Origin of the sequence: Streptomyces sp. NPDC058579, assembly GCF_042718575.1 — a bacterium.
In the GTDB taxonomy this organism is placed as follows: domain Bacteria; phylum Actinomycetota; class Actinomycetes; order Streptomycetales; family Streptomycetaceae; genus Streptomyces.
Map to the genome: position 1 here is coordinate 1 of NZ_JBHXPI010000050.1, position 47136 is coordinate 47136.

The 47136-nt window shown below is 72.0% G+C and carries 42 protein-coding genes; 26 read left to right on the top strand and 16 right to left on the bottom strand.

Annotation, left to right across the window (positions count from 1 at the left end; genetic code table 11):
• Positions 1-54: 54 nt before the first annotated feature.
• The 11 genes from ACFWRO_RS32745 to ACFWRO_RS32795 form a co-directional block, all read right to left on the bottom strand.
• Positions 55-1011 carry an electron transfer flavoprotein subunit alpha/FixB family protein gene (locus ACFWRO_RS32745; protein WP_384516899.1) on the bottom strand — a complete coding sequence of 319 codons (957 nt, stop codon included), beginning with the start codon at positions 1009-1011 and terminating at the stop codon, positions 55-57.
• A gap of 33 nt (positions 1012-1044) precedes the next feature.
• Entirely contained in the window at positions 1045-1830 is a 786-nt protein-coding gene (locus ACFWRO_RS32750) for an electron transfer flavoprotein subunit beta/FixA family protein (RefSeq protein WP_384516901.1), read from the bottom strand.
• Between the two features lie 28 nt (positions 1831-1858).
• Positions 1859-3010, bottom strand: coding sequence for an acyl-CoA dehydrogenase family protein (locus ACFWRO_RS32755; RefSeq protein WP_384517007.1), 1152 nt, complete (start codon positions 3008-3010; stop codon positions 1859-1861).
• A 93-nt stretch (positions 3011-3103) separates the two neighbouring features.
• Complete coding sequence (locus ACFWRO_RS32760) at positions 3104-3496, bottom strand: helix-turn-helix transcriptional regulator (RefSeq protein WP_362012479.1); 393 nt, start codon at positions 3494-3496, stop codon at positions 3104-3106.
• 20 nt (positions 3497-3516) lie between these two features.
• Positions 3517-3978, bottom strand: a complete 462-nt coding sequence (locus ACFWRO_RS32765) for a molybdopterin-dependent oxidoreductase (RefSeq protein WP_384516904.1) — start codon at positions 3976-3978, stop codon at positions 3517-3519.
• A gap of 164 nt (positions 3979-4142) precedes the next feature.
• Positions 4143-6896: a molybdopterin-dependent oxidoreductase gene (locus tag ACFWRO_RS32770; RefSeq protein WP_384516907.1), complete on the bottom strand. Its 2754-nt coding sequence runs from the start codon at positions 6894-6896 to the stop codon at positions 4143-4145.
• Entirely contained in the window at positions 6893-7741 is an 849-nt protein-coding gene (locus ACFWRO_RS32775) for an FAD binding domain-containing protein (RefSeq protein ID WP_384516909.1), read from the bottom strand. The genes ACFWRO_RS32770 and ACFWRO_RS32775 overlap by 4 nt, the downstream gene beginning before the upstream one ends.
• A 150-nt stretch (positions 7742-7891) precedes the next feature.
• On the bottom strand, positions 7892-8995 hold the full coding sequence (locus ACFWRO_RS32780; RefSeq protein ID WP_384516912.1) for an aliphatic sulfonate ABC transporter substrate-binding protein: 1104 nt from the start codon (positions 8993-8995) through the stop codon (positions 7892-7894).
• Between the two features lie 128 nt (positions 8996-9123).
• Positions 9124-9225: a putative leader peptide gene (locus ACFWRO_RS32785; protein WP_384516914.1), complete on the bottom strand. Its 102-nt coding sequence runs from the start codon at positions 9223-9225 to the stop codon at positions 9124-9126.
• A 143-nt stretch (positions 9226-9368) separates the two neighbouring features.
• On the bottom strand, positions 9369-9827 hold the full coding sequence (locus ACFWRO_RS32790) for an RrF2 family transcriptional regulator (protein WP_384516917.1): 459 nt from the start codon (positions 9825-9827) through the stop codon (positions 9369-9371).
• 14 nt (positions 9828-9841) lie between these two features.
• Entirely contained in the window at positions 9842-10861 is a 1020-nt protein-coding gene (locus ACFWRO_RS32795) for an amino acid ABC transporter permease (RefSeq protein ID WP_384516919.1), read from the bottom strand.
• A 654-nt stretch (positions 10862-11515) separates the two neighbouring features.
• On the opposite strand from ACFWRO_RS32795, the gene ACFWRO_RS32800 reads away from it, so the two are divergent.
• From ACFWRO_RS32800 to allB, 14 genes are all read left to right on the top strand, one after another.
• Positions 11516-12658 carry an LLM class flavin-dependent oxidoreductase gene (locus ACFWRO_RS32800; RefSeq protein ID WP_384516921.1) on the top strand — a complete coding sequence of 381 codons (1143 nt, stop codon included), beginning with the start codon at positions 11516-11518 and terminating at the stop codon, positions 12656-12658.
• On the top strand, positions 12655-13224 hold the full coding sequence (locus tag ACFWRO_RS32805) for a GNAT family N-acetyltransferase (protein ID WP_384516923.1): 570 nt from the start codon (positions 12655-12657) through the stop codon (positions 13222-13224). Before ACFWRO_RS32800 ends, ACFWRO_RS32805 begins: the two co-directional genes overlap by 4 nt.
• A complete protein-coding gene (locus tag ACFWRO_RS32810) occupies positions 13221-14189 on the top strand; it encodes an ABC transporter substrate-binding protein (RefSeq protein WP_384516926.1) in 969 nt (322 codons plus the stop codon). Before ACFWRO_RS32805 ends, ACFWRO_RS32810 begins: the two co-directional genes overlap by 4 nt.
• Before the next feature lie 13 nt (positions 14190-14202).
• Positions 14203-15273 (top strand): amino acid ABC transporter permease, encoded by a 1071-nt coding sequence (locus tag ACFWRO_RS32815; RefSeq protein ID WP_384516928.1) that lies wholly within the window; start codon positions 14203-14205, stop codon positions 15271-15273.
• A complete protein-coding gene (locus tag ACFWRO_RS32820) occupies positions 15270-16034 on the top strand; it encodes an amino acid ABC transporter ATP-binding protein (protein ID WP_384516931.1) in 765 nt (254 codons plus the stop codon). Before ACFWRO_RS32815 ends, ACFWRO_RS32820 begins: the two co-directional genes overlap by 4 nt.
• Positions 16035-16079: 45 nt before the next feature.
• Positions 16080-17069 carry a transporter substrate-binding domain-containing protein gene (locus ACFWRO_RS32825; RefSeq protein WP_384516934.1) on the top strand — a complete coding sequence of 330 codons (990 nt, stop codon included), beginning with the start codon at positions 16080-16082 and terminating at the stop codon, positions 17067-17069.
• 34 nt (positions 17070-17103) lie between these two features.
• Positions 17104-17661 carry an NADPH-dependent FMN reductase gene (ssuE, locus tag ACFWRO_RS32830; protein WP_384516937.1) on the top strand — a complete coding sequence of 186 codons (558 nt, stop codon included), beginning with the start codon at positions 17104-17106 and terminating at the stop codon, positions 17659-17661.
• 56 nt (positions 17662-17717) lie between these two features.
• Entirely contained in the window at positions 17718-18989 is a 1272-nt protein-coding gene (locus ACFWRO_RS32835; protein WP_384516940.1) for an LLM class flavin-dependent oxidoreductase, read from the top strand.
• A complete protein-coding gene (locus ACFWRO_RS32840; RefSeq protein ID WP_384516943.1) occupies positions 18986-20419 on the top strand; it encodes an NtaA/DmoA family FMN-dependent monooxygenase in 1434 nt (477 codons plus the stop codon). Before ACFWRO_RS32835 ends, ACFWRO_RS32840 begins: the two co-directional genes overlap by 4 nt.
• Positions 20416-21543 (top strand): LLM class flavin-dependent oxidoreductase, encoded by a 1128-nt coding sequence (locus tag ACFWRO_RS32845; RefSeq protein ID WP_384516946.1) that lies wholly within the window; start codon positions 20416-20418, stop codon positions 21541-21543. Before ACFWRO_RS32840 ends, ACFWRO_RS32845 begins: the two co-directional genes overlap by 4 nt.
• Before the next feature lie 13 nt (positions 21544-21556).
• The gene (locus ACFWRO_RS32850; RefSeq protein ID WP_384516949.1) at positions 21557-22693 is read left to right on the top strand and encodes an LLM class flavin-dependent oxidoreductase; all 1137 of its coding nucleotides are present in this window, start codon (positions 21557-21559) and stop codon (positions 22691-22693) included.
• Positions 22694-22915: 222 nt separating this feature from the next.
• Positions 22916-24397, top strand: coding sequence for an NCS1 family nucleobase:cation symporter-1 (locus tag ACFWRO_RS32855; protein ID WP_384516952.1), 1482 nt, complete (start codon positions 22916-22918; stop codon positions 24395-24397).
• A gap of 38 nt (positions 24398-24435) precedes the next feature.
• Positions 24436-25161 carry an aspartate/glutamate racemase family protein gene (locus ACFWRO_RS32860; protein WP_384516955.1) on the top strand — a complete coding sequence of 242 codons (726 nt, stop codon included), beginning with the start codon at positions 24436-24438 and terminating at the stop codon, positions 25159-25161.
• 37 nt (positions 25162-25198) lie between these two features.
• Positions 25199-26536, top strand: coding sequence for an allantoinase AllB (allB, locus tag ACFWRO_RS32865; protein ID WP_384516958.1), 1338 nt, complete (start codon positions 25199-25201; stop codon positions 26534-26536).
• A 2-nt stretch (positions 26537-26538) separates the two neighbouring features.
• On the opposite strand, the gene ACFWRO_RS32870 is transcribed toward allB, so the two are convergent.
• The 3 genes from ACFWRO_RS32870 to ACFWRO_RS32880 form a co-directional block, all read right to left on the bottom strand.
• The gene (locus ACFWRO_RS32870; protein WP_384516961.1) at positions 26539-27420 is read right to left on the bottom strand and encodes a DUF4436 domain-containing protein; all 882 of its coding nucleotides are present in this window, start codon (positions 27418-27420) and stop codon (positions 26539-26541) included.
• Positions 27421-27422: 2 nt separating this feature from the next.
• Positions 27423-28586, bottom strand: coding sequence for an agmatine/peptidylarginine deiminase (locus tag ACFWRO_RS32875; RefSeq protein WP_384516963.1), 1164 nt, complete (start codon positions 28584-28586; stop codon positions 27423-27425).
• Positions 28587-28811: 225 nt separating this feature from the next.
• The gene (locus ACFWRO_RS32880; RefSeq protein WP_384516966.1) at positions 28812-29417 is read right to left on the bottom strand and encodes a TetR/AcrR family transcriptional regulator; all 606 of its coding nucleotides are present in this window, start codon (positions 29415-29417) and stop codon (positions 28812-28814) included.
• 135 nt (positions 29418-29552) lie between these two features.
• On the opposite strand from ACFWRO_RS32880, the gene ACFWRO_RS32885 reads away from it, so the two are divergent.
• The 9 genes from ACFWRO_RS32885 (at position 29553) to ACFWRO_RS32925 (ending at position 39726) form a co-directional block, all read left to right on the top strand.
• Positions 29553-31043 (top strand): serine/threonine-protein kinase, encoded by a 1491-nt coding sequence (locus ACFWRO_RS32885; RefSeq protein ID WP_384516969.1) that lies wholly within the window; start codon positions 29553-29555, stop codon positions 31041-31043.
• Positions 31044-31126: 83 nt separating this feature from the next.
• Positions 31127-31708, top strand: a complete 582-nt coding sequence (locus ACFWRO_RS32890; RefSeq protein WP_384516972.1) for a TetR/AcrR family transcriptional regulator — start codon at positions 31127-31129, stop codon at positions 31706-31708.
• A 278-nt stretch (positions 31709-31986) separates the two neighbouring features.
• Positions 31987-33000: an agmatine/peptidylarginine deiminase gene (locus ACFWRO_RS32895; protein WP_384516975.1), complete on the top strand. Its 1014-nt coding sequence runs from the start codon at positions 31987-31989 to the stop codon at positions 32998-33000.
• A gap of 142 nt (positions 33001-33142) precedes the next feature.
• A complete protein-coding gene (locus tag ACFWRO_RS32900; RefSeq protein WP_384516978.1) occupies positions 33143-34864 on the top strand; it encodes an ABC transporter substrate-binding protein in 1722 nt (573 codons plus the stop codon).
• Positions 34861-35838: an ABC transporter permease gene (locus tag ACFWRO_RS32905; RefSeq protein WP_384516980.1), complete on the top strand. Its 978-nt coding sequence runs from the start codon at positions 34861-34863 to the stop codon at positions 35836-35838. The genes ACFWRO_RS32900 and ACFWRO_RS32905 overlap by 4 nt, the downstream gene beginning before the upstream one ends.
• Positions 35835-36695: an ABC transporter permease gene (locus ACFWRO_RS32910; protein WP_384516983.1), complete on the top strand. Its 861-nt coding sequence runs from the start codon at positions 35835-35837 to the stop codon at positions 36693-36695. The genes ACFWRO_RS32905 and ACFWRO_RS32910 overlap by 4 nt, the downstream gene beginning before the upstream one ends.
• Before the next feature lie 14 nt (positions 36696-36709).
• Positions 36710-37765 (top strand): ABC transporter ATP-binding protein, encoded by a 1056-nt coding sequence (locus ACFWRO_RS32915; protein ID WP_384517009.1) that lies wholly within the window; start codon positions 36710-36712, stop codon positions 37763-37765.
• Complete coding sequence (locus ACFWRO_RS32920) at positions 37758-38612, top strand: ABC transporter ATP-binding protein (protein WP_384516986.1); 855 nt, start codon at positions 37758-37760, stop codon at positions 38610-38612. Before ACFWRO_RS32915 ends, ACFWRO_RS32920 begins: the two co-directional genes overlap by 8 nt.
• Position 38613: 1 nt before the next feature.
• Positions 38614-39726, top strand: a complete 1113-nt coding sequence (locus ACFWRO_RS32925; RefSeq protein WP_384516989.1) for an agmatine/peptidylarginine deiminase — start codon at positions 38614-38616, stop codon at positions 39724-39726.
• A 23-nt stretch (positions 39727-39749) separates the two neighbouring features.
• On the opposite strand, the gene ACFWRO_RS32930 is transcribed toward ACFWRO_RS32925, so the two are convergent.
• On the bottom strand, positions 39750-42173 hold the full coding sequence (locus tag ACFWRO_RS32930; RefSeq protein ID WP_384516992.1) for a protein kinase: 2424 nt from the start codon (positions 42171-42173) through the stop codon (positions 39750-39752).
• Between the two features lie 137 nt (positions 42174-42310).
• Between ACFWRO_RS32930 and ACFWRO_RS32935 the strand changes: the two genes are divergently transcribed.
• The 3 genes from ACFWRO_RS32935 to ACFWRO_RS32945 all read left to right on the top strand — a co-directional run bounded on the left by ACFWRO_RS32935 (position 42311) and on the right by ACFWRO_RS32945 (position 44986).
• A complete protein-coding gene (locus tag ACFWRO_RS32935) occupies positions 42311-43564 on the top strand; it encodes an NAD(P)/FAD-dependent oxidoreductase (protein WP_384516995.1) in 1254 nt (417 codons plus the stop codon).
• A 167-nt stretch (positions 43565-43731) separates the two neighbouring features.
• Positions 43732-44187, top strand: a complete 456-nt coding sequence (locus tag ACFWRO_RS32940) for a hypothetical protein (protein WP_384516998.1) — start codon at positions 43732-43734, stop codon at positions 44185-44187.
• Between the two features lie 379 nt (positions 44188-44566).
• Positions 44567-44986, top strand: coding sequence for a molybdopterin-binding protein (locus tag ACFWRO_RS32945; protein ID WP_384517001.1), 420 nt, complete (start codon positions 44567-44569; stop codon positions 44984-44986).
• A 22-nt stretch (positions 44987-45008) separates the two neighbouring features.
• Here ACFWRO_RS32945 and ACFWRO_RS32950 read toward each other — a convergent pair whose 3' ends face one another.
• Positions 45009-46961, bottom strand: a complete 1953-nt coding sequence (locus ACFWRO_RS32950; protein ID WP_384517004.1) for an ABC transporter permease — start codon at positions 46959-46961, stop codon at positions 45009-45011.
• Positions 46962-47136: the final 175 nt, after the last annotated feature.

Consider the following 47136-nt stretch of genomic DNA (forward strand, 5'->3'; position numbering starts at 1 on the left):
GGCACAGAGTGCCACCGGGCCGCTTCCTTTCGGCGGGGGAGTGCCCCTGGTGCCCTAGCGGGCGCCGATCTCGTCGGTCAGCTGCGGCAGGACCTCGAAGAGGTCGCCGACCACGCCGTAGTCCACCAGATCGAAGATCGGGGCCTCCGCGTCCTTGTTGACGGCCACGATCGTCTTCGACGTCTGCATGCCCGCCCGGTGCTGGATCGCGCCGGAGATGCCCGCCGCGATGTACAGCTGCGGCGAGACCTGCTTGCCGGTCTGGCCCACCTGGTTGGAGTGCGGGTACCAGCCGGCGTCGACCGCGGCGCGCGAGGCGCCGACCGCCGCGCCCAGGGAGTCCGCGAGCTTCTCGACGACCGCGAAGCCCTCGGCCGCGCCGACACCGCGACCGCCGGAGACCACGATCGCGGACTCGGTCAGCTCGGGGCGGCCGGTGGAGACGCGCGGAGTGCGCGAGACGACAGTGGCGGCGTTGCCGGTGAAGGCGACGGTGACGTTCTCGACCGTACCGGCGGCCGGAGCGGCCTCCGGGGCGGCGGAGTTGGGCTTGACGGTGATGACCGGCACGCCGTGCGAGACCCGCGACTTCACCGAGTACGAGGCGGCGAAGACGGACTGGGTCGCGACCGGGCCCTCGTCACCGGCCTCCAGCTCCACGGCGTCGGTGATCAGACCCGAGCCGAGGCGCAGGGCGACGCGCGCGGCGATCTCCTTGCCCTCGCCCGAGGAGGTCACGAGGACGGCGGCGACGCCCTTGTCCTTCGCGAGCTGGGTGAGCGCGTCGACCTTCGGCACGACGAGCTGCTCGGTGAACTCGGCGCCGTCCGCGACGTACACGGTCGCGGCGCCGTACTCGCCGGCGGTGGCGGCGATCGACGCGGCGGCCTCGCCGGCGCCGAGCACGACGGCCGTCGGCTCGCCGATCCGGCGGGCCAGCGTGAGCAGTTCGAGCGCCGGCTTGCGGACCGCACCGTCGGCGTGGTCCACGAGAACCAGGATCTCAGCCATGATTCCTTGCTCCTGAACGATAGTGACGGTGGATCAGATGAACTTCTGGGTGGACAGGAACGCGGCGAGCTGCTTGCCGCCGTCGCCCTCGTCGGTGACGATCGTGCCCGCGGTACGCGCCGGGCGCGCGGCGGCCGACTCGACCAGGGTCCAGGACCCGGCGAGGCCGACCTCGTCGGCGTCGATGCCGAGGTCGTCCAGGTCCAGTTCCTCGACCGGCTTCTTCTTGGCGGCCATGATCCCCTTGAAGGAGGGGTAACGGGCCTCGCCGGACTGGTCGGTGACCGAGACGACGGCGGGCAGCGGGGCCTCGATGAGCTCGGTGGCGGCGTCGCCGTCCCGGCGGCCCTTGACAAGTGTGCCCTCTACCGAGACCTCGGAGAGCAGGGTGACCTGGGGCAGGCTCAGCCGCTCGGCGAGCAGCGCAGGCAGCACGCCCATCGTGCCGTCCGTCGACGCCATGCCGCAGATGACCAGGTCGAAACCGGTCTTCTCCAGGGCCTTGGCGAGGATGGCGGAGGTGCCGATGACGTCGGTGCCGTGGATGTCGTCGTCGTTGACGTGGACGGCCTTGTCGGCGCCCATCGACAGCGCCTTGCGCAGCGCGTCCTTGGCGTCGTCCGGGCCGACGGTGACGACGGTGACCTCGGCGTCGTCGGACTCCTCGGAGATGCGCAGCGCCTGCTCGACGGCGTACTCGTCCAGCTCCGAGAGCAGCCCGTCGACCTCGTCGCGGTCGACGGTCAGGTCGTCGGCGAAACCGCGGTCACCGGTCGCGTCGGGAACGTACTTCACACAGACAGCGATCCTCAGGGTCACGGCCTGGCTCCTTTCAAGTGGCAGGTGCTTACGGGAGGTTGCGGGCCATGACGATGCGCTGGACCTGGTTGGTGCCCTCGTAGATCTGGGTGATCTTGGCGTCGCGCATCATGCGCTCGACGGGGTAGTCACGGGTGTAGCCGTAGCCGCCGAGGAGCTGGACGGCGTCGGTGGTGACCTCCATCGCGACGTCGGAGGCGAAGCACTTCGCGGCCGCGCCGAAGAACGTCAGGTCGCCCTCCACGCGCTCGCTCTTCGCGGCGGCGGCGTAGGTGAGCTGGCGGGCGGCCTCGAGCTTCATCGCCATGTCGGCGAGCATGAACTGCACGCCCTGGAAGTCGGCGATCGGCTTGCCGAACTGCTTGCGCTCCTTGACGTAGCCCTTGGCGTAGTCGAGCGCGCCCTGCGCGATGCCGAGGGCCTGCGCGGCGATGGTGATACGGGTGTGGTCCAGGGTCTTCATCGCGGTGGCGAACCCGGTGCCCTCCGCGCCGATCATCCGCGAGGCGGGGATGCGGACGTTGTCGAGGTAGACCTCGCGGGTCGGGGAGCCCTTGATGCCGAGCTTCTTCTCCGGCGCGCCGAAGGAGACGCCCTCGTCGCCCTTCTCCACCACGAACGCGGAGATGCCCTTGGAGCGCTTCTCGGGGTCGGTGACGGCCATCACCGTGTAGAACTCCGACTCGCCGGCGTTGGTGATCCAGCGCTTCACGCCGTTGAGGACCCAGGTGTCGCCGTCACGGACCGCGCGGGTCTTCATCCCGGCCGCGTCCGAACCGGCGTCCGGCTCCGACAGGCAGTAGGAGAACATCCCCTCGCCGCGCGCCAGCGGGCCGAGGTAGGTCTTCTTCAGCTCCTCCGAACCCGACAGGATCACCGGCAGGGAGCCCAGCTTGTTGACCGCGGGGATCAGCGAGGACGAGCCGCACGCGCGGGCGACCTCCTCGATCACGATCACGGTCGCCAGCGCGTCCGCGCCCGCACCCCCGTACGTCTCCGGCACGTGCACCGCGTGCAGGTCCGCAGCGACGAGGGCCTCCAGCGCCTCGCGCGGGAACCGGGCCTCCTCGTCGACCGCGGCGGCGAACGGCGTGATCTTCGCCTCCGCCAGCGCGCGGACCGTCTCCCGGAGCATCTCGTGCTCCTCCGACAGGCGATACAGGTCGAAGTCCTTGCCCATGATGGTGAGCTCCCCTAAGGCTTGTGGCACTGAGTACCCTCAGCAAAACACACTCAGTGCCATGGGCGCCAGTGGCCAGGGGAGCGACGGGCCTCAGGTGCGGTCGATGTGCACGCTGGTCGACTTCACGCGGGCGGTGGCCTGCATGCCGACTTCCAGTCCGAGTTCCTCCACGGCCTCGCGGGTGAGGAGGGAGACGAGGCGGTGCGGGCCGGCCTGGATGGTGACCTGGGCCGCGATGTCGCCGAGCTTGATCGCCGTGACGATGCCCGGGAAGGCGTTCCGCGCCGAGGTGTAGGACGCGTCGTCCTCGCCCCCGCCCTGGGCGAGCTCCACGGAGAAGGCGGCCAGGTCGCGGCCGTCGATCAGCCGGCGGCCGCTGTCGTCGCGGAGGGTCGGGACGCGGCCGGCGTCGGCCCAGCGTCGCGCGGTGTCGGGGCTCACGCCCAGAAGACGGGCTGCCTGCCCGATCGTGTAGGACTGCATGGGCGACACCGTAGAGCGCTTTACACCGCCCCGTCGGCCGGCGGCCGGCACGTGCCGACCCAGATCCGCTTCACGGCGCTCACGTACCGCGCGCCGCAGCGGTCGGAGGGGACGACGAGCTGGGTGCCCGCCTCGTCGAGATCGGCGTCGTCCATCCGCGTCGCGAGGAGCATGGGCGCGTCGCCGAAGTCCGCGTCGATCTCCGCCCAGGACAGCACCGTGTGATGGCCGTCGCCCCCGCTCACCGCGAGCAGGAAGCGTGATCGGTCCTTGCGTCGCGCCGGGTCGAAGCCGGGCCGGGTGCCGCTCACCACCTCGCGCAGCAGGGGCCCCTCGAAGGTGTGGTGCCGTGCCCCGTCGGTCGCGCAGTCGAAGACGACCTCGGCCCGGTGTTGCTCCCAGCCCCGGCGCAGGTCCGCGACGGTCAGCGTGACCGGGCGGGCCACCTCTCCGTAGAGGTCGAAGGACCCGGTACTGCTCATCGGCTTCCCCTTCAGGACGTCGGGACGGGCGGTGCGGAGGCCGCGGTGACTGCGCCCACTGGTACCCGGCCCTCCGGCCCGTGAACCGCGTCTGCTATGCGAATACGGTCCTTTCTCGTGCGATTGTGAGGTTGATACGAGACGGACTCACGCATCTTCCAGGTTCATGCACCAAGACCCCGGTGGTGGATCGCCCGCCACACGCGGTCCCGGGTGACCGGCAGTTCGGTGAAGCGGATGCCGGTGGCGTCGCGCAGCGCGTTGGCGAGGGCCGGGGCGACCGGGTTGAACGGGCTCTCGCTCATCGACTTGGCGCCCAGGGGCCCGATCGCGTCCGTCGTCTCGGTGAAGTGGACCTCGGTGCGCGGGACGTCGGCGTACTGCGGCAGCCGGTACCGGCGGAACGCCGCCGTGGTCACCTCGCCCCGCTCGTCGACCCGGACGTTCTCGAAGAGGGTCGCGCCCAGCGCCTGGGCGACACCGCCCTCCACCTGGCCCCGGCACTGCATCGGGTTCATCACCTTGCCCGCGTCGGCGGAGTGGACGCTGCGCAGGATGCGGATCTCGCCCGTCCCCGGGTCGACGGCGATCCGGAACCACTGGGCGTTGAACGCGACCGACCGCGGGGACCCGCCCCAGTGGCCGTCCGCCCGGATCTCCTCGACGGCGCCGCTCGCGTGCGCCGCCTCGTACAGCTCCTTGAGCGTCACCGTCCGGCCCGCGCAGTCGAAGGCCTCCGCCCCGAGCACGCACAGGTGCCGGGCCACGCCCGTGTGCCGGGCGGCGAACGTCCGCAGCCGCTCGGCCAGGGAGTTCGCGGCCAGCAGGACCGCCTTCCCGGCGACGACCGTGCCGGCCGAGCCGAAGGCGCCCGTGTCGTGCCGTACGACGTCGGTGTCGGACTGCCGGATCGTGACGCGGTCCTCGGTGGTGTTCAGGGCTCCGGCGGTGATCTGCTGGTGGACGGTGGTCGTGCCGTTGCCGAACTCGGCCGTGCCGACGGCGACGTCGTACGCACCGTCCGGCAGCAGCGAGACGCGGGCGTCGGCGTAGTGCCCTCCCGGCGGCCCGGTCGCGATCATCGCCATCCCCGTCCCCTGCCCCACGAGCCACCCCTCGGGCGCCTCGCGGTCGCTGGTGTCCTCGGCGAGGGCCGCGCGGACGACCGCCAGGCACTGGTCGAGCCCGTACGAGGCGATGTGCAGGTCCTCCTCCTCGCCGATCGGGCTGTGCATGCCCTCGCCGGGGCCGATGATGTTCTTCTCCCGGAAGGCCAGCGGGTCCATGCCGAGCAGCCGGGCCAGCTCGTCCATCACCGACTCCACGGCGAACGTGACCTGGCCGAGGCCGTACCCCCGGAAGGCGCCCGCCGGGACGACGTTCGTGTACACGGAGTACGCGTCGACCTTCTTGTGCGGGGCGCGGTAGACGGCGAACGACTCGCCCACGCTGTGGAACATGACGGCCGGGCCGTGGTTCCCGTACGCGCCCGTGTTGGACACGACCCGCATCTGTACGGCGGTCAGCGTGCCGTCGGCGCGCGCCCCGACCTTGATACGGATGGTGAAGGGGTGGCGCGTGGTCGCGCCGTAGAACTGCTCGGCCCGCGTGTACTCCAGCTTCACCGGCCGGCGCAGCTTCAGCGCGGCCAGCGCGACGATGTCCTCCGTCAGCATCTCCTGCTTGCCGCCGAAGCCGCCGCCCACCCGGCCCGCGACGACCCGGACCTCGTCCTCGGGCAGGCCGTACAGGGCGCAGAGGGCGCGGCGCGTCAGGAACGGGGTCTGCGTGGAGGAGCGGACGGTGAGCCGCTCACCCGTGCCGTCCTCCTTCGGCTCGAAGTACGCGACACAGCCGTGGGTTTCCAGACTGGCGTGCTGGACGCGCTGGGTGCGGAAGGTCTCCTCGTACACGACGTCCGCCTCCGCGAACCCCGCCCCGACGTCGCCGATCTCGCCGTGCACCTCGCCCGCCACGTTCTCGGCGGCCCGCGCGATCCGCGCCTCGGGCCCCTTGTCGCCGTGCAGCGCGGGCGCGCCGGGCGCCATCGCGGCCTCGGGGTCGGTGACGTACGGGAGTTGCTCGTACACCACCTCGATCCGCCGGCAGCCCTCCTCTGCCGCCTGCTCGCTGTCGGCGACGACGGCCGCGACCCGCTGCCCGACGAACCGCACGGTGTCGTCGAGGACGCGGGTGTCGTCGGGGTCCTCGGTGGGGTGCTCGTGCCGGGCGCTGGAGTACAGCGTGGCCGGGGCGTCCTCGTGGGTGAGGACGGCGTGGACACCGGGGACGCGCAGCGCGGCGGAGGTGTCGAGGGAGACGATCCGGGCGTGCGGGTGCGGGGAGCGCAGCAGCTTCATGTGCAGCAGCCCGGGGACCTCGACGTCGAAGGTGTAGCGGGCCGTGCCGGTGACGACCAGCGGCCCGGCGGGCGCGCCGAGGTTCTTCCCCACCGCCTTCCCCGCGCACGGGCGTTCGGTGTGCCGCACACCGCGCACGGCGTCCTCGATGGCCCGATAGCCCGTGCAGCGGCAGATGTTGCCCTTGAAGGCGCGGGGCAGGTCGGTGAGCTGATCCTCGTCCAGGGCTGCGGTGGTCATCAGGAACCCGGCGGTGCAGAAGCCGCACTGAAAGCCTTGCGCGTCGAGGAACTGCCGCTGCACCGGGTGGAGTTCGCCCTCGGGTGAGGCGAGGCCCTCGACGGTGGTGACGGCCCGTCCCTCGGCCCGAACTGCGGGGTAGAGGCAACTGTGCACGGGCTCCCCGTCGACGTGGACCGTGCACGCGCCGCAGTCGCCCGCGTCGCACCCCTTCTTCACCCCGAACCAGCCGCGCTCGCGGAGATAGGTGCGCAGGCACTGGCCCGGCCGTGGCTCCTCGTCGAAGGTGCGCCGGTTGATCTCGATCTCGTACGTCATCGGTCCCCCTCCGGGAGCGGCGGTGCGGTGGTCGGGGCCGCCAGGTCGCGGCGGACCTCCTCGGCGAGGCGGAAGCCCATGTGCCGCCGCCACTCGGGCAGTCCGTGGATGTCGTCGAACCAGTCCTCCGCGCCGACGGCGCCCTGGACCGCCCGGCGCAGCTCCTCACGGTCCGGCGGCAGCGGGAACCAGAGGCGGAACGGCCGTACGGTCGCGGCGCTGATCGTCACCGCCAGCGAGCCGTCCACCGGGTCGAGCGCCCCGATGACCAGGGCGCCCGAGCGGCCGAGCCCGTAGAGCGAGGCCTGCCGGAACGCCGTACGGGAGGCCAGCGCGCGGGCCGGCAGGGTGACCGAGCGCAGCAGCTCGCCCTCGGCGAGGTCCTTGCGGCCCGCGCCGGTGACGAAGTCCGCGACCTTCACCCGGCGCACCGTCCCGGCCTGCGACTGGAGCAGGCACTCCCCGTCGAGCGCGGCGGTGAGCGAGATCATCGGTCCGGCCGGCAGCGCGTTGCACAGGTTCCCGCCGACGGTCGCCATGTTCCAGATCTTGAACGAGGCGAGGAACGCCCGGCAGCACTGCTCGATCAGCGGAGCCGCCCGCGCGCCGAACGACCGGCCGAAACGGGATAGTTGGGCGATCGTGCACGTCGCCGCGATCTCCAGCGAGCCGTCCGTCCTGAGTGTGAGCGGCTCCCAGCCCATGCGGCTCAGATCGACGAGCCGGCGCAGGTGCGGCTGCGGCTCGGAGAACAGGTACGTACCCCCGCCCAGCCACGCGTCCCCCGCCCGCCAGGGCTCGCGCCGCCGGGCGTCGCGCACCTCGGTCACGGTGTTCAGGTCCATGTCTCCCCAGCCGCTCGGCCACTCCTTCCAGGCCAGTGAAGCCCGCGAGGAAGGCTGAAAACGACTGGTGCGCCACACGGAAAGGGTTCCGTGTGGCGCACAGGGTCCTGGATGATCGACCTACATCGAACTCCGTCGACTCACATCGTTCTACTTGGTGCCGAGCCCGGCGTCGCTGATCTCCGGCTTGCCCGCGGCCTTGAGGATCTTGTTCAGGGGCCGCAGGTCGTAGATGCCGTCGAGGTCGGGCTGCTTGAGGAGTCCGGCCTTGACGGCGTGGTCGGCCTGCGCCTGGAGGGTCGTGGCGAGCGGGTCGTCGGTGAACTGGATGGAGGGCCAGGCGGCGTCGATGACCTTGGCGCCGAGCGGCTTGCCCGTGAGCTCCTTCAGCTTGGCGTTGGCGGATTCCTTCGCCTTGTCGGGGTTGGCGTTGATCCACTCGTTGGTCTTGGTCGATCCCCGCAGGACCGCCTCGACGACGTCGGGGTGCTCGGTGAGGAACTTCTGGGACACGATGATGTTCGTGATGACGAACTTCTTGTCGGGCCACAGGGTCGACTCGTCGAGGAGGACCTTGGCGCCCTCGCTGACCAGCTTGGAGGCGGTCGGCTCGGGGACCCAGGCGCCGTCGATGGAGCCGGACTTGTAGGCGTCGGGGGTGACCTTGTTGTCGGTGCGGACGACGGAGACGTCGCCCTTGCCGCTCTGGGCGTTGACCTTCCAGCCCTTCTCGGAGACCCAGTTGAGGAAGGCGACGTCCTGGGTGTTGCCGAGCTGCGGGGTCGCGATGCGCTTGCCCTTGATGTCGTCCAGGGTCTTGATCTTGGCCGGGTTGACGACCAGCTTCACGCCGCCTGAGGCGGAGCCGGCGATGATCCGGAGGTTCTTGCCCTTGGACTTGGTGTAGCCGTTGATCGAGGGGGAGGGGCCGATGAAGCCGATGTCGATGGAGTCGGCGTTCAGGGCCTCGATCTCGGAGGGGCCCGCGTTGAAGGTGGAGACCTTCAGCTGGGTGCCGCCGAGCTCCTTCTGGAGGATGCCTTCCTGGTCGCCCACCAGGGCGGTGGCGTGGGTCAGGTTCGGGAAGTAGCCGAGCCGGACCGTGTCCGCGGAGAGCTTCGCGCCCTCGGCGGCCACCTTCTTCTCGTCGGTCGTCGTGGTCTCGGAGCCGTAGCCGCACGAAGCGAGCAGAAGGGGGAGCGCCGCGATGACGGCGACGTTACGCAGGGTGGTGAGCGGTCTGGCGGCAGACACGGAGGTGTCCTCTCGGAAGCTGGGTGATCAGGAAGTGATCAGGAAGGTGCGTACAGGCGTGTACGGGCACGGCTGCGCGTGGTGAGTCCCAAGGGGTGGGCAGAGCGGTCCGTGGTGTGGACGGCGCCTCAGGCGGTGCGACAGATGGCGCTGGAGTGGCGGCCGAGGTCGATGTGACGGCGCGAGGTCAACAGGGGCGACACGCGGTTTTGCTTGCACACGTCGGCCACCCCCGCAGATCCCTAGTTCTCCTACCTGGTTGATAGGGATCGTGGCAGAAGGCGGCGAACACCCCAAGGGGGTGTTCATATGGCGGACGGCCTGGTCTCGACTGGTGAGATCGGAGGTGAATCAGGGGTGGTTCAGCGGTGGTTCAGGGGTTCGTCCAGGCGTCCGGGGCACTGGCCAACTCGGATACACCGGAAGGGAGTTCGGCCGCCGCGACGTCGGCGAGCGACACGCCTTCGAGGATCTCCCGCACATTGGACCGCAGCGCGACCCACAGGGGCAGCAGCGACTCGGCGGCGCCCGTGTACGACAGGTCCGGTGGGCGGACACCCCGTACCGAGACGAGCGGCCCCTCCACGACGCGTATGACGTCCGCGATGCTGATGGACTCCGCGGGCCTCGCCAGCCGGTACCCCCCGTTGCCGCCCCGGCGACTGACCACGAGGCCGCCCCGGCGCATGTCGTTCAGGATGCCTTCGAGGAACTTGTGGGGGATGTCCTGGGCGTCGGCGATGGCCTCCGTCTTGAGGGGCTCGTCGTCACGGGACGCGGCGAGCTGCAGCGCGGCACGTACCGCGTAGTCCGCCCTGGCTGAGATCCGCATGCCCGCCAGTATCCTCAGCCGCTCCTGAGCGCGGTGAGCCGGGTCCGGAGCCGTTGCAGCGGGGTCGGCGGCAGGGCGCGGGCGGCGCCGCGGGCGTAGTGGCGCTCGACGTAGAACTGGGCCGTGCTGAGCACGGTCGTGACCACGATGTACCAGACGGTGGCGACCATGAGCAGGGGGATGACCTGGTACGTCTGGTTGTAGACGAGCTGCACCGAGTACAGCAGGTCGTGCACCGCGAGCACGCTGACGATGCTCGTGCCCTTCAACGTGCCGATCAGCATGTTTCCCGCGGTCGGCACGATCGAGCGCATCGCCTGCGGGACGACGATCCGGAGCAGGGTGCGCCCTCTGCCGATGCCGAGGGCCTGTGCGGCCTCCGTCTGGCCGGCGTCCACCGACAGGATGCCGCCGCGCACCACCTCGGCGGCGTACGCGGCCTCGTGCAGGGTCAGCCCGATGACGGCGGTGAGCGTGGGGCCGAGCAGGTTCACGGTCTTGACGGTGAGGAGTTCCGGGCCGAAGGGGATGCCCAGGCCGAGCGTCGGGTACAGGGCGCCGATGTTGAACCAGAAGAGCAGCTGGACCAGTAGCGGGGTGGACCGGAAGATCCATACGAAGCCCCAACTCAGGCTGGACAGAACCAGGTTGGAGGAGAGGCGCATCACGGCCAGCGGGGTGCCGAGGAGGAAGCCGAGCACCATCACGACGGCGGTCAGCCAGAGCGTGAGCAGCAGCCCGTCGAGCACGGCGGCCGTGGTGAAGTACTGGCCGACCACGTCCCACTGGAACGCGCGGTTGCGGACGACGGAGTTGACCACCATCGCGAAGGCCAGCAGCGCGGCGACGGCCGTCAGCCATCGCCCGACGCGCCGGCGCGGGACGATGCGCGGCAGATCGAGGTGCGGGTCGGGGGTGCCGCGGTCGGTGTCGGGGCCGGCGGGGCTGTCAGGGCTGCCGGGGTCGGCGGGGCCGTCGGCCTTCAGGGCTGTCGTGGGCGAGGAGGGCGCGGAGGACGCGGAGGGCGGGACCATCAGGAGGTCTCCTGGAGAGGGAGGCGCGGGTGGGTGGGCCTCGGGCACGACGTCATCACACGCGCCGCGTCCCTCAACGCGGCGGGGGCGGCGACCGCACGAGGCGGGCCGCTCCTGGCTCGATCGTAGGCGGCCGCCGCGCGTTTGTGTCAACCACGCAAACCTTTCGCCCAACTCGGGCCGCGAGCCCGGGCCATGGTTGACGAGAGTCGCGATGTGCTGCTGAATGGGTCGCATGGATGCCGATCAGCGCCTGGTCACCCGAGACCACATCGACTTCGGTCGTGTGTGGTCCGCCGCGTGTTGCGCCTGACGCGGCTGCGGGCCGTCCGACCGGCCCATTCCCTCCCTCGGTAACCCCGTCGCGGGCCGTTCTCCCACCTCGTCGCACCGCCGCCGCACGGCCTCGTACGGCCGGTCCCGCGTGACGTGACGTGACGCGCCGCCGCCGCAAGCACCACCACCGCACCACCTCGGCCGAGGCCCAGCCCCGGGCGTCATCACCCCCTGCACACCTCGCTGCTCACCTCCCTGCCCACCTCCCGCTTCCCACCCTGAAGCGCCGTCGCACCCGGCCGCCCCCAGGGCCGCTCCGGCGCGCCCGGGCGCCCCCGGGGGCGCGGCCACTGAGGACCTCAGGAAAGGCCATCTCCCATGCCAGTGGAGTTCCTTGGCATCGCCGCCACCCATGACGGCTCCGAGACCACCGCGCGCTCCGGCGGCGCGTTCGACAAGGAGTACACGCTCCGGCTCGCCCGGGCGCACGAGGACCACGGCTGGGACCGGGTCCTGTTCGCGTACGGCTCCGGAGCGCCGGATCCCGCGCCGGCCGCCGCGTACGTCGCGAGCAGACTCGACCGGCTGCAGATCCTGCTCGCGCACCGGCCGAACGTCTCGTACCCGACGTTCGCCGCGAAGACCTTCGCGACCCTCGACCAGATCAGCGGGGGCCGGCTGACCGTCCACTTCATCACCGGCGGCAGCGATCACGAGCAGGGCCGGGAGGGCGACACCCTCACCAAGGACGAGCGCTACGCCCGAACCCGTGAGTACATCCGGATCGTCAAGAAGATCTGGACCACGCACGAGCCCTTCGACCACGAGGGCGAGCACTACCGCTTCCACGACTTCGTCAGCGACGTCTTCCCCGTCCAACAGCCCAGGCCCGGCGTCTCGTTCGGCGGCTCCTCGCCCGCCGCTTACGAAGCCGGCGGCGCCGAGGCCGACATCTACTGCCTGTGGGGCGAGCCGCTCGCGGAGACCGCCGCGCAGATCGAGGCGGTCAAGGCCGCCGCGAAGGCAGCGGGACGTACGGACGTTCCGCGCATCCAGGTGGCGTTCCGCCCGATCATCGCTCCGACCGAGGAGCTGGCCTGGGAGAAGGCGCACCGCACGGTCGGCGCCATCCGCGCCCGGCGCGAGCAGGGCCTCGTACGGCACCACCGGGGCGACGCGCCACAGAACACCGGCTCGCAGCGGCTGATCGCGATCGCCGAGGCGGGGGAGCGGTACGACCGCGCGCTGTGGACCCCGACGGCCGCCGCGACCGGTGGCGCGGGCAACTCCAACGCCCTCGTCGGCACACCCGAGACGGTCGCCCAGGCGCTGCTCGACTACTACGACCTCGGCGTCGACATCCTCTCCGCCCGGGGCTACGACCTGCTGGGCGACGCGGTCGACTTCGGCCGGTTCGTGATCCCCATCGTCCGCGAGGAGGTCGCCAAGCGCGACGCCGAGCGGGCGGCGAAGGGCGAGAGCCTGCCGTCGGAGCGGACCCTCGCGGCGGTGCGGGCATGACGTACACCGCCGAGACCGCTCAATCACCGTCTGAGCTAGACGAATTGACGGCGATTCAGGTACCGGTCTCCGACCCCCGGGTGGAACCGCTGATCCGCGAACTGGGCGAGGAGTACAGCGCCCGCTACGGCAAGGACGCGCACACCGAGCTCTCCCGCTATCCGGACGAGGAGTTCACGGAGCCCCACGGCGGCGCGCTGATCCTGCTCCTGGAGGACGGCGTGCCGGTCGCGGGCGGCGCGTTCCGCCGGTACGACCCGGACACGGCGGAGCTGAAGCGGATCTGGACGCACTCCGCCCACCGGCGGCGCGGCCTCGCCCGCCGTGTCGTCGCCGAACTGGAGCGCGAGGCGCGCGAGCGCGGCTACCGGCGGATCTACCTCACCACCGGCCCGCGCCAGCCGGAGGCGCGCGGCCTCTACCTGGTCACCGGCTACACACCGCTCTTCGACACCGAGGCCGCCCCGGAGACCCTCGGCCTCCTGCCGTTCGAGAAGCACTTCACCGAGCACCTCACCCCACACCTCACCCACCAGCACCCGCTTGGAAAGGCCGCCGACCAGTGAACCTCCCCGCGATACGCGCCCTCGGTACCCGGCTGCGCGTCGCCGTCCCGCTCGCGCTGCTGCCGGTCCTCGCGCTGACTGCCTGCGGTTCCGGCTCCACGGCCGCCACCCCGGCGGGCGCGCAGGCGTCCGCCCCACCGGCCGACGACCCGGTCGCCGCCGTCCGCACGGTGGGCAAGGTCGCCGCCCTCCTCCCGGACGACGTACGGGCGGCGGGCACCCTGCGGGTCGGCAGCTCCGTCGGCTTCCCGCCCGGGGCGTACTACCCGAACGGCCCCGACAAGCCGCCCGCCGGCCAGGACATCGACCTCGCCGACGCGGTGGCCAAGGTCCTCGGCCTGAAGCTGGAGCGCCAGGACGCCTCCTTCGAGACGATCCTGCCCGCCCTCGGCAGCGGCAAGTACGACCTCGGAACCGGCAACTTCGGCGTCACCACCGAGCGCCTGAAGACCATCGACTTCGTCACGTACATCAACGACGGCCAGGGCTTCGCCGTGAAGAAGGGCAACACGGCGCTCGGCACGAAGGTCACCGACCTCACCCAGCTCTGCGGGCTGACCATCGGCACCGGAGCGGGCACCACCTTCGAGGCCACCCTCACCGCACGCAAGGGGGTCTGCGCGGAGGCCGGCAAGAAGCCGTACGACGTGAAGGTCTACGCGGAGAACGGCGCCACGCTCACCGCGCTCCAGCAGGGCCGGATCGACGTCGTCATGTCGACCATCAACGGGCTGCGCCACCAGGCCGCCCAGCCCGCCGCGCAGACCACCTTCCTGGGCGAGTTCCACCGCCTCGACGTCGGCTTCGCCTTCAAGAAGGGCTCCCCGCTCACGCCCGCCTTCCAGGCCGCCGTCAACGAGCTGATCAAGGACGGGACGTACGACCGGATCCTGAAGAAGTGGGGGACCACCGAGTCCGCGATCGAGACCTCGCGGATCAACCCGCCCGAACACAAGAAGAGTTGAGCAGGTCACCACGATGGGACTCACCACCGACCCCGCCCCCGCCGCGAGCGCCCCGCCCGCCGGCTCGGGCCCCCACGCCCCACCGGGCAGACCCGGCCGGCCCGACCCGGCCGCCCTCAGAGTCGTCCCCGTCCGCCACTACGCCCGCTGGGCGGCGGCCGTCGCCGTCGCCGTCCTGGTCGCCCAGTTCATCCACGGCCTCGCCACCAACCCGGTCTGGGAATGGAGCGTCTTCGGCGAGTACATCCTGTCCGAGACCATCGTCCAGGCCGTCTGGGTCACCCTCCAGCTCACCGCGTACGCCACCGTCCTCGGCTTCCTCCTCGGCACGGTCCTCGCCTTCATGCGGCTGTCGCACAGCCCGGTGCTTCAGACGGTGGCCTGGACGTACATCTGGATCTTCCGGTCCATCCCGATGATCGTCCAGCTGGTGTTCTGGTTCAATCTGAGCGCCCTGTACGAGCGGTTGGGCGTCGGCATCCCCTTCGGCCCGGTCTTCTGGTCCGTCGACAGCAACAGCCTGATCGGCACCATCGGCGCCGCCATCATCGGCCTGACGCTGCATCAGGCCGCGTACGCCGCCGAGATCGTCCGGGGCGGAGTCCTCGCCGTCGACCACGGGCAGCTGGAGGCCGCCGCCGCGCTCGGGATCCCCCGGCTGCGGCAGATCCGCCGGATCGTGCTGCCGCAGGCCATGCGCGCCATCCTGCCGACCGCCGGCAACGAGATCGTCGGGCTGCTCAAGGGCACCTCGGTGGTCTACGTGATGGCGATCGGCGAGCTGTTCTACCAGGTCCAGGTCATCTACGGCCGCAACGGGCGGGTGATCCCGCTGCTGCTCGTCGCCACCGCCTGGTACGTGGTCCTGACCACGGTCCTCACGGTCGCCCAGTACTACGTGGAGCGCCACTTCGCCCGGGGCGGCAGCCGCACCCCGCCGCCCACCCCGCTCCAGCGGGTCCGGCGCTTCCTCCGCGACCTGCGGACTGCGGCGGCCCGGCGCGACCTGCCCGTCACACCTCTGAAGCCCCTGAGTCCCCTGAAGTCCACGAACCCCTCGGAGCCTTTGGGAGGCAACCGATGAGCGAGGTGATGGTGGACGTCCACGGCGTCCACAAGAGTTTCGGCCCGCTGGAGGTGCTGCGCGGAGTCGACCTCCAGGTGCGGACCGGCGAGGTCACCGTGATCCTCGGCCCGTCAGGCTCGGGCAAGTCCACCCTCCTGCGGACGGTCAACCACCTGGAGAAGGTCAACCGCGGCTGGATCGCCATCGACGGCGAACTCATCGGCTACCGCCGCTCCGGCGACAAGCTGTACGAGCTGCGGGAGAAGGACGTGCTGCGGCAGCGCACCCACATCGGGTTCGTCTTCCAGAACTTCAACCTCTTCCCGCACCTGACCGTCCTCGGAAACCTCGTCGAGGCACCCGTCTCCGCCCTGCGCCGCCTCCGCAAGGAGGCCGAGGAGACCGCCCGGCGCCTGCTGGAACGGGTCGGCCTCGCCGACAAGGCCGACGCCTACCCGCGCCAGCTCTCCGGCGGCCAGCAGCAGCGGGTGGCGATCGCCCGCGCCCTGGCCCTCGAACCGAAGGTGCTCCTCTTCGACGAGCCGACCTCCGCCCTCGACCCCGAACTCGTCGGTGAAGTCCTCGACGTCATCAAGGACTTGGCGAGCAGCGGCACCACGATGATCGTCGTCACCCACGAGATCGGCTTCGCCCGCGAGGTCGCCGACACCGTGGTCTTCATGGACGGCGGTGTCGTCGTGGAGCAGGGCCCGCCCTCGGCCGTTCTCGACACCCCGCGCCACGAGCGCACCCGCGCCTTTCTCTCCAAGGTCCTCTGACCCCCTTCCGATCCCTGTTCACCCCCCTTCTCAAGGAGCACGACCGTGTCCACCACCTCGCTCACCCGCCGTACGTCCCTCTCCGCCGCGCTCGGCCTTGTCCTCACACTCGCCCTCACCGCCTGCGGCAACCCGTCCGACGGGGGCACGACGGAGGTCGCCGGAGCCTCGGGCACCACGACGAAGATCAACCTGAGCCCGGAGCAGAACCGCGTCACCACCGCCAAGGTCGACGCCATAGCCGCCAAGGTCCCGGAGAAGATCCGCCAGAGAGGCACCCTGGAGATCGTCGACTCCTCGGGCTCGGCGGCGCCACTGACCTTCTACGCGACCGACAACAAGACCGTCATCGGCGTCGAGACCGACATCGCCTCGCTCGTCGCGGACGTGCTCGGTCTGAAGCTCAAGATCAACACCGTCTCCTGGGAGAACATCTTCGTCGGCCTCGACAGCGCCAAGTACGACGTCGGCTTCAGCAACATCACCGTCACCGAGGAGCGCAAGGACAAGTACGACTTCGCGACCTACCGCAAGGACGACCTCGCCTTCGAGTCGAAGAAGGGCAGCGGTCTGAAGGTCGCGGGGCCCGCGGACTTGGCGGGCAAGAAGGTCGCGGTGAGCAGCGGGACCAACCAGGAGAAGCTGCTGGTGGAGTGGAGCAAGGAGAACGAGAAGGCCGGCCGGAAGCCGGTCGACATCGCCTACTACCAGAACGCCTCCGACACCTACCTCGCCCTCCAGTCCGGCCGTATCGACATCTTCCTCGGCCCCAACCCGACCGCCGCCTACCACGTGGCCAGCTCCGGGAAGACGGAGGTCGTGGGCACCTACTCCGGTGCGGGCGCCGCCCTCCAGGGCCTCATCGCGGCCACCACGAAGAAGGACAGCGGCCTCGTCGAGCCGCTGGCCGCCGCGCTCAACCAGGTCATCGAGAACGGCACGTACGCCGAGGTGCTGAAGCGCTGGGGGCTCACCGCCGAGGCCGTGACGCGCTCCGAGATCAACCCGGCCGGCCTGCCCCGGACCAACAAGTAGCAGCCCCACCCCACCTCTCCCCGAAGGGTCCGCCATGGCCACCGTCCTGTCCGTCTCCGGAAGCCCCTCCGCCACCTCACGCACCGCCCGGCTCCTGCGCCACCTGGACGCGCGCCTCACGGCCCAGGGCCACGAGGTCGTCCCGCTGGACGTCCGTACGCTGCCCGCCGAGGCGCTGCTCGGCGCCGACTTCAGCCATCCCGCGATCGTCGAGGCGACCGCGCTCTTCGCCCGCGCCGACGGCGTCGTCATCGGCACGCCCGTCTACAAGGCGGCCTACTCAGGCCTCCTGAAGTCCCTGCTCGACCTGCTCCCGCAGTACGCGCTCGCCGGCAAGACGGTGCTGCCGCTGGCGACCGGCGGGACGACCGCGCACGTCCTGGCGATCGACTACGCGCTCCGCCCGGTGCTCAGCTCCATGGGCGCCGCGCACATCGTCCAGGGCTGGTTCACGCTCGACAAGGACATAGCGGTCGCCGGCGACGGCACCCTGACCGTCGCGCCGGGCCCGGACCGGGCCCTCGCCCAGATCGTCGACCAGTTCTCCGAGGCCCTCGGCGGCCGTACGGCGGTACTGGCGGCGGCCGGTTGACGGCGGGCCCGCAGGCCTGCCCCGTACCGTCGCCCGCTCAGGAAGGCACCTCCGCCGTGTCCGCACCCCCGTCCACTTCCCGTCCCTCCGACCCTGATCCTGCCCCCGACCTCCATCCCCTCCACCTCGCCGTCGCGCTCGACGGCGCGGGCTGGCACCCGGCCGCCTGGCGCGAGCCGGGCGCCCGGCCCCACGAGCTGTTCACCCCCGGCCACTGGGCCGACCTCGTGGCGGAGGCCGAACGCGGCCTGCTCGACTTCGTGACCATCGAGGACGGGCTCGGGCCGCAGTCCTCGCACCCCACGGAGCCCGACGAGCGCACCGACCAGGTGCGCGGCCGGCTCGACGCGGTGCTGGTCGCCGCCCGGGTCGCGCCGCTGACCCGGCACATCGGTCTCGTGCCGACCGTGGTCGCGACCCACACCGAGCCCTTCCACGTGTCCAAGGCGATCGCCACCCTCGACTACGTCAGCAACGGCCGCGCCGGCCTGCGGATCCAGGTCTCGGGGCGGACCGGAGAGGCCGCGCACTTCGGCCGCCGCACGTTCCCGAAGCTCGGCGTCGAGGAGTACGACACCCCCGCGGGCGACGACCTCCTCACCGAGCTGTTCGACGAGGCCGCCGACCACGTCGAGGTGGTGCGCCGGCTCTGGGACAGCTGGGAGGACGACGCGGAGATCCGGGACGCCGCCACCGGGCGCTTCGTCGACCGCGACAGGCTCCACCCCATCGACTTCGAGGGCCGGTACTTCAGCGTCAGGGGCCCGTCCATCACGCCCCGCCCGCCGCAGGGCCAGCCCGTGGTGAGCGCCCTGGCGCACCTGAGCATCCCGTACGGGCTCGTCGGCCGCGCGGCGGACATCGGGTACGTCACCCCGCGCGACGCCGACCACGCCCGCGACATCGTCGCCGAGATCCGTACCGCCCAGAGCGCGGCCGGGCGCGCCGGGGACACCGTGCACGTCTTCGGCGACCTGGTCGTCTTCCTGGACGTCGAGCCGGGCGCGGCCGAGGCCCGCAAGGCGCGCCTGGACGCGCTCGCGGGCGAGGCCCACACGAGCGACGCCAGGATCTTCACGGGGACGCCCGCCGAACTCGCGGACCTGCTCCTGGAGTGGCGCGCGGCGGGCCTGACCGGCTTCCGGCTGCGCCCCGGCGTGCTCGCCCACGACCTGGAGCGGATCACCCGGGAGCTGGTGCCGGAACTCCAGCGCCGGGGCGTCTTCCGCTCCGCCTACGAGGCGGACACCCTGCGCGGGCTGCTCGGACTCGCCAGGCCGGCCAACCGCTACACCACCGCGCGAGCAGCAGGAGCCGTACGACGATGACCAGTTCGAGCAAGCCCCGTCAGTCCCGTGAGTCCCGTAAGCAGATCCATCTGGCCGCCCACTTCCCCGGCGTCAACAACACCACCGTATGGAGCGACCCGAGAGCCGGCAGCCACATCGAGTTCAGCTCGTTCGCCCACTTCGCCCGGACCGCCGAACGCGCCAAGTTCGACTTCCTCTTCCTCGCCGAGGGGCTGCGGCTGCGCGAACAGGGCGGTCAGATCTACGACTTGGACGTCGTCGGGCGGCCCGACACGTTCACCGTCCTGTCGGCGCTCGCCGCCGTCACCGAGCACCTCGGCCTGACCGGCACCATCAACTCCACCTTCAACGAGCCCTACGAGGTGGCCCGCCAGTTCGCGAGCCTCGACCACCTCTCCGGCGGGCGCGCCGCGTGGAACGTCGTCACCTCCTGGGACGCGTTCACCGGGGAGAACTTCCGGCGCGGCGGCTTCCTCCCGCAGGAGGAGCGCTACTCCCGGGCCCAGGAGTTCCTCGCTACCGCACGCGAGCTCTTCGACTCCTGGCACGGCGACGAGCTCGTCGCCGACCCCGAGGCCGGCATCTTCCTGAAGGACGCGGGGGCCGGAGCCTTCGCGCACCGGGGACGGCACTTCGACATCGCGGGCCGCTTCAACGTCCCGCGCTCCCCGCAGGGCCGGCCGGTCATCTTCCAGGCCGGTGACTCGGAGGAGGGGCGCGAGTTCGCCGCCGCCGACGCGGACGCGATCTTCAGCCGGCACAGCGGCCTCGACGCGGGGCGCGCCTTCTACGCCGACGTCAAGGGGCGCCTCGCCCGCCACGGACGTACCCATGACGAGCTGCTCATCCTGCCCGCCGCCACCTTCGTCCTCGGCGACACGGACGCCGAGGCGCGGGAGCTGGCCCACGAGGTGCGCCGGCAGCAGGTCAGCGGGCAGACGGCCCTCGCGTACCTGGAGCAGGTCTGGAACCGGGACCTGTCCGGCTACGACCCCGACGGCCCGCTCCCCGACATCGACCCGGATCCCGGCGAGCACACGGTCGTCCAGGGCCGGGCCAGTGTCCGGATGTTCCGCGATCCGCTCGCGGTCGCCCGGGAGTGGCGGGCCCGCGCGGAGGCGGAGAAGCTGTCGATCCGGGAGCTGGTCATCGAGACCACCGGCCGGCAGGCCTTCGTCGGCTCCCCGGCCACCGTCGCCGAGTCCATCGACTCCCTCGTCCAGGCGGACGCCGCCGACGGCTTCATCCTCGTCCCGCACCTGACTCCCGGCGGCCTGGACGCGTTCGCCGACACCGTCGTACCGCTGCTCCAGGAGCGCGGCGTCTTCCGCCACGAGTACACAGGCACCACCCTCCGCGACCATCTCGGCCTCGCCCATCCGGACGAACGCCGGGACCACCGCCCGGACGAGCGCCCGCACGCGGGCAACGGGCGGGCCGCGTCGTGAAGTTCCTCGCCATCACCCTCATCGTGCACGCCCCCGACCCGGTGACGGGCGTCAAGAAGCCCACGCGCGAGCGCTTCCGCGAGGTGATCGACAACGCGGTCCTCGCGGAGGAGCTCGGCTTCGACGGCTTCGGCGTCGGCGAGCGCCACGAGCGGCCGTTCATCTCCTCCTCGCCCCCGGTCGTCCTCAGCCACATCGCCGCGCGCACCTCCCGGATCCGGCTCTTCACCGCCGTCACCACGCTCAGCCTGCTCGACCCGGTGCGCGCGTACGAGGACTACGCGACCCTGGACCACCTCTCGGACGGCCGGCTCGACCTGATCATCGGCAAGGGCAACGGCACCGCCCAGCGCGAGCTGTTCCACGTGCCCCCCGAGGACCAGTGGGACCGCAACGCCGAGGGGTACGAGCTGTTCCGCCGGATCTGGCGCGAGGACCGGGTGACCGCCACCCCGCGCTTCCGGCCGGAGCTCGACGCCGCCGAGGTGTGGCCGAGGCCGCTCCAGCGCCCGGTCCGCGTCTGGCACGGCAGCGCGACCAGCGAGGAGTCCGTCGATCTCGCCGCCCGCTACGGGGACCCGCTCTTCTCCGCCAACGTCACGCACCCCATCGAGCCGTACGCCGCGCTCGTCCGCCACTACCGCGAGCGCTGGGAGCACCACGGCCACGACCCGGCCCACGCGGTCGTCGGCGCGGGGACGGCGGGCTTCCACACGGCGCGTACGTCACAGGAGGCGATCGCCGCGTACCGGCCGGTGTTCGAGGCGAACCTCGCGTTCCAGAAGCAGCTGGGCGTGGAGCCGGTGTTCCTGACCCTGGAGGACTTCGTCGAGCGCAGCTCGGCGCTCATCGGCAGCCCGCAGCAGGTGATCGAGAAGGTGCACCGGTACCACGAGCAGTTCGGGCACAGCGTGCTCCATCTCCAGGCGGACGCAGGTGGGTTGACTGAGGGTCAGCACCGGGCGTCGTTGGAGAGCTTCCAGTCCGACATCGCGCCGGTGCTGCGAAAGGAGATCCCCGACCCGCCGTTCCCGTGGGCCCCGGTCCTCGGCGCAGAGGCCTCCCCGACGCGTCCGGCAAGTCCCCGCACTCCCACCCAGACCCCCGCGCCCGCCGACCGCTGAGGAGCACCCGATCATGCCCGCCATCCCGCTCGGGGTCCTCGACCTCGTCCCGATATCGTCCGGCTCGACCGTCGCCGAGGCGCTCCGCAACAGCATCGACCTCGCCCAGCAGGCCGAGCGGTTCGGCTACGCCCGCTACTGGTTCGCCGAGCACCACCTCAACCCGGGCGTGGCCGGCGCCTCGCCCGCCGTCGTCCTCGCCCTGACGGCCGCCGCGACCTCCACGATCCGGATCGGTTCCGGGGCCGTGCTGCTCGGCCACCGTACGGCCCTGTCCACCGTCGAGGAGTTCGGCCTGATCGACGCCCTGCACCCCGGCCGCGTCGACCTGGGCCTCGGCCGCTCCGGCGGGCGCCCCTCGGGTCCGCCGCCCGGGTCCGCAGATACCGCCACGCCAGTTGCCGCCGGGCGTGCGCCCAACGGGCTCGCGATCCCGGCGCGGTTCTCCTTCGAGCACCTGATCGACTCGCCGCGCTTCCGCGTCCAGCACCAGCTCCTGCACCTGCCCGGCGCGCGCTCCCAGGAGTACGGCGAGCAGGTGGACGACATCCTGGCGCTGCTGCGCGGCGAGTACCGTTCGGCCGACGGGGTCGAGGCGCACGCCGTCCCCGGCGAGGGCGCAGAGGTGGAGGTCTGGATCCTCGGCAGCAGCGGCGGGGCGAGCGCCGAGGTCGCCGGTCGCAACGGGCTGCGCTTCGCCGCGAACTACCACGTCAGCCCGGCGACCGTACTGGAGGCGGCCGAGGGGTATCGCGCCGCGTTCAAGCCGTCCGAGGAGCTCGACAGGCCGTACGTCAGCGTCTCCGCGGACGTCGTCGTGGCCGAGGACGACGAGACCGCGCGCGAACTGGCCACCGGCTACGGCCTCTGGGTCCGCTCCATCCGCACCGGCGAGGGCGCCGTTCCCTTCCCGACCCCGGACGAGGCCCTCGACCACGACTGGACCGAGGCGGACCTGACGCTCGTCGCCGACCGCGTCGACACCCAGTTCGTCGGCACCGCCGCCCGGGTCGCCGACCAGCTGGAGCAGCTCCAGGAGGCCACGGGCGCGGACGAGCTCCTCGTCACGACGATCACGCATGACCACGCCGACCGGGTGCGTTCGTACCGGCTCCTCGCGGAGGAGTGGCACCGCCGCAGCGGCCGCTGAACCGGTCACCGGCCGTGCCGGAGGGCCCGCTTCTCCCCCGCCCACGGGGAGCGGAAGCGGGCCCTCCGGCGTGTGGCGGGACGGTCAGCCGGACGATTGGTAGGACGATCCTACGAAGAATGCCCTGACTGTTGACGCCTCCTTTGGCGAAAACTACGTTCTGTCTCGCGGAATTCAAGTTCCACTCTGTGGAAACTCCCTATGAGCTGCGAGGCCCGCTCGATGACTGCTGTGGAGGACCGGCCGCCCCGGACGGCCACCGGAGCCGCAAGCTCCGTTCTGTACACCTACGACCTGGCCCCCACGAAGAGGGAAGGGCGCCGCTGGGGCGCGTACAACGTCTTCACGCTCTGGGCCAACGACGTCCACAGCCTCGGGAACTACGCGTTCGCCATCGGCCTCTTCGCGCTCGGACTGAACGTGTGGGGCATCCTCGCCGCCTTCGTCCTCGCGTCGGTCCTGCTCTTCCTGCTGCTGACACTGTCCGGGTTCATGGGCCACAAGACGGGCGTCCCCTTCCCCGTCATGAGCCGCATCGCCTTCGGCATCAGGGGCGCGAAGATCCCGGCCGCCGTCCGCGGCATCGTCGCCATCGCCTGGTTCGGCATCCAGACCTACCTCGCCTCCGCCGTCCTCGGCGCCCTGCTCCTGGCGCTGTTCCCCGGACTGCGCGGCCTGGACACGAACTCCTTCCTCGGCCAGTCGACCCTCGGCTGGATCACCTTCCTGTCCCTGTGGGCGCTCCAACTCCTCATCGTCAGCTACGGGATGCAGATGATCCGGAGGTACATGGCCTTCGCCGCGCCCACCACCCTGATCACCATGTGCGCCCTCGCCGTCTGGATGTTCGTGCGCGCCGACGCCTCCATCTCCGTCTCGATCGACGAACCGCTCATCGGCGGCGCGATGTGGCTGCAGATCCTGCAGGCGGCGGCGCTGTGGGTGGTGATCTACGGGACGTTCGTACTGAACTTCTGCGACTTCACCCGGTCCGCCAAGAGCCGGAGCGCGATCGTGCGCGGCAATGTGATCGGCATCCCGGTGAACATGCTGTTCTTCGCCGTGATCGTGGTGGTCCTCAGCGGCGCCCAGTTCACGATCGACGGACACGTCATCACGAGCCCCACGGACATCGTCCGCACCATCCCGAACATGGCGCTCCTCGCGACGGCCTCGCTCGCCCTCATCGCCCTCACGGTCGCCGTGAACCTGCTGGCCAACTTCGTGGCGCCGATCTACGCCCTCATCGACCTGTTCCCGCGCCGGCTGAACTTCCGCCGCGCCGGAGTGGTGAGCGCGGTCATCGGCCTGGTCATCCTGCCGTGGAACCTCTACGACAGCCCGATCGTCGTGAACTACTTCCTCGGCGGGCTCGGCGCCCTGCTCGGACCGCTCTTCGGCGTGATCATGGCCGACTACTGGCTGCTGCGGAAGGCCCGGGTCAACGTGCCCGACCTCTACACCGAGGACCCGCGGGGCGAGTACCACTACCGCGGGGGCTTCAACCCCCGGGCCGTCGCCGCGTTCCTGCCCAGCGCCGGCATCGCCGTGATCGTCGCCCTGGTGCCCTTCTTCCACGCGGTCGCCGGCTTCTCCTGGTTCGTCGGCGCCATCCTCGCCGCCGTCGTGTACGCGCTGATCGCGGACCGTACCGCCCCGATCCGGGACGTGGACGGCGAGGCCATCGCCGTCGCCGCCGAATGACCCACCGAGCCGAGCAGAAGGTACGGAAGACACGCACCATGCGCATCCTTGTCGCCAACGTCAACACCACGCAGTCCATCACCGACTCCATCGGCGAACAGGCCGCGAGCGCCGCCTCGCCCGGCACCGAGATCGTCCCGCTGACCCCCGCCTTCGGAGCGGAGTCCGTCGAGGGCAACTACGAGAGCTACCTGGCCGCCATCGCCGTGATGGAGACCGTACGCGCCTACCCCGAACCCTTCGACGCCGTGATCCAGGCGGGCTACGGCGAGCACGGCCGCGAAGGCCTCCAGGAGCTGCTCGACGTCCCGGTGGTCGACATCACCGAGGCGGCCGCGAGCACCGCCCAGTTCCTGGGCCGCAGTTACTCCGTCGTCACCAGCCTCGACCGTACGGTCCCGCTCATCGAGGAGCGCCTCCACGCGGCCGGTCTCAGCGCGCGGTGCGCCTCGGTGCGGGCCAGCGGGCTCGCCGTACTGGACCTGGAGCGGGACGAGAAGGCGGCGGTCGACGCGATCGTCGAACAGGCCGCGCGGGCCGTGGAGGACGACCGGGCCGAGGTGATCTGCCTGGGGTGCGGCGGCATGTCCGGCCTCACCGAACGCGTCGTGGAACGCACGGGCGTCCCCGTCGTCGACGGGGTGAGCGCGGCCGTGACCATCGCGGAGTCCCTCGTCCGCCTCGGCCTGTCGACGTCGAAGGTCCGCACGTACGCGCAGCCGCGTCCGAAGCGGATCGTCAACTGGCCCCCGCGGTCGCGCTGACTCCGCTGACCGTCAACCACCAGGAGAGGAACGTCCGTTGACCGAGGTACAGCTCGTCCTGCGCTCGACCCGCGTGATCACCCCGGACGGCACGCGCCCCGCGTCGATCGCCGTCTCCGGCGGGACGATCGCCGGTGTGCTGCCGTACGACACCGAGGTGCCGGCCGGCGCCCGCCTCGAGGACGTCGGCGACGACGTCGTCCTGCCGGGACTCGTCGACACCCACGTGCACGTGAACGACCCGGGCCGTACGGAGTGGGAGGGCTTCTGGACGGCGACCCGGGCGGCGGCGGCCGGCGGGATCACGACCCTCCTCGACATGCCGCTGAACTCGCTCCCGCCGACGACGACGGTGGAGCACCTCCGGATCAAGCAGGAGGTGGCCCGCCCGAAGGCCCACGTCGACGTCGGCTTCTGGGGCGGCGCGCTCCCGGACAACGTGAAGGACCTGCGTCCGCTGTTCGACGCCGGTGTCTTCGGCTTCAAGTGCTTCCTGTCACCGTCGGGTGTGGACGAGTTCCCGCAGCTGGACCAGGAGCAGTTGGCGAACTCGCTGGCCGAGATCGCCGGGTTCGGCGGGCTGATGATCGTGCACGCGGAGGACCCGCACCACCTGGCGGCGGCGCCGCAGACGGCGGGGGAGAAGTACGCCGACTTCCTGGCGTCGAGGCCGCGCGACGCGGAGAACACGGCGATCGAGAACCTGATCAACCAGGCCCGCCGCCTCAACGCGCGCGTGCACGTCCTGCACCTGTCGTCCTCGGACGCGCTGCCGCTGATCCGGGCCGCGAAGGCGGAAGGGGTCAGGATCACGGTCGAGTCGTGCCCGCACTTCCTCACCCTCACGGCGGAGGAAGTGCCGGACGGGGCCACGGAGTTCAAGTGCTGCCCGCCGATCCGCGAGGCCTCGAACCAGGACGCGCTGTGGGAGGGGTTGGCCGACGGGACGATCGACTGCATCGTCTCCGACCACTCGCCGTCGACGGCCGATCTGAAGACCCCGGACTTCGCTTCTGCCTGGGGTGGTATTTCGTCGCTTCAGCTGGGTCTGCCGGCGATCTGGACCGAGGCCCGGCGCCGCGGCCGGAGCCTGGAGGACGTCGTCCGCTGGATGTCGGAGGCCCCGGCCCGGCTGGCGGGCCTGGACCGGAAGGGCGCGATCGAGGCGGGCCGCGACGCCGACTTCGCCGTGCTCGACCCGGAGGCGACGTTCACCGTCGACCCGGCGGAGCTGGAGCACCGTAACCGGGTGACGGCGTACGCGGGCAGGACGCTGCACGGTGTCGTGACATCGACCTGGCTGCGCGGCGAGCGCATCGCCGACCGGGGCAGCCTCGCCGCGCCCACCGGCCGACTCCTCGACAGGACCGGCTGAAACTAGGGTTCGGCGGGTGGGTCGACCGGCGCCGGTCCCTCCGCCCGTACGGCGCGGACGACCACCACGATCACGCAGAACGCGATCAGTATCTCCGCCCAGAAGAAGGCGAGGTAGTCGAGGAGACTGCCGATGGGCGGGGCACCGGGTGCCGTGTTGCGGAAGGCGGCAAGGGCGAAGAGCGTGGCCGCCATCCACCCGAGGGCGGGCCAGGTCAGGCCCTTGCGGCGGCGCACGAGGTACCAGCCGCCCATGAGGACGGCGACCGTGAGGGCCCACATCGCCACCATCATGAACACGGCGAAGACGAGCGCGCTGCCGGAGCGGGCCGCCTCCACCGAGAAGACCGCGGCGCCGCGGATCTCCGAGGCGTCGGCGGCGAGCGAGAACAGGGTGTCGCCGTTGGACAGCCTCATCCGTACGGGCACGCTCTCGCCGCCCTGCAAGGCGGCGAACTCCAGCTCCGTGTCGTAGCTGTCGAAGGGGTAGTCCGTGATCGGGCCGCCCGACAGCGCGACCGGCACGTCGACGGTGGCGATGCGGCTGTGCGCGGGGAAGGAGAGGTCGCCGCGCACAGCGGGCGAGGTCTGCAGTGTCAGGTCCTCGGCGGGCGAGAGCCCGCCCGCCTCGGCGAGAGCGCCGCGTGGCGTGACCAGAATCCGCAGGACCAGCTCCCGGCCGGCCGCGTCGACGCGTTGGACCGTGGCGTCGATGTCGATCCGGTCGGGAGCCTCCCCACCCGCCTCGTAGCGGGAGTCCAGGTCCTGGCGTTCGCCGTACTGGAACCAGAACCCGCACGCGACGGCCGCCGCGACGGCAAGGAGCACGAGCAGCGCGCCGAGGAGTCCGCCGCGGGGGCGCGGGTGGGGTCGTCGTCCGGACACGGTCAGGCGGCGGGCTTTCCGGGCTGGTCGTGCGTGGCGCAGTGGATTCCGCCGCCGCCGGAGGCGATGGTGTCGATCTGCAACTGCACGACGTCCCGCTTCGGGTAGTGCTCCTGCAGGATCGCCTTCGCCCGCGCGTCGGCCTTCCGGTCGCCGAACTTGGGCAGGAACACGGAGTCGTTGGCGACGTAGAAGTTGGCGTACGTGGAGACGAAGTCGTCGCCCTCGCCGGTGATCTTGTCGAGGTCGGGCTGCGGCAGGTCGATGATCTCGAAGCGCCGGCCCCGCGCGTCGGTCGCCTTGCTGAGCACCGACCGCGCCTGGTCGGCCGAGCGGGACCAGGAGTCCGGGGGAGTGCCGGGGAACGCCTGGTCGAGCAGGACCACGCCGGGCGCGACGAACCGTACGAGGCTGTCCACGTGCGCGTCGGTGATGTCCTCGCCCCTGACCCCCGCGAGCCAGACCACCTTCTCCACGCCGAGGGTCTCGATCAGCTCGTCCTCGATCTGGTCCCGGCTCTTCCCCCGGTTGCGGTTGTCGTTGACGATCGAGCTCTCGGTGACGAGGAGGGTGCCCTCGCCGTCGGTCTCGAAGGAGCCGCCCTCGGCGACGAGTGGCGCCACCTCGCGCGGGATGCCGTACTTGGCGAGCAGCTTGCGGCCCACCTGGCCGTCGTTGGTGTGCTCCTGCTTGTCGCCCCAGCCGTTGAAGTTGAAGTCGACTCCGATGAGCTCGGCGCCGTCCTCGACGAAGACCGGGACGGTGTCGCGGGCCCACAGGTCGTCGACGGCGAGCGGGATGACCTCGACCTGCGATCCGCACGCCCGCTGGGCCGCCGCCACCTGCTCCGGGCGGGCCATCATCACGACCGCCTCGTACTCCCCGACGGCCCGCGCGATGCGCGCGATGTCCTCCCGTACGTAGGGCAGGTCGTCCTCCCAGACGGAGGCGAGGGCCGGCCAGGACATGAACGTACGCGTGTGGCTGTCCCACTCGGCGCCGAAGCGGCGCTCCCCGCCGGCGGCCGGGGTGCGGGTGGGCGCGGTGGTCGAGCCCGCGCTGGCGGACCCCTCCGGGCCGCACGCGGTGGCGCCGAGGCCGAGGGCGGCGCCGATCCCGGCGAAGGCGCGCAGGGCGGTGCGGCGGGAGGGGATGAAGTGGGACACAACGTGCTCCGTTCGTGGGCTGGCGAGACTATCCGGCGGCGGCCTGACGGGTCGCGGTGACGCGGCGCGGCGGCGGAGATCGCGGGCCTTGGCTTCACGCGAATGGCGGCCGTGGAGACGGCTGGGCAGAGGCGTGAGTGGGGGTGGCCGTGGCGCCACTGTGGCACTGACTGGATTTTCAGTCAAATGCTGAAGGCTGCCCTGGGGCGGTCCGGCTTCGCCTCTTCAGGCCGCGGTGCACGTGGTGCGCGTCTCCGGTCGGCGCAGCCCCTCGACCTCCGCCGCGATCGCGCCCCGCATGAGCTCCGAGGCGTGGCCGACCGGCAGGAGCCCGATGAGCCACCGCGTGCTCAGGCCCTCCAGGAGGACGGTGAGTCGCTCGGCGGCGGCGACCAGGGCCGCGTCCGGGGCCGCCGGGTCGGCCTGGCCCAGGAGGTCGGCGATCTCCCGGATCCACTCCTGGCCGGCCCGCGCCAGCTCCTCCCGCAGCTCCGGTTCGAAGACGGCGCTGGCCCGCAGCTCCGCCCAGGCGGTGCTGTTCTCCCGCACCTCGGGGGTGTCCTGGAGCTCCCGGAGCAGCCGGCGTTCCAGTGGTCCGTCGCGGGTGAACCGCTCGGACCGGTCGACGATGAAGCGCAGGGTGTGGTGCAAGAGGTCGGCGCGGTCCGCGAAGTGGTAGTAGACGAGGGCCTTGGAGACGCGTGCCTCGGCGGCCAGCTCCTCCATGCGCAGCCCGCGCACCCCACGGCGGGCGATCACCCGGGCCGCGGCCTCCAGGATCGCTGTCTTCCTGCCCTTCGCCGTGCGTTCCGCCGCCCTGCGCTCCGTCATCGTGTGCTCCTTCACCGGGGTCCGGGATTTGACTACCGAGATTGACTGAAAGTTTAGTCAACAGGCACCCTCGGGCGCAGGGCGTGCCGTGCGCCCCATCGGCCTCGCCGTTCCGTACCGCCGAAAGAGCCGCCCATGTCCTCGACCCAGCCGCCCGTGGTGCAGCCGGTCCACCCGCCGCTGACCCCCGACGACCCCCACGAGATCGGCGGCTACCGCGTCCAGGCCCGGCTAGGCTCCGGCGGCATGGGCGTGGTCTACCTCGCCCACACGCCGGGCGGTCGCCCCATCGCGCTGAAGGTCGTACGCGAGGACTTCGCGGCCGACCCGGAGTTCCGCAGGCGGTTCGCCCAGGAGGTCGCGAGCGCGCGCCGCATCCACGGCCTGTTCACCGCGCAGGTGGTGGACGCCGGCGCCGACGACGCCGTCCCCTGGCTCGCCACCGCCTATGTGGCGGGCCCCTCGCTCCAGCAGGTGGTCGAGAGCCAGGGCCCGCTCCCCGCGCCCACCGTGCTGCTGCTCGTCGCCGGGATCGCCGAGGCCCTCCAGGTCATCCACGGGGCGGGGGTGATCCACCGCGACCTCAAGCCCGCCAACGTCCTCGTCGCCGAGGACGGCCCGCGCGTCATCGACTTCGGCATCGCCCGCGCGGCCGACGCCACCGGGCTCACCGGCACCGGCCTGAGGATCGGCACCGCCGCGTACATGGCCCCCGAGCAGGCCCTCGGGCACGCCGTGACGCCCGCGACGGACGTCTTCGCGCTCGGCGCGCTGGCCGCCTACGTGGCCGGCGGCGCCCTGCCCTTCGGGACCGGGCCCGAGTCGGCGGCCCTCTACCGCGTGGTCCACGAGCCGGCCGACCTCTCGCGCGTACCGGAGGAACTGCGCGAGATCGTCGGGCGTTGCCTGGCCAAGGCGCCCGAGCGGCGCCCCACACCCGCCGAGCTGATCGCCGCCGTCCGCGCACACCCCGCTGTGGGCGCCGCACCCGAGTTCGGCGCGGTCGGGCGCGAGGTCATGCGCAGGGCCGCCGTCCCGACGGCCCCGGCGGGGCCCGTCGTCCCGATCCCCACGGAGCGCGTCGCGACGAGCGGCGCCGTGCGGGGCGGAACGGTCGCGCGCCGGGACCGCCGCAGATCCCGGCGGGGCCGTACGGCACTGACGATCGGAGCCCTGGTCCTCACCGCGCTCGTCGGCGCGGCCGGGGCGGTGTACTGGCTGGGTGACCCGGGCGGCGGCGAGTCGGGCGTCGCGTACACCCCTGGCTACGCGGACGTGGAGCTGACCGCGCCCGACGACGGCTACGAGTTCGACCTGGCGGCCGGGAAGGTGGCGCCCGCCGACACCGCCTCCTGGTATCTCGCCCGCGACAAGGGCGGGTTCGTGCTCCCCGAGGACGCCGACGCCTTCATCGCCTCGGGGTACGCCCTCGGCCCCGCCGACTGCGAGCGCGGGATCGACGCGGAACCGGTGACGAGCCTTCCGTACGAAGAGCTCGCCGACGAGCGGCCGTTCTGCGTCCGCAGCGCCGACGGCAGGCGGCTCGTCGTCGCGCGCCTTGTCGACGGGGCCTCCGGCGGTGGGCCCGTCACGCTCGTCCTGAGCCAGTACGGACGCCAGGGCTGAGGCCAGTACGGACGTAGCGGCTGGCACCGGGGCAGGCACCGGGGCTGACGTTCGGGCCGACCGGTGCGGATAGGGTTCGTGGCATGGCATCTCGTAGTACTCAGATCCTGGAAGCGGCCGCGCGGGTGATCGCCCGGCGCGGTGTCCGCGGGCTCCGCGTGGAGGAACTGGCCGAAGAGGCGGGCGTCTCCACCGGTCTGATCTACTACCACTTCAAGGACCGCACCGGGATCCTGCGGCACACGTTGGAGTTCATCAACGACCGCGCCGAGCGCTACACCAACGCGCAGGACATCGACGCGGAGCCGCTGAGCCCCCGCGAGGAACTCGACCAGGTCCTGCTCCTCGAACTCCAGGACACCCCCGAGGTGCGGGAGAACAGCACGGCCTGGGGCGAGCTGCGGGCGAGCGCCGTCTTCGACCCCGTCCTGCGCGAGGACCTCGCCCGGGCGACCCTGGTGTGGGTGCAGGAGGTGGCCGGGCTCCTGGGCCAGGTGCAGCCCCTCACGCCCGCGGTCACGCTCGCGGCGGCCGCCGAACGGCTCACGGCCCTCCTTGAGGGCCTGAGCATGCGCTGGCTGAGCGGCGGCCTCGCGATCGAGCACGCGCGCACCCTCATGTCGGAGGCCGTCGAGGTCGAGCTGGCCGGGCTGCGGCAGCCGTAGCGCCGCCTTCGGGACCCGCTGCCGGGACCCTCTGCTCATCTGCGTACGCGTCCAGGGCCGAGGCGCCTGGGCAAACTATTGACTGAAATTTCAGTCAGTGCCACAGTGAGTTCATCGCAGCGCCCCCTCGCTCTCTCTCCCTGCCATCGTCGCAGGGGCGCCTGCTTCCTCGTGGAGCCCCCTTCCTCTCTGTTCTCCCGGCTTTCTCTCGTTCAGAGTCTTGACTGAAAATTCAGTTAGAGCCACGATCCTCTCCAACGACCGAAAAGAGACCCCTGATGACCGGTTTCCGTATGCCCGCCGAGTGGGACGAGCACGAGGGCTGCCTGATGGCCTGGCCCACCCGCGAGGAGCTGTGGAGCGGCGTGCTCTCCGCCGTGAAGTGGGAGTACTCCGAGGTCGCCCGTGCGATCGCCCGCTTCGAGCCCGTCACGATGGTCGCCCCGCCCGGCTTCGGCGACGACGTCCGCGCCCACTGCGGTGACGACGTCACCGTCGTCGAACTGCCCCTCGACGACTCCTGGTTCCGCGACTCCGCGCCCCTGTTCGTCCTGGACGGGGACGGGAACCGGGCCGGTGTCGACTTCCGCTTCAACGCCTGGGGCCGTAAGCACCACCCGTACGACTCCGACGACCGGATCAGCGCCCTGCTCCTTGAGCACCTCGGCGTCGACCGGGTCGCCTCCGACATGATCCTCGAAGGCGGGGCGATCACCGTCGACGGCGAGGGCACCCTCATCACCACCGAGCAGTGCCTCCTCCACCCCAACCGCAACCCCGACCTGACCCGGGACCAGATCGAGGCCGAGCTGAAGGCGCGGCTCGGTGTCGAGAAGGTGATCTGGCTCCCGTACGGCGGACTGCTCGACACCGAGACCGACGGCCACGTCGACGGCGTCTGCGCCTTCGCCGCGCCCGGCAAGGTCGTCGTGTCCCTGCCCGCGGACCCCGAGCACCCCGACCACGCCCGGATGCGCGCCAACCGCGCCGTCCTGGAGGTCTCCACCGATGCCCGGGGCCGGGCCCTGGAGATCGTCGACGTGCCGCAGACCGCGTTCGGCGAGGTCGCCGGCGTGCAGATCGAGGTCTCGTACCTGAACTACTACCTGGCCAACGGCGGCCTCGTCGTCCCCGTGGCCGGGGTCCCCCAGGACCTGGCCGCCATGGAGGTGCTCGCCGCCGCCCACCCGGACCGCAAGGTCGTCGGAGTCCCCGCTCCGGTGATCGCGTACGGCGGCGGTGGCGTCCACTGCATCACCCAGCAGCTCCCGGCGCCCCGCACGCGCGCGTAGCCCCCGCGCGTAGCCCCCGCGCGTAGCCCCCGCGCGGAGCCCCCTGGGGTACCGCCCCCGCCGCATCCTCACCCCTCCCTCCGTACCCCTCGGCACTCCTCCCCTCGCCGTACCGACTGCCGTACCGAAAGAGAGCGCGACGATGAGCACCGCACCGCCCCCGCCCCGCGTCCCAGGACGCCGCAAGGCCAGGACCGCGCTCGCGGCCCTCGCCTCGCTCGCCGTGCTCACCGGCCTCGCGGCCTGCGCCGGTCCGCCCCGTGCCGGGGCGGACGGAACCGGTGCCTCGTTCGCGCTCTCGGCCGGTACGCCCAAGCCCAAGGGGGAGATCGACTCCTTCACCTGGGCCGTCTACGCGGAACCGCCCACGCTCGACTACACGATGGCGTTCGACTACCCGCAGAACACCATCCTCTCCAACGTCTGCGAGAGCCTGATGCGCTGGACGCCCGGGCTCACCCTCGAACCGGGGCTCGCGCAGAAGGCCACCAACCCCGACCCGAACACGTGGGTGTACGACCTGCGGAGCGGCGTGCGGTTCCACGACGGCCGGACGATGACGGCGGACGACGTCGTCTTCAGCCTCGGCCGGCAGACGGATCCCGCGAACGCCGCAGCCTGGGCGCAGAACTTCCAGAACGTCGCCTCCATCCGCAAGACCGGCCCCCTCCAGGTCACCGTCAAGCTGAAGAAGCCCGACTCGCAGTTCCCGCAGTACATGGCGACCGCCGCCGGTGTCGTCGCCTCCAAGGCCGGGGTCACGGCGGCCGGCGCCGACTACGGCACCTCCGGCGGCCTCGCCTGTACCGGCCCGTTCCAGCTCGGCGCCTGGCAGAAGGGGCAGTCGCTCGAACTGAAGCGCTTCGACGGCTACTGGGGCGGCGCTCGGGGCACCCGCGCCAAGGCGGGAAAGGTCGTCTTCCGCTTCCTCACCGACCCCTCCGCCCGGACCAACGCGCTGCTCAGCGGCGAGGCCGACGGCGGCTACCTCATCCCGACCGAGAGCTACGGACGGCTCAAGGGCAGTGGCGTCGGCACCCTCTGGTTCGGCGAGGGCCTCAGCACGGTCAACCTCGGCATCACGAACATGCGCGGCGCGCTGGGCGACGTACGCGTACGCCAGGCGCTCTCCCTCGCCCTGGACCGCTCCGGCTTCGTGAAGGCGGGGCTCGGCGGCGCCGGGACGGCCACCAGCTCCCTCACCACGCGGGCCGCGTGGGCGGCGGGCTCCCCGGACGTGCGCAAGTCGGCCTTCGCCGGACTGCCGCCCACCGAACGCGACGTCGAGAAGGCCCGCGCGCTCGTCAAGGAGGCCGGCGCCGGCGGCAAGACCCTGACCGTCGCCACCAGCTCCATCGGCCAGGACGTCTCCCTGCTCGCCACCGCCGTCCAGGCCGCCGGCAGCGAGATCGGGCTGCGGATCGAGCTCAAGTCCGTCGCCCCCAACGCCTTCACGGCGCTCTTCACCGACCCGGAGGCGCGCGAGGGCATCGACATGTTCCCGCTCACCTACTACGACTCGATCACCGACCCGCTCGACCTCCTGACGAACTTCAGGACCGGCGCGTACCTCAACTTCGCCGGGTACAGCGACAAGCGGTACGACGCCATGGTCGAGGAGGCCACCTCCACCTACGACCAGGACCGGCGTCTGCGCATCGAGGGCGAGCTCCAGCGGCACGCCGCCGAACAGCTGCCGTGGATCCCGGTGGCGGAGTGGCCGACCGCCCTCTTCCTCAACAAGAGGATCACCGGAGCCCCGACCACCATCGCCTACATGTACTACCCGTGGGCCGCCGACGTGGGCGCTTCCGGCGAAAGTGCCACGGGCGCGGACCGGACCGAGCCGGGGGCCGCGCCATGAGCTCCGTAGCCCTCCCCGCCTTCCTCAGGTTCGCCGTACGACGGGTCGCCGAGATGGCCGCCACCCTCCTCGTCGCCTCGTTCGTGGTCTTCGGCGCCATGTACCTGGCGCCCGGCAGCCCCGCGAGCTTCCTGCTCTCCGGACGCTCCGCCTCACCTGAGGCGCTCGCCGCGATCAACGCCCGCTACCACCTCGACGACCCCTTCGCCGAGCGCTACCTCCGCTGGCTCGGCGACGTCGTCCAGGGCGACTTCGGGCGGTCCCTCACCTACCGCACCGACGTCTCCCGGCTGCTCGCCGACCGGCTGCCCACCACGCTGCTGCTGATCACCATGGCGCTCGCCGTCGTCGTCCTCGTCGGACTCGTGCTCGGCAAGGTCGCCGCCGTACGCGGCGGCAGGACGGACGCCGCCGTCCTCGTCGCCACCGCGCTCGCCGTCGGCACCCCGTCCTTCGTCGCGGCCGTCCTGCTCCAGGGCCTCTTCGCCGTCAACCTCGGCTGGTTCCCCAGCGGCGGCGCGGGCGACGGCTTCCTCGACATGGTGTGGCACCTGACGCTGCCCGCGATCGCCCTCGCGCTCTACCTGATCGGCATGCTCGCCCGCGTCACCCGCGCCGCCATGCTCGAAGCCCTCGACAGCGAGCACGTGACCGTGGCGCGCAGCCGGGGCGTCCCCGAACGCCAGGTCATCCGGCGCCATGTGCTGCGCAACTCGCTCGGCACCGTGCTCACCACCGGAGGCCTGATCGTCTCCACCCTCCTCGTCTGCACGGTCCTCGTGGAGACGGCCTTCAGCATCGGCGGCATCGGACAGCTCCTCGAACTGGCCACCACGACCAAGGACTTCCCGACCGTCCAGGCCGTCTCCCTGATCATCGTGGCGCTGTTCATGGCCGTGAACCTGATCGTCGACCTGCTGCTGCCCCTCGTCGACCCCCGGATCACCCTCGGCACGAGAGGGGCCACCGCATGACCGCCGTCCTCACCCGGCGCCCCGGACTCTCGAAGATCACCGCCGGCTCCGGCCGTTCACCCCTCCACCTGATCTGCCTGGGCCTCGTCGGGCTCGTCGTCCTCGCGGCGCTGCTCGCGCCCTGGCTGGCGCCGCACGACCCCAACGCGGTCGACCTCGGCGCCGCCCTCGTCGGGCCCTCCGCCGACCACCCGCTCGGCGCCGACACCGCCGGCCGCGACACCCTGTCCCGGCTGCTGCTCGGCGCCCGTACCTCCCTGCTCGGTCCGCTCGGCGTCGTCGCCCTCTCGACCCTCGCGGGGGTGGCCGTCGGCACCGCCGCGGCCTGGCGCGGCGGCTGGCTCGACTCCGTCCTGTCCCGGTCGACCGAACTCGTCTTCGCCTTCCCCGGAATGCTCCTGGCGATCCTCGTCGTCTCGGTGTACGGGGAGGGGCTGCTCGCCCCCGTCGCGGCGCTCGGCCTGGCCTACCTGCCGTACGTCAGCCGGCTCACCCGCACCCTCGTCCTCGCCGAACGGGCCCGCCCGTACGTCAGCGCCTACCAGGTGCAAGGGCACTCGGCGCTCCAGATCTGCCTGCGCCACATCCTGCCCAACATCGCTCCCGTCGTCCTCGCCCAGTCCACCATCAACTTCGGCTACGCCCTCATGGACCTCGCGGGCCTGTCCTTCCTCGGCCTCGGCGTGCCACCGCTCACGCCCGACTGGGGCCGCATGGTCTTCGACGGCCAGACCTCCATCCAGCACGGCTACCCGCTCTCCGCGATCCTGCCGTGCGTCCTCGTCGTGCTCACCGTCGTCGCGTTCAACGTGGTCGGAGAGCGCTGGGCCGACCGCGTAGCCAGGAGGGCCCGATGAGCCCCATGACCCCGATGACCTCGGCCACGTCCGAGCCACCCGTGCCGACGCCCGAGCCGCCCGTGCCCACACTCGACATCCGGGGACTGCGCCTCGGCCTGCCCGGCACCGCCCGGCCCGTCCTCGACGGCGTCGACCTCACGGTCGGCCCGGGGGAGACCGTCGCCCTCGTCGGCGAGTCCGGCTCCGGCAAGTCCCTGACCTCACGCGCCGCCCTGGGGCTCCTGCCGCCCGGCGCCACCACCGAAGGCACCGTCCTGGTCGAGGGCCGCGACGTCCTCACCGCGACCGCCGACCGGCTGCGCGCCCTGCGCGCGGGCACCGTCGCCATGATCTTCCAGGACCCCCGCGCCACCCTCAACCCGCTGCGCCGCATAGGGGACTTCCTCACCGAGGGCGTCCGCTCGTCCGGGCTCATGGACGGACCGACGGCCACCGCCCGGGCGACCGAACTGCTGGGCGCCGTAGGCCTCGACGCGTCCACGCTCCACAAGTACCCGACGCAGGTCTCGGGCGGCATGCTGCAACGGGTCGTGATCGCCGCCGCGTTGATGGGCGACCCCGCCCTCCTCCTTGCCGACGAACCGACCACCGCGCTCGACGTCACCACCCAGGCCGAGGTGATCGCCCTCCTCGCCCGGCTCCGCGCGAGCTTCCGCACCGGGCTGCTCTTCGTCACCCACGACCTCGACCTCGCGGCGGCGATCAGCGACCGCGTCTACGTCATGTACGCCGGGCGGATCGCCGAGACCGGCCCCGCCGAAGCCCTCTTCGAGCGCCCCCGCCACCCGTACACCGCGGCCCTGCTCGCCTCCACCCCCCGCCTCACGGCCCCCGGCGGCAGGCTCTCCGCCATCCCCGGTCAGCCACCCGACCTGCGCAGCCCCCTGCCCGGCTGCGCCTTCGCGGACCGGTGCCCCCTCGCCACCGGGATCTGCCGGGAAACCGCCCCGGACCCCCGGCCGGCCCCCGGCCGGCCCGAACACGTCGCCGCCTGCCACCACAGCGACCGGCTCGCCGAAGCAGGACCGGCAGCAGGAGCGGAAGAAGGAGCGGTCGTCGATGCCTGAAACCGAATCTGGGACCGACACCGAACCCCTCCTGAGCGCCGCCGGCCTGAGCAGAACCTTCGGCACCGTACGGGCCGTGGACGACGTCTCGTTCACCCTGCCCGAGGGCGGCTCCCTCGGCATCGTCGGCGGCTCCGGCTCCGGCAAGACCACCACCGCCCGCATCGTCGTGGGCCTGGAGCGGGCCGACGCCGGAGACGTACGCGTACGGGGCCGGGCCAGGCCCGCCCGGGTACGCGGCCGGGCACAGCGCCTCGCCCGGGCCCGCGAGGTGCAGATGGTCTTCCAGGACCCGTACCTCTCCCTCGACCCCAGGACCAGCGTCGAACGGGTCCTGCGGGAGACCCTGCGCCTGCACTTCCCCGACCGCGACCCAGAGCCGCGCATCCGGGAACTCCTCGACCAGGTGGGCCTCGGCACCCGGGCGGCCGACGCGCTGCCCCGGCAGCTCTCCGGCGGACAGCGCCAGCGCGTCGCCATCGCCCGCGCCCTCGCCGTCGAACCCGCCGTCCTCGTCCTCGACGAGGCGGTCGCGGCCCTCGACGTGTCCGTCCAGGCCCAGATCCTCAACCTGCTCGCAGACATCCGCGAACGGACCCCGATCGGCTACCTGTTCATCACCCACGATCTCGGCGTGGTCCGGTGCGTCACCGACGAGGTCCTCGTCATGCACCGCGGCCGCGTCGTCGAGGCGGGCGCCACCAGCGAGGTGCTCGCCGCGCCGCACCACCCGTACACCCGGCTGCTCCTGGACTCCGTACCGCGCCCCGGCTGGAACCCGGACGGCATCGCGGCGGCCCGCCTCGAGCTGTCGTCCCCGCAGGCACACCCCCACACAGGAGGATGAAGTGACGCGATCCCTGAACAGGCGAGGATTCCTCGTCGCCGCCGGAGCGACCGCCGTCGGCGCCGCCCTCGCCACCACGACCCAGGGCCGGGCCCGCGCGGCCGCCGGCACCTTCCGGGTCCCCGTCGAGGACGTCCGCCACACCCGCACCTGGATGGCCTGGCCCGACTCCACCTCCATCTGGGGGAACAAGCTGAGCGGCGTCCAGGCGGACATCGCCCTGATCGCCCGGACGATCGCGAAGTACGAACCGGTCGTCATGTGCGCCAACTCCGGCAGCGCCGCCAAGGCCCGCTCGCAGTGCGGCTCCACGGTCACCGTCATCAGCTCCATCCCCGTCGACGACGCGTGGATGCGCGACACCGGGCCCGTCTTCCGTACGGACGGCCAGGGCGGCCTCGACGCCGTCGGCCTCAACTTCAACGGCTGGGGCAAGAAGCAGGCCCACACCAAGGACGCGTTGGTGGCCGGGCGGATCGCCGCCTGGGTCGGTGTCCCGTTCACCTCCGCCGACCTGGTCGGCGAGGGCGGCGCCGTGGAGCCGGACGGGGCGGGCACCCTCATGGCGACCCGCAGCAGCCTGGTGAACCGCAACCGCAACCCCGGGATGACGGAGCGCCAGATCGAGACGGCGCTGTTCGACGCGTACGGCGCCTCCAAGATGATCTGGTTCGACGGCGTCCGCGGCCAGGACATCACCGACGACCACGTCGACGCCACGTCCCGCTTCCTCGCCCCTGGCGAGGCCCTCGTCCAGATGCCCCTGGCCTCGGACAACGACGCCTACGCACGCGACGCCCGCCAGCAGCACAGCATCCTGACCGCCTCGACGACCGCGACCGGCGCCCCCATGGACGTGATGAAGCTCCAGGGCCCCGACTACAACAAGATCCGCTCCACCAGCCGGGACTTCCTGGCCTCCTACGCCAACTTCTACCTCTGCAACGGCGCCGTCATCAGCGCCCACTTCGGTGACACCAAGGCCGACCAGGCGGCCCGGGCGACCCTCGCCCGGCTCTACCCGGACCGCGTCATCGAGCAGCTGAACATCGACCGCCTGGGCACGGGCGGCGGCGGCATCCACTGCGTCACCCAGCAGCAGCCCGTCGCCTGACCTCTCGTCGGCCCCACCCGGGTCTAGGCCCGGGTGGGTTCGACGGCGGACCAGCCCTTGGTGGTCGGGGTGAAGACCACTCCGCCCACCACCAGGAAGCCGGACGCGCCGTCCGGACCGGTGGGGACACCACCACGAGGGACGGTGAACCGGCCGGTCTTCTCACGGGAGGCCAGGTCGATCACCACTCCCGAGGTCCGGCACCGTACGTACGCCAGACCATCGGTCACCACCACCGCGTTCGACGCCTCCGGGCGCTCCAGGCCCGGGCACTCCTCCGCCAGCGGAACCCGCCACACGGCCGCGCCGGACTTCTGGTCGAGCTCGATGAACGCCGGTTCGCCCTTCGGCGCGGCCGCCAGCAGGTACAGCTTCTCCCCGGCCGCGGTCGGTCCGGACAGGGTCGTACCGGCGTACGGGATGTCCGCGGCCCGCCGCCAGGCGGGATCACCGCGCAGGACACCCGTCCCGTCCTCCTTGGCGCACAGGAAGACGGTCGCCCCGGGCGCGGAGTCGTCGTCGCCCTCGCCCTCGCTCACGTGCGTGTTCTCGTCCTCGGTCAGCGTCAGCCCGCGCGTCGCGCACGTCCCGGGCAGCGCGAACCGGGTGCCGTCCTCGGGAGTCCCGAACGGCAGCGCCTTCCCGGTCGCCGCGTCGAGGGCGGTCACGAAGCTCTGGGACCCCTTGGCCGGGCTCTGGGACCGCCCTTGTACGTACACCCGGTCCGCGTCGACCCGCAGCACCGGGTAGCCGTCCTCGGAGCCGGACACCGTCCGCTGCCACAGGACCTTGCCGTACCGGGTCTCCAGCGCGGTGACCGTGCCCGACGCGTCGACGGCGAACACCCGGCTGCCGTCCGCGTCGAGGACCGGCCGCCGCAGCCGCTTCGTGGTGGGGAACTCCCAGCGGGGGGCGCCGTCGGAGAGGTCATGGGCGGTGAACCCGTCCCTTCCGAGCACGATCACCGTATGGCTTCCGGCGACGGCTCCGGGGGCTACCAACGGGCTCTGCCCGTCGACGACGTCCTCCAGGAGCTGCCCCCACAGCGGCTCGCCTGTCGCCGCGTCGAACCGGCTGAGGGTGTCGTCCGAACCGGCCTCGGGGCCCGGCGCCGTGCACACGAGCGAGGAGTCCGCGTACGCGCAGGCCCCCATGTCGTCCCCGCCGTTCCAGGCCCGCCAGCCGGCGGGGCGCCGGGCGGGCGAGTCCGCGTAGGCCCGGTTGCCGGCCGGGCTGCCGCCGTCGGTGGCCACGTACGGGGGGAGGGTCCCGGTGGTGGCCGGCCGGGCGGGCGGCCGCGTGGAGCCCTGGGAGGAAGGGGTCTTGGCGTCGTCCCGCGGAGCGCCGTCCGGCTGGAAGTACCGCAGGTACACCCCGCCGCCGGCCAGCAGCGAAGCCACGAGCACGACGGCGAGGAGCGAGCGCCGGCGGAACCGCCGCCGTCGCCGCACGGCTGCCGCGCTCGCGCTCGCGTCGGAGGCGATGTCCCTGACCGGCCCGGTGGGCGGCCCGCCGGCGTCTCCGGTCGGTGGACCACCCGCGTCTCCGGTGGGCGGGCCACCGGCGTCCTCGGTCGGTGGCCCGTCCGGGCGCCTTCCAGGCTCCTCGATTTCCCCCTCGCGTACCGGGGACTCCCAGTCGGCCGCCGGGATCTCCGCCAGGGCGGCCAGCAGCTCGTCCGGTCCCGGCCGGTCGGCCGCCTCCTTGGCGAGGCAGGCTCCGATCACGGCGCGCAGCGAAGCGGTCAGCGCGCCGATCTCCGGTGGTTCCGACACCACGCGGTAGGCGGTCATGTAGTGCGAGTCCGCGTCGAAGGGCCCCCGCCCGGTCGCGGCGAAGACCACCACCGAGCCCAGCGAGAACACGTCCGAGGACGCCTGCACCCGTGCCGGGGCCGACAGTTGCTCGGGCGACATGTACGGCGGTGTGCCCAGGATCTGGCCGGTCGAGGTCAGCGTCTTCTGCCCGGCGGCCCGCGAGATCCCGAAGTCGATGACCCGTGGCCCGTCGTCCGTGAGGAGCACGTTGTCCGGCTTCAGATCGCGGTGGATCACCCCGGTGGTGTGCAGCTCGCGCAGCGCCTCCACAAGGCCGAGCGCGAGCCCCCGCAACTCCTCGCCGCGCAGAGGCCCGTCCGCCTTCACCCGCGCGCCCAGCGTCCGCCCGTGCACGAGCTGGGTGGCCATCCAGGGCCGCTGCGCGTCCGGGTCGGCGTCCACCACGGCGGCGGTGAAGGCCCCGCTCACCCGCCGGGCGGCCGCCACCTCCTGCCGGAACCGGGTACGGAACTCGGGGTCGTCGGCGAACTGCTGGTGGACCAGCTTCACCGCGACGAGCCGGCCCGAAGCGGCCCGCCCCGAGTACACCGTCCCCATCCCGCCGGATCCGAGCCTGGCGACCAGGACGTACCCGCCGATCGCCCGCGGATCCCCGTCCCGCAGTGTCATCTCCCGCCTCGCCCCCGTGTACGCACCGTCAGCGGCACACTATCTCGCACTACCATTCGGCACGCGCCTGACAGCAGTTGTACTGGACGACCACTCCCGTGAACGGCTCATCACACCCCGAGGGGGAGATCAGCGCCATGACCAAGCCTGAGAGCGCGAGGGACGACTACGACGTCGTCATCAGCGGAGCCAGCCTCGCCGGCAGCGCCGCGGCGGTCCTGCTCGCCCGACGAGGCGCCCGCGTCGCCCTGCTGGAACGCCGCTCGGCCCCCGAGGCGTACAAGGTGCTGTGCACCCACTCCATCACGGCCAACGCCTACCCGATCCTTGAGGAGATCGGCCTCGTCCCCGCCCTGGAGAAGGCGGGAGCCGTCCACAACGACGCCCGCTGGTACACCCGTTGGGGCTGGATCGAGCCGAGGCCCGCGCCCGGCGGCCCGGAGCTGCCGTACGCGTACAACGTCCGGCGCAGCACCCTCGATCCGTTGATCAGGTCCCAGGCCGCGCAGACCCCGGGCGTCGATCTGCTCCTCGGCCATCAAGTGTCGGGCCTGGTCACCGAAGCCGGGCGGACGGTGGGGGTGCGCGCCTCGACACCGCAGGGCGAGCGGGAGATACGGGCCCGCCTGGTGGTCGGCGCCGACGGCAAGGACTCGGCCGTCGCGAAGTACGCCGGGGTGGCCACGCGGCAGTACGAGAACACCCGGTTCGCCTACCTCGCGCACTACCGGGACCTGCCGCTGCGCGACGGGATCGGGCACACCTGGTTCCTGGAGCCCGACATGGCGTACGCGTTCCCGAACGACGACGGGATCACGGTCCTCGCCGTGGTCCCGGACAAGAAGCGGCTGCCGGAGTTCCGGGAGGACCTGGAGGGCAGCTTCAACGCCTTCGTCCGCGCCCTGCCCGAGGCGCCGCCGATCGACTCCGCCGAGCGCGTCTCGAAGATCATCGGCCTGCTCGACTACCCCCTGCACAGCCGCAAGGCGACGGCCCCGGGCCTCGCGCTCATCGGCGACGCCGCGCTGACCAGCGATCCGCTGTGGGGAGTGGGCTGCGGGTGGGCCCTGGAGACCGCGCACTGGCTGACGGAGGCGGTCGGCCCGGCCCTGGCCGGTCAGGGCGACCTCGACAAGTCGCTCGCCCTGTACGCCCGCAGGCACCGGCGCAGGCTGGGCCCGCACCAGAACCTGGCCGCCGACTTCGCCAAGTCCAGGCCGTTCAACCCCCTGGAGCGGCTGATGTTCTCGGCGGCGGCGCGCGACGCGTCCCTGGCCCGGCACATGCACCTGTTCGGGTCCCGCCTCATCGGCCCGCTGCGGTTCCTGAACCCCGTGGCGGTGGCCAAGGCGTCCGCCGTCAACTACAGGCACCGCAGGGCGACCGCGTAGCCGCAGGAGCGCAGCTTGTCACGGAGGGTGATCCCGGCCTCGTCGGCGCGGCGCGCGGCACGTCACGTGGCCCCCCGCACACGCGGCGTGACCGCCGTCGAGGCGTACCGTGGATTCCACTGGGGTGAACGCGACGGACGTCCGTGGCGAGAGGTCGTGAGTCCGAGATGGCGGTCTTCCAACTGTTGGATGTGGCCTTGGTGTCGGACGAGTTCGGCCGGGTCACCGTGGACCTGGGCCTGCCCGGGCAGGACGTCGTCGAGCTGCCCGAGGGGACGGTCGTCGGCGTCGCGCTGACCTTCCGTACCGGCGAGGAGGTCGACGGGCTGACGTTCGTGGAGGAGCGGTCGTACGAGGGGAGGGCGATCGCCAGCGCCCGTAACGTCCTCGGCGGGTTCCGGGCCGGAGGGCCGTACGAGATCCAGTTGCCGGCCGAGCGGCTTCCCGTCGGGCGGGGCTGCGGGACGTACGACGTGACGGGCCGGTTCGTGGACGCCGAGGGCCGCGAACTCGCCCGCGAGAGCCACCGCTTCCGTATCGTCCACCGGCGCCCCACGGACGCGCTGCGAACGCGCCGCAGCCGCCACCGGTCCGCGGCCGCGACCCGCCCGGGACCCAGCTGAACCCTCAGGACACGGCTCGGACGACCGCCGGGGTCCCTGCGCACCGAAACCATCGCGTTGTGGTGCGCAGGGCTCCCGTGTCCGGTTGTGCCGCCGCGGCGAGAGCCACTCCTCCGCACCGGCCCGGTGAGGCCAGTCAAGCAGGCGTTTTCGGCCAGGGGCATTGGACGCAGGCACAGAAAACGGTTCCCTACGGACCGGATGCGACCGGTGGATCATCCAGCGGGGGCATTCGTGGAAACGCGAGGTAGTCGCGTCCGTTCGGCTGGTGGATGCGATGTGCGTCGCGGCAAGCGATCTCGTCCCGGGTAGCGTCGATCTCAGTGCAGGTCGCAGAAGTGACGACTGTTGGATCCCGGCTATGTGAGGCGTGTGTTCCATGACCCTGTCCATTCGTAACCAGCTCCCCGGCACCGTCACGGCGGTCACCCTGGGTGAGGCCATGGCGTCCGTGAAGGTACGCCTGGACGGCGGCCAGGAGATCACCGCCGCCATCACCGCCGACGCCGTCAAGGACCTCGGCCTGGCCGAGGGCTCCTCGGTCAAGGCCCTGGTCAAGTCCACCGAGGTCGCCCTCGCGACCGGCCCCGTCACCGGGATCTCCATCCGCAACCAGCTCCCCGGCTCGGTCACCGACGTGGCGACGGGCGGCGCCATGGGCTCGGTGAAGGTCTCCGTGCAGGGCGGCGAGCTGACCGCCGCGATCACCAAGGACGCCGTCGAGGACCTGGGCCTGAACGCCGGCACCTCCGTCGTCGCCCTGATCAAGTCGACGGAGATCTCCCTCTCGGCCGCCTGACCTGCCCAAGGAGGCGGAGGGATCAGAGCGGAACGACCGTCGGCTCCGTCGCCTTGACGCTGGTCCAGACGGACACCCCGTCGGCGAGGCCGAGTTCGGCGGCCGCCTGCGGGGTGATCTCGGCGACGAGGTCGGGCGCCCCCTCGGAGGTGACGAGGACCCGCAGCCGGCTGCCGCTGCTGGTGATCTCGCGTACGGTGCCGCGCCAGACGTTACGAGGGCTGCCGGCCGGCTTCTCGCGGTGGACGGAGACCGCCTCGGGCGCGACGATCGCGAGCGCCGGGGTCCCCGGCGGTGGCGGGTCGGCAGCCACCAGGACACCCCCGCCGTCGAGGGCGAGGCCCTCGGGGGTCGCGGTGCCGGGCCAGGCGTTGCGGCCGAGCATGCGGGCCACCCAGGGGGAGCGCGGGTGGCGGGTGACCTCGGCCGGGGAGGCGTCCTGGAGGGCGCGTCCGTCGTCGAGGACGAGGACGCGGTCGGCGAGGGAGACCGCCTCGACGGGGTCGTGGGTGACGATCAGGCAGACGCCGCCGAAACCGGCGAGGTGCGTGCGCAGGGTGTGCCGTACATGGGCGCGGGTGGTCTGGTCGAGCGCGGCGAGCGGTTCGTCCAGGACCAGGAGCCGGGGCCTGGCCGCCAGGGCACGGGCCAGGGCGACGCGCTGGGCCTGGCCGCCGGACAGCTGACCGGGGCGGCGGTGCGACAGATGGCCGACCCCGAGCCGGTCGAGCCACCCCTGCGCCTCGCGCCGGGCCTCGCCCCGGGCGACGCCCTGGGCGCGCAGGCCGTAGGCGGTGTTGGCGAGGGCCGTCAGGTGCGGGAAGAGGGCGCCGTCCTGGGGGACCCAGGCGACGTGGCGGCGGTGCGGCGGCAGGGCGGTGACGTCGGTGTCGCCGAGGGTGAGGTCCGCGTGGGCGCGGGGGGTGAGGCCGAGGAGGGCGCGGAGCAGGGTGGTCTTCCCGGCGCCGTTCGGGCCCACGACGGCGATCGTGGTGCCCGCTTCGGCGTCCAGGGTGAGGTGCGTGAAGCCGGTGAGCTCGGCGTGCAGGGTCCAGCGTTCCGAGGGCTGCGCGACGACAGGCTCCTCCTTGGCCGCTACGACAGGTCCCGCGTCCGCGTCCGCTTCGACTTCCGCGTCCGCCGGGGGAGCGGGACGCCGCTCCCGGTCCGTCGGGGTGCCCGTCCACCGCCCCCGCAGGGCGATGAGCACGCCCATGGCGATGGCGAGGAGCAGCAGGGAGACGGACGTGGCCGCCTCCGGTTCGTCCTGGAGCAGCAGGTAGACCTGGAGGGGCAGGGTCTGGGTGGTGCCGGGCAGGTTCCCGGCGAAGGTGATCGTGGCGCCGAACTCGCCGAGCGCCCGTGCCCAGGTGAGGGCGGCGCCCGCGATGACCCCGGGGGCCACCATGGGCAGGGTGACGGTGAAGAAGACGCGTACCGGTGAGGCGCCGAGGGAGGCCGCCGTCTCCTCGTAACGGGGCCGCAGCCCGCCGAGCGCGCCCTCCAGACTGATCACGAGGAACGGCATCGCGACGAAGGTGGCGGCGAGGACGGCACCGGAGGTGTGGAACGGCAGCGTGATGCCGAAGGTGCTCTCCAGCCACGGCCCGAGGAGCCCGCGCCTGCCGAAGGCGAGGAGCAGGGCGACACCGCCGACGGTGGGCGGCAGGACCATCGGCAGCAGGACGAGCGAGCGGACGAGCGCCTTGCCGGGGAAGTGCACGCGGGCGAGCAGCCAGGCGAGCGGCACACCGAGCAGCAGCGAGAGCCCCAGCGCCCAGAAGGAGACGAGGAGCGACAGCTTGAGCGCCTCGACGGTCCCCGGCGACGACAGGTGGTCGGCGAGCTCGCCCCACTCGGTCCGTACGAGGATCCCGAGCAGCGGGAGCGTCAGGAACGCCACGGCGAGCAACGCGGGCAGCGCCAGCGTCAGAGGGGGACGTGCGCCGGGCGTACGCGCGCCTGCTCGTTTCATCGATGACCCCGCAGTGAGGAAGACATGGGGAGGGGCTGTCCGTCCCCCCGGGTACGGACAGCCCCTGGCGGTCCGGAAGACCTAGGTGTATTGACCCGCAGGGTTGTTGACGCGGCTGATGGGCGGGTGTCCGTCGAGTGCGGTGTGGCAGCGGTGGTGGTTGTAGGTGTGGAGG

Bases quoted from the DNA above. Each gene is read 5' to 3' on its own strand.
- ACFWRO_RS32775 (WP_384516909.1), bottom strand. From the start codon at position 7,741: ATGGACCTGAACACCGTGACCGAGGTGCGCGACGCCCGGCGGCGCGAG.
- ACFWRO_RS32885 (WP_384516969.1), top strand. From the start codon at position 29,553: ATGTCCTCGACCCAGCCGCCCGTGGTGCAGCCGGTCCACCCGCCGCTG.
- ACFWRO_RS32815 (WP_384516928.1), top strand. From the start codon at position 14,203: ATGGGACTCACCACCGACCCCGCCCCCGCCGCGAGCGCCCCGCCCGCC.
- ACFWRO_RS32860 (WP_384516955.1), top strand. From the start codon at position 24,436: ATGCGCATCCTTGTCGCCAACGTCAACACCACGCAGTCCATCACCGAC.
- ACFWRO_RS32770 (WP_384516907.1), bottom strand. From the start codon at position 6,896: ATGACGTACGAGATCGAGATCAACCGGCGCACCTTCGACGAGGAGCCA.
- ACFWRO_RS32910 (WP_384516983.1), top strand. From the start codon at position 35,835: ATGACCGCCGTCCTCACCCGGCGCCCCGGACTCTCGAAGATCACCGCC.
- ACFWRO_RS32880 (WP_384516966.1), bottom strand. From the start codon at position 29,417: ATGACGGAGCGCAGGGCGGCGGAACGCACGGCGAAGGGCAGGAAGACA.
- ACFWRO_RS32850 (WP_384516949.1), top strand. From the start codon at position 21,557: ATGCCCGCCATCCCGCTCGGGGTCCTCGACCTCGTCCCGATATCGTCC.
- ACFWRO_RS32915 (WP_384517009.1), top strand. From the start codon at position 36,710: ATGACCTCGGCCACGTCCGAGCCACCCGTGCCGACGCCCGAGCCGCCC.
- ACFWRO_RS32760 (WP_362012479.1), bottom strand. From the start codon at position 3,496: ATGCAGTCCTACACGATCGGGCAGGCAGCCCGTCTTCTGGGCGTGAGC.
- ACFWRO_RS32890 (WP_384516972.1), top strand. From the start codon at position 31,127: ATGGCATCTCGTAGTACTCAGATCCTGGAAGCGGCCGCGCGGGTGATC.
- ACFWRO_RS32950 (WP_384517004.1), bottom strand. From the start codon at position 46,961: ATGAAACGAGCAGGCGCGCGTACGCCCGGCGCACGTCCCCCTCTGACG.
- ACFWRO_RS32805 (WP_384516923.1), top strand. From the start codon at position 12,655: ATGACGTACACCGCCGAGACCGCTCAATCACCGTCTGAGCTAGACGAA.
- ACFWRO_RS32895 (WP_384516975.1), top strand. From the start codon at position 31,987: ATGACCGGTTTCCGTATGCCCGCCGAGTGGGACGAGCACGAGGGCTGC.
- ACFWRO_RS32900 (WP_384516978.1), top strand. From the start codon at position 33,143: ATGAGCACCGCACCGCCCCCGCCCCGCGTCCCAGGACGCCGCAAGGCC.
- ACFWRO_RS32920 (WP_384516986.1), top strand. From the start codon at position 37,758: ATGCCTGAAACCGAATCTGGGACCGACACCGAACCCCTCCTGAGCGCC.
- ACFWRO_RS32905 (WP_384516980.1), top strand. From the start codon at position 34,861: ATGAGCTCCGTAGCCCTCCCCGCCTTCCTCAGGTTCGCCGTACGACGG.
- ACFWRO_RS32790 (WP_384516917.1), bottom strand. From the start codon at position 9,827: ATGCGGATCTCAGCCAGGGCGGACTACGCGGTACGTGCCGCGCTGCAG.
- ACFWRO_RS32765 (WP_384516904.1), bottom strand. From the start codon at position 3,978: ATGAGCAGTACCGGGTCCTTCGACCTCTACGGAGAGGTGGCCCGCCCG.
- ACFWRO_RS32745 (WP_384516899.1), bottom strand. From the start codon at position 1,011: ATGGCTGAGATCCTGGTTCTCGTGGACCACGCCGACGGTGCGGTCCGC.
- ACFWRO_RS32755 (WP_384517007.1), bottom strand. From the start codon at position 3,010: ATGGGCAAGGACTTCGACCTGTATCGCCTGTCGGAGGAGCACGAGATG.
- ssuE (WP_384516937.1), top strand. From the start codon at position 17,104: ATGGCCACCGTCCTGTCCGTCTCCGGAAGCCCCTCCGCCACCTCACGC.
- ACFWRO_RS32800 (WP_384516921.1), top strand. From the start codon at position 11,516: ATGCCAGTGGAGTTCCTTGGCATCGCCGCCACCCATGACGGCTCCGAG.
- ACFWRO_RS32940 (WP_384516998.1), top strand. From the start codon at position 43,732: ATGGCGGTCTTCCAACTGTTGGATGTGGCCTTGGTGTCGGACGAGTTC.
- ACFWRO_RS32820 (WP_384516931.1), top strand. From the start codon at position 15,270: ATGAGCGAGGTGATGGTGGACGTCCACGGCGTCCACAAGAGTTTCGGC.
- ACFWRO_RS32795 (WP_384516919.1), bottom strand. From the start codon at position 10,861: ATGGTCCCGCCCTCCGCGTCCTCCGCGCCCTCCTCGCCCACGACAGCC.
- ACFWRO_RS32935 (WP_384516995.1), top strand. From the start codon at position 42,311: ATGACCAAGCCTGAGAGCGCGAGGGACGACTACGACGTCGTCATCAGC.
- ACFWRO_RS32930 (WP_384516992.1), bottom strand. From the start codon at position 42,173: ATGACACTGCGGGACGGGGATCCGCGGGCGATCGGCGGGTACGTCCTG.
- ACFWRO_RS32855 (WP_384516952.1), top strand. From the start codon at position 22,916: ATGACTGCTGTGGAGGACCGGCCGCCCCGGACGGCCACCGGAGCCGCA.
- ACFWRO_RS32945 (WP_384517001.1), top strand. From the start codon at position 44,567: ATGACCCTGTCCATTCGTAACCAGCTCCCCGGCACCGTCACGGCGGTC.
- ACFWRO_RS32840 (WP_384516943.1), top strand. From the start codon at position 18,986: ATGACCAGTTCGAGCAAGCCCCGTCAGTCCCGTGAGTCCCGTAAGCAG.